The sequence below is a fragment of the Brevibacillus sp. LEMMJ03 genome, assembly GCF_007197875.1.
In the GTDB taxonomy this organism is placed as follows: Bacteria; Bacillota; Bacilli; order Brevibacillales; family Brevibacillaceae; genus Brevibacillus; species Brevibacillus thermoruber.
In genome coordinates, this window is record NZ_VKJN01000002.1 from 285,271 (window position 1) to 342,369 (window position 57,099).

The window sequence follows — 57,099 nt, forward strand, 5'->3', positions numbered from 1 at the left end:
CTATGCCCACCACCACGTCCCCGGCGCGCACGCCGCACCGCCGGACGTCCTCCTGTCCCAGCTCCGGCGAGTCTTCCGCCCCTTCAATCGCTTCCTTCAGAGCGGCTTCCCCTCCGGCGATGATCCCCTGCACCAACTGCGGATCGGTGCCAAAGGTGGGCGGACACTCCGCCGCATCCAGCACCCCCAGCCGCCCGCTCGTGCCGGCGCCGAAGTAAAAGAGGCGCCCCCCTGTTTCCAGGGCGGCGGCGATCATGTCCACGGCCCGTGCCACTTCGGGCAGGACGCGCTGTACGGCGTGCGCCACCTTTTTGTCCTCCTCGTTCATCAGCGTCACGATTTCCAGGCTGGACATCTGATCCAGCGACTCGCTCGCCTGGTTGCGCATCTCCGTTGTGAGCTCAAACAAGTTCTCCCCCATTGGCTTCCCCCTCTGGATGGAATCGGCACAGATTCTTCCTGACTGCCGCATCGAGCGGCCGGCCCGCCCGCATCAGCGCCGCGGCCAGACAGCCCGTCACCGGCGGCGCGGCCGGCACGACCGCCTCAAACCGGGCCAGCTCCAGCACGGCGCGGCGCAGCATCGTATCGGCCGCCATCAGCCCGCCCGCCAGCACCACGGGCAGCCGCTCCCCCGCCTTGGCCAGACACGTCTCCGCCAGCTCCAGCAGCGAAGCCGCCGCCTGCCGCACCAGCCGTCCGGCCACAGCGTCGCCCGCGGCCGCCGCCCGGTCCACCAGGATGGCCGCCCCGGCCAATTCCCTGCGCGGGTTGGGCGATCCGTACAGCCGGGCGATCAGTTGGTCGGGAGTGTCCACCCCGTAGTGCGACACCAGCATCCCGGTCAGCGCCGTCGCTTCGCCGCGGCCGTCAAACGCCCTGAGCACGGCGGCAACCGCCTGCCGGCCCAGGTCAAAGCCGCTGCCCTCGTCGCCGACCAGATACCCCCAGCCCCCGACGCGATGCCGGCTGCCGTCCGCCGTCAGCGCGCAGGCGATGGAGCCGGTGCCGGCAATCAGCACGATCCCCGGTCCGCCCCAGGTGCCGGAGTAGAGCGCGGCCACCGCGTCGTTGTCGATCTGCAGCCGCTCCCCCCACTCCGCTTGAAACGCGTTGACGATCATCGTCTGTACCTGCGGCCGATCGGCTCCGGCCAATCCGAAAAACAGCCCTTCCACCTCTTGTGCCGCCGCTCCCGCCTGCCTGAGACAGTCGCGGATCAACGCGCGCAGCGTCTTCTCCACCTCCGGCCAGGGGCGCGACAGCGGATTGCTCCCCTCTCCCGCGGCCAGGGCGGCGATCCGCCCGTCCGCGCCGCAGACGGCCGCCGTGGTCTTGCTCCCGCCGCCGTCGATGCCGAGAAACCAGCGCCGCTTTTCACTTGACCGCACCGGCTGTCAGCCCCTCCATGAACTGCCTGGACGCCAGGAGAAACACGCCGATCATTGGCAGGGCGGAGAGCGTCAAGCCGGCAAACAGCAGGCTCCAGTCCGTCTCGTACTCGCCGAACAGCACCATCATCCCCACGGGGATCGTCTTCAGCGTCTCCTCCTGGATGAAGATCAGCGGAAAAAAGAAGTCGTTCCAGGCGCCAATAAAATTGATGATCACCACGGTCCCCAGCGCGGGCCGAATCAGCGGCAGCAGCACCCGCCACAGCACTTGAAAGTGGCTGCAGCCGTCGATTCGGGCCGCCTCCTCCAGCTCCACCGGCAGCGTGCGGAAAAAGCCGGTGAGGATGAACACGGAGATCGGGATGCCGCTCGCCGTGTAAATCACAATCAGCGACCAGAGGGAGTTTAACAGCCCCAGCTTCTTCATCAGCATAAACAGCGGGACAATCCCCAGCTTGATCGGGATCATCAAGCCGATCAGAAAGAAAAAGTACAGCACCCCTGTCCAGCGGAACGAAAACCGGGCCAGGTAAAACGCGGCCATCGCCGAAAAGAGGGCGATCAGCACGACCGACGCGACGCTGACAACGACGCTGTTCCAGAAAAAGTGGGCAAACGGCACCGCCTCCCACAGCTTGCGGTACGTCTCCAGGCTGAACGACCGGGGCAAGGAGAGCGGATCGGAAAAAATCTCCGCATTGGTTTTAAACGACGAGACGATCATCAGCACAATCGGGTAGGTCGCCACCAGCACGAACAGATAGGCGAACACATACTGCAGCGACCGGACGCCCACGCCAGTTTTCACGGGCTGCTCCTCCTTTCCGCTCCGTCAGTGCCGCACTTCCCGTTTCCGCATCAGGTAGAGGGAAAGCGCCGAAACGGATGCGACGATGAAAAAGATGACAATGGCAAGCGCCGAGCCCAGGCCGATGGAGACGTCACCCGCGCCCCCTGCCCCGCTGAACGCCAACCGGTAAAAGTAGACGGCCAGCGTGTCGGTGGAATGAAACGGTTCGCCCATCGACCCCTGCATGGCGTACACCAGTTCAAACGCTTCGAACGCCTGGATGAAGGTAAAGATCGTCATGATCGTGATCGACGGCATACAGAGCGGCAGGATGATCCTCACCAGCATCCGGGGGCCGCTCGCCCCGTCCAGGCGGGCCGCCTCGATCAGCTCCTCGGGAATCGACTGCAGCCCGGCGAGGAAAATCAGCACCGCAAACCCGATGCCAAACCAGCAGTTGACGAGAATGATCGCCAACAGGGCGGTATCCGGGTCTCCCAGCCAGGGCCTGGCCCACTCCGAAAGCCCCAGCTTGTGCAGCAGGGTGTTGAGCGCCCCGTAGTTGGGGTTGAGGATCAGCTTCCACAAAAAGCCGACCACGATGACGGACAGCAGCCGGGGCAGGAAGTACGCCACCTTGAGGAAACCGGCTCCCCTAATCTTGCGGTAGATGATAAAGGCGAGTACAAAGGCGATGCCGTTTTGCACGATCATCTCGACCACAAAGTAGATGACGTTGTGGCCAAACGCGTTCCAGAACATTTCGTGAAACGGCTCCACCCGAAACAGCGTGATGAAGTTTTTCAGGCCGACGTAGGCGCCTCTGGCAATGCCCTCCCACTCGTACAAGCTGTAGGTGAAGGCGGAAACGATCGGATAGACGACAAACAGCGTGTAGATCACGAGAGCCGGAAGGGGAAACAGGTGGACGAGCCACCGCGCCTTTCCCTTTGGACGGGCAGCCTGTGTCTTGGATATGCCCATGTTCACCCACCCCCTGATGGAGACGGCGGAGCGGAAACAAGCACGCTCTCACCCCGCCGCCATTTGCCGGAATTGCTTATTTCTTGAAAGCAGGGAACCATTTTTCCGCCGACTTCTGCACCTCTTGCGCCACCTGTTCCGGCGTCAATTTGCCGAGGTACATGCCCTGCAGGGCGTTCTCCAGGGTCTTCTTCGTCGACGGATTGCCTTCCGCAAAATGAACCACCATCAGATACGGCGTGGCGATGCTCTGCGACATCTCCGCCATCTTGTTGACCAGCGGGTCGTCGGTGCTCACCCCGGGCACGGCGCTGATCCGTTTGAACTCGCCCGCAAACAGCTCGCCGAATTTTTTCGTCGTCATGAACGCCAGAAACTTCAGCGCCTCCTGCTTGTGCTTGGACTTGGCGTTGACCGCGTACGAGCCGTCCACCCAGGTGGTCAGGACGGTGCTGCCGTCATCCGTCGGCATCGGGAAGAAATCGATCGGCAGGTCCGGGTTCATCTTTTTCAGCCCTTCCAGCTCAAAGCTGCCGTTGATGAACATGGCCGCCTTTTCCGTGAAAAACATCGTGCGGATGTCGTTCAGCTCCAGGCCGACGAAATTTTCCGGGAAATAAGGGGCCAGCTCCTGCATCCGCTGAAGCGATTTGACGAACTCGGGGCTGGTGAAGGTACTCTCCCCTTTCAGCAGCTTGTCGACAAACGCGTTGCCGTTGTAGGTTCCCGGCGCGATCACGCCGTGGCTGAGCGAGAGCAGCCAGCCTTCCTTGGCGCCAAACGCGAACGGTACCACGCCTTTTTCCTTCAGCGTTTTGGCTGTGGCGATCAGTTCGTCCCAGCTCTTCGGCTCCTTCAGGCCGTACTGGTCGAAGATCTTTTTGTTGTAGTAAATCTGCGTCGAGTTGAGCGAGAGCGGGACGCCGTACACCTTGCCGTCCTTGCCGGTGGCAGCCGCCAGGACGTCCTGGGGAAACTCGCGAATGCCGGGCAGATTGTCAAGCGGCTCCAAATGACCCGCCTCCGCCAGCGAAACGCCGGGCGCGTAGGGCCGTAGCTGCAGGATGTCGGGGCCGCTGTCGCTCTGCAGGGCCGTGTTCAGGATCGTGTCGTACTCCGTGGCCTTGAGCGGCTTGAAGTCAATCTTGATGCCGGGGTTCTCCGCTTCAAACGCCTGGATGATCTTCTTGTACCCCTCCGTGTCCTCGACGCGCCAACTGTTCATGGTGAGCGTCACCTGCCCGGAGCCGCCCTGTCCCCCCTGCTCGCCCGACGGTTTGGCCATCTCTGCTCCGCCGCTGCATCCGGCCAGGGCCATCGCGGCGGCCAGCACGACCGAAGCGGCTGTGTGCAAACAGTTCCTCTTCATGGACCAACTTCCCCCTTTTCGTACACCTGTTTTGACTGCAATTTATGTCAGGTCCGGCAATAGCCGGGCCGTGACGGCGTCGTGCAGGACCGGCCGCAAGCGCCTGAGCGCGTGATCGCGGCCGAGATGGACGGCATTGGTGAGGAAAATGACGGCCCAGCCGCGCTCCGGATCGATCCACATGCTGGTCCCGGTAAAACCGGTGTGGCCGAAGCTGTTCCGGCTGAATCCGCCGCCGCAGCTCAGCCCCTCGCCGGCGCTGTTCATCTCCCAGCCCAGGCCTCTCGCCCCTCCCCTGCCCTCCGTGCGGCAGCGTACGGCCCGCTCTCTCCATTCGGGGGCGATCGGCGACGGTTCTCCGCCCAGCCACATCGCGGCGTAGCGGCACAAGTCATCGGCGGTGGCGAACAAGCCGGCATGGCCGGCGACCCCTCCCATCGCGTACGCTTTTTCGTCGTGCACCTCACCGGTGAGGAAGCGGTTGGTCAAACGGCAAAACTCTGTAGACGCAATATTCCGAAAAATAAGCCGATCCGGACGGAAGCAGGTGTGCCGCATGCCCAGCGGGTCAAACACGCGCCGCTTGACATAGCGGTCCAGCGGCTCGCCGGTCAGCTTCTCCACAAGCAGCCCCAGCCAGATCATCCCCAGGTCGCTGTACACCACACGTTCGCCGGGCGGATGCAGGAGCGGCCGCCCGTACAAAAGCTCCGGCAGCCGGATGTGCCCGTCCCTGCGCCGTTCCGCCGCGTCGGCAGCCAATCCCGCCGTATGCGTAAGGAGCTGCTCGACAGTGATGCTCCGCTTGTCGGCCGGACAGTCGGGAAAGAAGCGGCCTGCGGAATCGTCCAGGGCGAGCCGCCCCTCCTGCATCAGCAGCAGGACGGCGGGCAGGGTGGCGGTCACTTTTGTCAGCGAAGCGAGGTCGAACAGCGTATCCGGCGTCACCGGCTGTCCGTCCGGCAGGCTGGTCCGGCCCGCGTCACAGGCGAAGAGGAGGCCGTCCCTGTTTACGACCCGCAAGGCCGCCCCCGGAATCAACCCCTGCTCCACCCAATCCGCAAGCAGACGCTTGACGCTCTCCATCTCCGCTTCCCCCTCTACGACCGCTTGGTCCGGCTCACGGCCAGGCGCGTTTTTTCCAGCAGCGGGATCACTTCCTGCTGCCTTCTGGAGACCATGGCGATAAACAAAATGTCGATGACGTTCAACTGGGCGATCCGGGACGCCATCGCGCCGCTGCGGATGCTTTTTTCGACCGAACTGGTAAACAGCCGGATGTCGGCCAAATCGGCGACGGGAGACGGCCCGAACTTGGTCAGGGTGATGATGGCGGCCCCCTGCTGTTTCGCCTCCGTCAGCGACTGGATGATGTCTTCCGTCTGCCCCGAGTAGGAGATGCCAATCGCCACGTCCTGCTCCGTCAGGTTAACGGCCGACGTGAGCTGGGCGTGAAAGTCGGAATACGCTTCACACCAGAGGTTGATGCGGGAAAACTTTTGCTTGATGTCCTCCGCAATCACGGCGGAGGCGCCTACGCCGTACACGTCGATCTTGCGGGCCCGGGACAGCGCCTCGGCCGCCCGTGCCACCTCTTCGCTGGAGAGAACGGAGAGCGTGTCCTTGATCGACTGGATGTTGTTCCAACTGATCGCCTGCATGATCGAGTCCACGCTGCCCTCCATCATGATCTCCTGGTAGCTGCCCGCCACCGACTGCTTGTTCAGATCCCCGGCGATTCTCAGCTTCAACTCCTGGTATCCCTTCATGTTCAGCGTCCGCGCCAGGCGGATAATCGTCGCTTCCGAAACGCCGCTCAACTCCGCCAGCTTCTGGACCGACAGCTTGACCACTTCCTGCGGATGGGCCAAAATGAAATCGGCCACCTTTCGCTCGGACGGCTTCAACTCTTCCAATATCGCTTGCAGACTGACAAGACCTCCGCTCAGCATCCCGACACCACTTTCTACCAAATCTTCCCTTTATTTTATGAAATTTTATTTCTAACGTCAATCACCAGTTATTAAACAATATTACAACGGCAGCAAAAAAATGTCTGGCGTCTTTTCTGGTCCCAAACACCACCGTTTAGGCAGGATTACACATCTTTGATCAAGCTGGGTCTTTCTTGGTATATTTTGGTATAATGAAACTGCGTTTGGAGAGGAGGAAAAGCCTTTGCATGGCATGGATGATGATGCTGCACATGAGATCAAAAAAGTGAAAAGAAAGGTAGGAATCTTCTTATCGGTTATCGGTTTGTTTATACTAAGCCTGATCGGATACGGCATCCATTGGGCTTTCTTTGACATGGAACGCCTGCCGAAAGGAACGGTGCTTGCGGAACAGGTATCCCCTGACGGCACGTATACCGTACGTGCATACTTGTCCGATATGGGGGCGACGAGATTGGAGAACAAACGGGATCACAGCCGATGAAAAGGTTGGATGCAAGGAGGCAAGTGTATACGCGCCCGATTCTAATCGTCAGTCGTAATTTATCGAGCAAAGTAACGATTGTGGAGGCATGCCTGTGAATAAAATTTGGAAAAGATTTGCTGCTGCTATTCTGTAATGTCATGATTGCCATTGCGATGGGGATTTTTGCGTATGAAATGTATCGCGAGACAAAATTGGTTCAGAGCGTTATTTTTGCTGCGATCAGTATCGTCATATTCACTTTTGTCATCGTTTCATTTGTGTACAAACGTAAATTGCAAGATAAAGAACAAGAAGACGTTCATAAAAGTTGAACGTCTTTTCATTTTTTGAATGATCCACAATGGATGGCAACACAGCCACTGCCTAAAACGATACGACTCGTTCCCTGCCTCTTGACCTTTCCGCAGCGGCAGCCCTTACGCTGGAAGCGACACCATCATCACCATCATCACCATCATAGTGGAGGGGAATCCAGATGAACACGACACTGCTCAAAGGGTGCACGATCCTGACGATGCGGGAGGGAGATCAGCCGTTTGCGGGGGACATTCTGATCGAGGGCGAGCGGATCGCCGGCGTCGCCCCCGTCATCGACCGGGAGGCGGACGAGGTGATCGACGCCAGGGGGATGGCGGCGATGCCCGGCCTGATCAACGCCCACAACCACGCCGCCATGTCCCTGCTGCGCGGCTTTTCCGACGACCTGAAGCTGATGGACTGGCTGGAGAAAAAGATGCTCCCCGCCGAAGCGCGGATGACCGAAGAGGACATCTACTGGGGCACGCTGCTCGCCGCGGCGGAAATGATCCGCTCCGGCACGACCGCGTTTGCCGACATGTACGTCTGCATGGACGCGGTGGGACAGGCGGTGCTGGACAGCGGGATGCGGGCCTCGCTCACCCGGGGGCTGGTCTTTCTCCAGGATGACGGCGGCAGGCGGATGCTGGAAGGGATCGACCTGGTGGAAAAGTGGTCAGGCGCGGGCGGCGGGCGCATCACCACGATGTTTGGCCCGCACGCCCCCTATACCTGCCCGCCCGAGCCGCTGCGGGAGGTAATCGCGCTGGCCCGGGAGCGGCGCGTTCCCATTCACATCCACCTGGCCGAAACCGTCGAGGAGACGGTCAAAATCCGCGACAAGTACGGACAGACCCCGACCGAATACCTGTACCAGCTCGGCCTGTTCGAACACCATCACGTCCTCTTGGCCCACGCCGTTCACCTGACGCGCCGGGACATCGGCTTCCTGCGCGGGATGCGCGGCGGTGTCGCCCACAATCCCGTCAGCAACCTGAAGCTGGGCTGCGGCATCGCGCCGGTGGCGGAGATGCTCGCGCAGGGCGTCACCGTCGGCCTGGGCACGGACGGCGCCGGCAGCGCCACCACGCTGGACATGTTTGCGGAAATCAAGGCGGCCACCTGGCTGCAGAAGCTGGATCACGGCGACCCGACCCGGCTGCCGGCGGAGCAGGCGCTGCGCATGGCGACGATCGAAAGCGCCAAACTGCTGGGCATCGACCACGAGGTGGGGACGCTGGAAGAGGGCAAAAAGGCGGACCTCATTCTGATCGACCTCGACAAGCCCCACCTGCAGCCCGTCCACAACATCGCCTCGCTGATCGCCTACAGCGCCGAGGGAGGGGACGTCGACACCGTGTTCGTCAACGGCCGCATGCTGATGCGCCGGCGTGAACTGCTGACCCTCTCCTGGGAAGACGTAAAGAGAGAGGCGGCAAAGCGGGCGGCGAGACTGGTTCAGGGGTTGTGACGGAACACGCGGTCGCGGAAAAAAACAAGCCGTGCTCCCCATGGGAAACACGGCTTGTTCTTTCTTCCGCTCCTTCGGCCCGGAGCGGGTGCCGGCGAACCCGCTGCGATTGTGTGCGCAGGGGCATCAGTCATGTTCCTGTTCGTTCTCATCCGGATTGTTCTTTTCCTTGCCGCCAGCCGGGAGGCGGCCGGCTCGTCTGGCGGATTCCCGAAGCAGGAATTCAATGTGGGCATTGACGCTTCGGAATTCATCGGCCGCCCACCGTTCCAGCACCTCGTACAAATTCATGTCAATTCGCAAGGGAAACTGCTTCTTTTTGGCCATATCCCTGTACCAGCATCTGCTCTTAATAGATCGAGCCCGTATTGATAACCGGATGAGCTTCCCGTTCGGATACAATGGCCACCATCAGGTTGTTGACCATGGCCGCCTTTCGCTCGTCGTCCAGCTCGATCACGCCGTCTTCCTTGAGCTTGTTGACGGCCATCTGAACCATGCCGACAGCCCCTTCCACGATCTTCTTCCGGGCGGCAATGATCGCGGCCGCCTGCTGGCGCTGCAGCATCGCTCCCGCAATCTCCGTCGCATAGGCCAGATGTGTCAGGCGCGCCTCCAACACCTCGACGCCGGCAACAAGCAGCCGCTGCTGCAGTTCACGGGCCAGCTCCGAAGCGACTTCATCCGCATTGCCGCGCAGCGAGCTGGCATTCATGTCTTCAAATGTATCGTAGGGATATTTGCTGGCAATGTGTCTGAGTGCCGTTTCGCTTTGAATTTCCACAAACTTCTCGTAATTGTCTACGTCAAACAAGGCTTTGGCGGAATCGACCACGCGAAACACGACGACAGCCGCGATCTCAATCGGATTTCCTTCCACATCGTTGACCTTCAGCTTTGCGCTGTTGAAATTGCGAACGCGCAGCGACACCTTTTTTCGGATCGTAAACGGCGTTCCCCACCAGAAGCCGCTCCTGCGTACGCTGCCCAGGTATTGGCCGAAGAAGATCAGCACCTTTGCTTCATTGGGATGAACGATGAAGAACCCCGTGATTCCCGCAGCGAAAAGCAGCAGAAAGAGGATGCCGATCAAACTGCCCTCGCTGAGGAAATACAGTCCCAATCCAAAAAGCACCGCAACCAGCAGCAAACCGAAAAATCCATTCAGCGCCCACGTCTGTTTTTCCGTCATTTCCGCACGCCCCTTCCTTCTTTAAAATTATTTTAAAGTGATATCATCATTATATCATTCAGATATGTACGGAGTAAAGGAACGCACGTCATGAAGATATCGCCAAATTTGCCGCCGCCTTCCGCGTCAAGCTGATTGAGAGACTGCCTGGCCTGGTGGCCCCCCGCATCGCGGTGAATGATTTCCACTCCCTCCAACGTCTCCCCGGCAAACACAAAAAGCCGCCCTCCCGGTTTGAAAGGGAGGAACGGCTGTGTCTGCCTGTTTGACTGCCCATGCTTGTCGTACAGTTCGCACTGCACGCTGCTTGTTTTTTCGCAAACCTTTTACAGACGGATGACTTCTCCCGGCTTCAGCGCTTGTCCATCGATCCGTTTCTCCTTCAGACGGGCAGCGAACGCCTCTCCGTCCTGTTGGATCGGCGGGAACGTGTTGTAGTGAATCGGCACGACGAACTTGGCCTTGAGCCACTCGGCGGCCGTTTCCGCGTCTTCCGGTCCCATCGTGAAGACATCCCCGATCGGCAGGAAGGCAACATCGATGTCGTGGCGCTCCCCGAGCAGTTTCATGTCGCCGAACAGGCCGGTATCTCCGGCGTGGTACACGGTTTTGCCGCCCATATTCACGATGAACCCGCCGGGCATGCCCAGGTAGACGATCCGCTTCTCCTCGTCGTACACCATGCCGGAGCTGTGGAACGCCTGCGTCATTTTCACGCGGCCAAACGGAAACGCTGCCGACCCGCCCAGGTTGAGCGCCGTCGTCTTCGCTCCCTGCCAGGCCAGGTAGTTGGCCAGTTCAAACGTGGCGATAATGGTCGCATCGTTCTGCTTGGCCAGTTCCACGGCGTCGAGAATGTGATCCTGGTGGCCGTGCGTCAGCAGGATGTACTGCACGCGGATGTCGGACAGCTTGGTCGCCGCCAGCGGGTTGCCGGAGATGAACGGGTCCACGATGATCGAATGCTCCCCGCTCGTCAACTGTACGCAGGAGTGGCCGTGATACCGGATTTCCAACATGTGATCTCCCTTCCTTCCCTCTACAATGATCGTGCTTTCCCTCTGATCATAGAAGGGAATGAAATTCATGTCAAATCGCTTTCCCGTCATCCGGAGGCTTTGATTTCGGCGCACACGTTTTCTTTCACATCCCGGTCCGGCTCGGGCAGTATCAGATTGACAGCGGATGCCGCGACCAGCAAAACGATGGAGGCGACAAACGACAAGGCATATCCGCCCGTGTGATGATGCAAGAGGCCCGGTACATACGCCCCCAGAGCCGATCCGACCTGATGGCTGAAGAACAGCCAGCCGAGGATCTGACCGACAGAGTGTCCGCGGAAGTACTGCGTGATCAGCATCTGGGTGGGAGCAACCGTCGCAAAATCCACCAGGCCGAACAGTGCCGCGAACAGGAGCAGCAATACCGGTTCATGGCTGTACAGCAGAATCACGAGCGAAACGGCGCGGGCCGCATACAGGAAGGCCAGCAGTTTTCTGCTGCTCCACCGGTCCGCGATCATTCCGGAGAGCAGAATCCCCGCAATGTTGAACCCGGCCAACAGGCTGACGGCGGCCCCGGTCACTTCCGTGGAGAAGCCGTGATCGTGGGCAAACGGGATCAAATGGGTATCCATCAGCCCCGTCGTCGTCATGCCGCAGACGAAAAACGGCAGCAGCACGAACCAAAACGTCCGGTCCCGGAACACGTTCTGCACACGGACGCCGTTTTCTTTTTCCACCGATTCGAAGGCTGTATCTGCCGCAACGGTTCCACTGTTTTCCCCAGGTTCCCCGCCAAGCGGCAGCATTCCCATGTCGGAAGGGCGGTCCCGCAGCAAAAGCACAATCACCGGCAGCACGACGAGGACGAGGAACAGTCCCAGCAGGATGACGGTCCATTTCCAACCGAACCATTCGATGAAAAACAGCGAAAACGGGACCAAGAGCATCTGCCCCGCCCCCACTCCCGCTTCCATCATGCCGAAGGCCACTCCCCTTTTGTGCCGAAACCAGTTGGCAACGACGACAGAGGTAGCCACATTGGACACTCCTCCCACTCCGATGGACGCCAGCACGCCGTACAGGAGAAACAACTGCCAGGGGGACGTGACAAGAGACGTCAACAGCATGCTGACACCGATGAGAAAGGCGCTGAACGCCAGAACGGCGCGTGCGCCAAACCGGTCGACCAGATTGCCGACGATCGGCTGGGATATGCCGTATACCAGAAAGCTGACCATCGAAATGAGGGAGACCGTTCCTCTGTCCAGCGCAAACTCCGCTTCCCAGGGCGTGATGAAGGCCCCGAATGAAAGCCGTGCCCCCTGTACGGCCAAGAGGGCAAAAAACGTGGAAAACAAAATGATCCAGGCATAGTGAAATCTGCGATTCATACGCTCCTCCGCCCATCTTTTTTTCGTTTTCTGATCCAAGCAGGAGCCGTACGCCTCATTGAGCCGCACCGCATCCATTCCGACCGGTTTCCCTGTCGCAGCGCAAAACGGCGGCAGCCGCCTCCCCTGCTCGGGCCTCCGCACTTCCGGCGTACCGCTTCTCCCACTCACTCATCCACACTGCGGAAACGAGTCGCGAGCAGGGCCTGCGCCTTCCGCGTGTCCAGGGTCGTGTCGAGGAGGATGCCGTTTGCCGCCGCTTCTTCCGGGGTGACGACGTTCTCCTCGATCGCGGCGGGATCGAATCCGAAGCGGCGAGCCATTTTCCGGCAAAACGACCAGTAGCTCTCCCGCCCGCCCGGCCCCAGGTGGAGCGTGCCGCGCCACTCCGAATCCAGCAGTTCCGCCAAGGCAGACGCCAGGTCCTCCACGTGTACGAAGGTGCGAAACACATTGCCGCTGCGGACGACCCGCTCTCCCCTCTCCAGTGAGGCGAGCAGCGTTCGGACCCGCCTGTCCCACTGTCCGCCGGCATCGGGGCCGTAGATCGGACCCGTGCGAACGATCACATGGTTGTCGTGTCTCTCCCGCGTCATCCGCTCGCCGTCCAGCTTGGCGCTGCAGTAGGCGGCCAGCTCGTGGCCGGCCTGCCAATACGCCGTTGCGTCCGCTTCGCTGTAGTTCCCCCTGTTCCCCGGAAAAACGCCGTCCGTCGACACGAACACAAACCGTGTCGCCGGCTCGATCAGCGCCAACAGGCCGCCCAAACCGGCCCGGATCAGCCTCGCTTCGTCCGTCCCGCTCATCAGCGACCAGACGATCGCTCCGGGCCGCTCCCGCCCGATCAGCGCGGCCAGACGCTCGCGATCCGTGACGTCGAGGGGAACGTGCCGCTGACCGCACCTGCCGCGGCAGGTGCCGGTCACCTCCCAGCCGCGCCTGTTCAGGATTTCGTACAGCACGGAGCCGAGGTATCCGCTCGCTCCGAGCAGCAGCGCTTTTTTCATGGCAGATTCTCTCCTTCCGGGCCGAACACTGCAGGAATTTGTCGCACGGTTGGCAACAGGAGTTTTCCCGCCCGCACAGAAAGGCTTTTACAGAATAAGGAACCGCTTCTGCCAGAGCCGACATGGCGAAGCTGCAGGTGGGCCACCGCCACATGGACAAGACGGGAGGGAACGGTATGGGAAACGTGATTGAACTGGTCGCCAGGGAAAAAACCTACTCCGGCCGGGAAGTGGCCGCGACGCTCGGGATTGGCGCCAGTACACTGCGCAAGTGGAGCATGCTGTTGGAGCAGCACGGATACTGGTTTTTGCGGGACAGCCAAAACCGCCGGGAATACCGGCAGTCGGATGTGGCGGCCCTGCGCTCTTTTTACCAAATGACCAAAGAGCAGTTGGTTCCGCTGGAGGAAGCGGCCCGCAAGGTGGTGACGAGAACCGCTCCCGCTCCCGCGTCAGCCCCGGCGCGAACGGAAGCGGCTGCTCCGCTCGCCCCCCGCTCTCCCGCCCCGTTCGAACGGCTGGAGGAGCAGATTCACATGCTGGCCCGGCACGTGCAGCGGCAGGAGGACGCGCAGATGGCCCTGCTGGAACGGCTGGAGAAGCAGGAGGCCTACATCCGCAGCAGCCTGAAGGAGCGGGACCGCCGCCTGACCAAGGCGATGCGCGACATCCTGGAAACGAAGGCGCAAATCGCCCGGATGCAGGACGAGAAGCGCAAAACCACCATCTGGCACAAATTGTTTCGCATCACCTGACGGGCCGTTTCCCGTGCGTGCCCGGTGCGGTTGTCGGTCTGCCGGGATGCGGTTGGATCGCCTGGTTCCGCTGCGCCTCGCCGGCTTTTTTTCCTGCAGAAAAAACGGGCTGTTGACCATCTCTTCAACAGCCCCATAGTATCTTCCTTCTTTTTCCAACCCATTTGATGTTGTCACGCGGCGTGCGCGTTTTTGTCGCGGACCGCGGTCCTGTTCCGCATCACCAGGCTGACGGCCATCATCACCACGACGTTGACGATCAGCGCGACGATGCCGACGTTCAGATCCTGAATCGCCTGCGGCAAAAAGGGGAACAGGCTGCCGACCGTGGTCTTGCTCAGCGTGATGTAGGCTACCGTGGCCACCCCGGCGACAATGCCGGCCGCAGCTCCGTGCTTGGTCACCACATTGCGCTTCATCAGACTGAACAAGAGAGCCGGAAACAACTGCGTCACCAGGCTGTACCCCATCAAGAGCAGCGCGACAATCGCACTGCCGCCCGCAAACGTAAAGTAGAGGGAGATGAGCGCCACCACCGGCACCAGGTACTTGGCCAGTTTGGAAATCTGCGCGTCGCTCGCCTGCGGGGCGAACACCTTGTACACGTTTTTCGCCAGCAGCGTGGCGGCGGCCATCAGGATCATCGACCCCGGCACGATGGCGGTCAGCAGGCCCGCCGCCCCGATCACGCCGACAAACCACGGGTCAAACGTCTGAATGGACAGGCGCAGGAGCGACAGGTCGCCGTCCGCTCCCTTCAGGCCGGGCACCTGCAGAATGGCGGCGAAGCCCACAAAGAACACAAACAGCAGCACCAGCGAGTACAGCGGCATGATCATGGCGTTTTTTCGGAACACCCGCTCGTTTTCCGCCGAGTAGGCGGAGCCGAACGTGTGCGGCCACATGTAGAAGCCCAGCACCGTCAAGAGTACCGTGGAGATGAACCAGGAGGGGCTCATGCCGCTCTCCGGCAGGGCGAGAAATCCGGGCTTCGCCGCTTCCACCGCTTCAAACATCGGCTGGATGCCGCCGTAGTAGTGGTACGGCAGGTAGAGGCCGAGAAAGACGACGACAAACAGAATCATGATGTCCTTGAGCATCGCCGTCCAGGCGGAGCCGTGAATGCCCGAGACCATGACGTAGACGGTGACGGCGATGGTCCCGATCCAGATGGCCGCCTGGCGGGAGATGCTGCCGTACGACGCTTCCGACACGATGATCCCCAGGCCCTGGAGCTGCAGCACCAGATAGGGAATCAGCGCCGCCACGCCGACGAGTGAAACCAGGATGCCCAGATACGGGCTGTTGTACTTGCTGACGAAAAAGTCCGACTGGGAGACCAGCTTGTGTTCCTTGGCATAGCGCCAGATGGCGGGGAGCAGCCAGTAGGAGAGAACGTAGGCCAACGCGCCGTACGCGATGATGTAGAACGTCGGGCCGCCCTTGCTGTAGGCCCAGCCGCTGCCGCCGAGGAACGTAAACGTGGTGTAGATTTCCCCCGCCATCAGGAGAAAGACGAAAATGGTGCCGAAGCCGCGTCCCCCCACCGTCCACTGCTCGAGGTTCATGTCCTTGCCTTTGCGCGCCCGGATGCCGAGGTAGAGGGAGAGCGCCAGAAATCCGAAAATGATCAGCAACGCGGCGTTCATTGCGCATCCTCCTCCTTGTTCGCCGGGTCCAGTTTGTACACGACAGCCATGATCACCGATGTGAGGACGACCCACATGACGATCCAAAAGAGGAGAAACGGCAGGCCGAACACGTATGGGGTGACGCTGTTAACCAGCGGGATGCAGGCGAGGATGCCGATGAACGGCAGCAGCGCCAAGAGATGAATCGCCTTCATGGGAACCCTCCCTTCTTTTTCTGTACGAACCTGTTCGATCCGGTCTGTGTCCGACCGCGATTGGTTTGTTCCCGTCAAGAGATGCTGCCGCGCCTGCGTGGGGCGGCGGGCAGACATCGCCGGGGGACGGTCACATCACGATTTTGCGGGCGGCGTTGACGAACAACTTCACGCCCACCTGCAGCGCATCTTCGTCCACGGTAAAGCGCGGATGGTGGTGCGGGTAGACGATGCCTTTCTCCTTGTTGCCGGCGCCCACGTAGAAGAAGCAGCCCGGCGCTTTTTGCTGGAAGGCGGAGAAGTCCTCGCCGCCCATGTTCGGCTTGATGTGGTCCACCCATTCGGGCCCCAGCGTCTCCACCACCACTTCCTCCATCAGCCTGGTCACTTCGGCGTCGTTGATGACCGGCCGGTAGCCGAACTCGTACTTGAACTCATACGCGGCGCCGTGCGCTTCCGTAATCCCTTTGACCACCCGCTCCATCAGGGCCGGAACCCTCTCGCGCAGTTGTTGGTCAAAGCTGCGCACCGTGCCGCAGATGCTGACCGATCCCGGAATCACGTTGTGCGTCGTGCCGCCGATAAACTGGGTGACGGAAACGACCAGGTTGTCCAGCGGGTCGGTGTTGCGGGAGACGATGTGCTGCAGGTTGGTCACCACCTGCGCGGCGATGGCGATGCTGTCGACGGTCTGGTGCGGCAGGGCGGCGTGGCCGCCTTTGCCCAGGACCGTGATCCAGAACGTGTCCGGAGCGGCCATCATCGGCCCGGGGCAAATGCCGACCTTGCCGTACTCCAGCGGCGACCACAAGTGCGTGCCGATCACCATGTCGACGCCGTCCATCACGCCCGCCTGCACCATCTCTTCCGCTCCGCCGGGGTACAGTTCCTCCGCGTGCTGGAACAGGAAGCGCACCTCGCCTTTGATCCGGTCTTTCATCCCCGAGAGAATCTTGGCCGTCCCGAGCAGCATCGCCGTGTGGCCGTCGTGGCCGCAGGCGTGCATCACGCCCGGATTTTTCGAGGCAAAGGCAAACGTGTTCTCCTCGGTAATCGGCAGGGCGTCCATGTCCGCCCGCATCGCCAGGACACGCCCCGGCTGGGAGCCGATCAGCCGGGCCATGACGCTGGTCTTGGTCGGCCGGTGCACCTCCAGGCTGCCGAACGAAAGGAGTGTATCGTAGACGAACTGGGCGGTCTGTTCCTCGTGGAAGGACAGCTCCGGATGCTGGTGCAGATGGCGCCTCCACGCGATCACCTGCTCCTTGATCTGTTCCACCGCTTCGTTCAGCGTCGCTGTCGTCGTCATCTTTCATGCCTCCTTGTGATGTGCGGCCTCCCTAAAAACGGCGGAGCTTGCGCCGGTCCAGGGGTCCCGCATTCTGTATTTTTCAACAATTAAGCCGATTCGGCCAGGGACAGTACGGTTCGGTACAGCACGTTGGCGCCGTCCGCGCAGTCCTCTTTGCTGGTGTATTCCGCCGGATTGTGGCTGATGCCGTCCCGGGATCGGACGAAAATCATCCCGACCGGGCACAGCTCCGTCAACTGCATGCAATCGTGTCCGGCGCCGCTCGGCAAGGTGATGGTCTCCAGCCCCAGCGCTTCGCAGGCTGCCAGGGCAGCCGCCTGTATCTCCGCCGAACAGACGACGGGCGGAATGCGCTGCAGCAGCTCCACGCCGAGCCGCACGCCCCGTTCGCGGCAGATCGCTTCCGCCTGCCGGACGATCTCCTGCTCCACGCGGTCGCGCACCGCTTTGTCCACGTCGCGCAGGTCGAGCGAAAACTCCACCCGGCCGGGGATGATGTTTACGCCGCCGGGCGACACCGTCACCTGCCCCACGGTGCCGACCGCGGTGCCCGCTTTGCGGGCTTCGCGCTCGATCACCAGCATGATCTCGGCCGCCGCTGCCAGCGGATCGCGGCGCAGCGCCATCGGCGTGGCGCCGGCGTGGCCCGCTTCACCTTCCAGCACGAACTTCAGCCAGAGCGGTCCGGCCACCCCGCTGACCACGCCGACGGACAGGCCCCGGCTTTCCAGCACCTTCCCCTGCTCAATGTGCAGCTCCACGTAGGCCTTCACGCTCCCTTTGGGGCGGGCGGCCTTGCCGACGGCGTCGGGGTCGAGGCCGCTTGCGCGCATCGCCTCGGCGATGGAGACGCCGTCCTTGTCCCGGTGCTCCAGCTCCTCTCGTTTCAGCGAACCGGCGATGGCGCGGCTGCCGATCATCCCGTAGCTGAAGCGCGCCCCTTCCTCGTCGGTGAACGCGATCACCTCGATCGGATGTTCCGTCGCGACGCCCTGTTCGTTCATGGTCTGCAGCACTTCTACGCCCGCCAGCACGCCGAGCGGACCGTCGAAGTTGCCCCCGTTGAAGACGGAGTCGAGATGGGAACCGACCAGCACCACCGGCGCCTGCGGGTTGCGCCCTTCTTTCCGCCCGATCAGGTTGCCCGCTTCATCCTCCCGCACGCTGAGGCCCGCTTCCTCCATAAAGCCGCGAACCAGATCCTTGGCGGCCCGCTCTTCCGGCGTGAAGGAAAGCCGGGTGACCCCGCCGGATTCCTGCCTGCCGACGGCGCTGAGCCGCATCAGCCGATCCCACAGCCGTTCCGCATTAATCATTCGCTGCTACCTCCTCTATGTCGTCAACGATTAACGGTTGATTTACGGTTGTGTCCATAATTCTATAATAGTCATGTAATTTTGAAAAGAACAAACAAGAAAAGAAACGACCCTTTGCTTTTTGCAAGCAAAGAGTCATTACGTGGGAGTTTCGGTCGTTGCAGCCTGCTTCACACGGAACCCTCTGTCTTACAGCTGAATCCGGTACACTTTTCGCGGCCGGCCGCGCGGATGCGGACTCTCTTCGCCGACCACCTGGGCGAAGCCCTTCGACTCCAGCTCCATCAGGATGCGGCGGGCGCTGCGCGGCATGATCTGCATGTACATCGCCAGCTCGTGGGCGTTGATCTCCGACGTTCCCCGCTTTTTCAGGATGGAGTGCAGCTTGCTTAACGTCTGCACGCTGAGCGAGGTCTGCCGGCTGATTTCCTGCAGCTGGCCGGAGGCGGCGCTGTACGTGATCTGCTCCTGCCGTCCCAGCGGACCGACGATGCTTTTGTCGTCAAAATAGACCATCCAGGTGCCGGGGCCGCGCTCTTTGGCGTGCAGCAGCGCCGTGCCGGCGTGAATTTCCGCCTCGTAGGCCGTTTTGCCGACGCCGATCCCGCACGTCACCAGCTCGTCGCGAATGCCGAACAGCTCCTCCAGATTGGGGACGGACGTGTAATTGGCCGTGACCTCCCGCAGCATGCCGCGAGTGGTAAAGATGACGTAACGGCCCGGACCGGCCGTCTTCAGCGATCCCTGCAGTTGTTTGGCGTAGCGGAGCAGCTTCTCCGTGGCCTTGATCTCCAGATTGTGCAGTTCGTCGGTGGAGAACGCGCCGCTGGAAAGTCCCTTGAACGAATCGAACTCCATCATCTGCACGGTAATCTGGGTGTCTTTGAACTGGAGCATTTCGCGGGTGCGCAGGAGCATGCTGATCACCGAGTGAACACCCGTCCGCGTGGGCAGCACCCGGTAGACGGGGACACCGCGCCGCCGCAGCTCCAGCTGGGCCGTCCGCAGACAGGTGACGGCTCCCTTCGTCTTGCCGTCGCGCCACAGCCGTTCGTGGTAGTCGGCCAGTTCGCGAAAATGAATCGCCCCTTCGTAGTGCTTCAGCCAAAGATGGGTATGGACGATGCCCGCTTCCTCCAGGAAACGGGCGAGCTCCTCGGGTGAAAACGTGTCAAAGCTGAGCTCGTTGACGTGCATCCCCGCCTCGTGCGAGAGGTGCAGCAGCGTCCGGTACAGGCTGGCGCCGATATGCGGCACGTAGGCCATCGGCGTGTGGATCCTGCCCCATTCTTTCACCATCGCGTACGGCACCTGGCCGGAAAACAGCCACATGTCCGCCTCCTCGATGTGAGGCTCCAGCAAGTCAAAAATCTCCTCCTCCGACCAGTACACGATCGGCAGGCATTCAATCTCCGCAAATTCCTGGACGACGGAGCGGATAATCTCCAGCGAATCGTCCGCGCCCAATACTCCGAGTCTGAGTTTCAACACACGTCCCTCTTTCGCGCAGTCTGTCTTGCCCACTCTATTACCTTATACCTTAGCAAATTTGGCCCGGCGAGGAAACGCGGCCTGCGATCACCTGCCCGCCGACCGAACCGCCTTTTGGCCGATCCAGTGGGCCGCGAACAGAACCGGCCCGATGAAAAGGACGTAGGGCAGGGTGGCAAACAGCGTCCCCCAGGTGACGGCACCGCTCGCCAACAGGCGGTAATACGCGTACAGGGCATACGGCAGAACCACCAGCACCGCCGTAACAACCCCCGGCGTATAGCAGCGAAACTGCAGGGTGTGGCCCAGATGGGAAAAGACGTTGAGGAACAGGACGTGGAGGCAGACGAGGAAAACAGGTAGGTACGTTCCCGCCGGCAGGGTGACGGCGGCCAGCAGCGTCGCCACAGACAGGATGACAAACAGGCAGGTGACGGCAGCGGCAAACTGCGCCGTCGTCATCTTGAGCGACGGCTCCAGGAAGCGGACCAGCCCAGCCGGCAGTCCGTTCGTGACCCGCTCTTTGTTCGTCGCCAGCCACGTTTCGACGGTGATGATCTCCTCCAGATCGTGCAGCATGAACACGACCGGAAACAGCCAAATCACAGCGGACAGCTCCAGAAGCGAATCCAATTGCGCAATCATCGCCTTCTCCTCCTACCCGTTCACCCGCAAAATCCCGTGGGTGATGAACGTCACCGCTTCATCGGCCAACTGCTCCGCATCCTTTTCGCCGCTGAGCAGGTAGCGGGCCGTCAACCGCTCCATCACCGCGACCATGCACTCTGCCGCCACCTCCGGGGAAAGCTCCCGGCGGACATGCCCGGCCGCCTGGTTGCGCACCAGATTGGCCTGCACCATGGCGACGATCTCCCGCTTGATCGCCTCGCCTTCGTCCGTCTCAAACAGCGCGATTTTGGTCACCTCGGGACGCTCCGCCAGAAAGCGGAACAGCCTGGCCAGATTCTCCCGCACCTGCACGATAACGTCCGCCCCGGCGAGCGGCGTCACGTCCCGTCCGGCGTCGGCAATCTGCCGCAGCCGTTCGCAAAAGGGGCTCACCAGCTCCAGCCAGACCGCTTCCTTGCTGGGAAAATACAGGTAAAACGCCGCCTGGGTCAAACCGGCACGTCTCACGATGTCGCTGATTTTCGTCCGGTGAAAGCCGTTTGCGGCAAATTCCGCTGCCGCCGCCTGCAGCAGCCTGCTCCGGCTGAGCTGTCCTTTTCCCGTTTTCGCCCGGTTCATGCTCGGTCACCTCGAAAAACTAACTCGTCAGTTACATAACTTTCAAGTTAGTTTTACAACTTTTGGATTCCCTTGTCAATCTCCCTTGATTTTTTGTTTGGCAATCGGTAAAATGTTTGCTCAAAGAGTATGTACATGGCGATGAGGAAGAAGAGTAGGCATCACAGGAGACTCAAGAGAGCTGATGGATGGTGCGAATCAGCGTCAAATGGATGTTGAATGGGCTTCCGAGCTCCGAACCGAACCCGCCCGGCGGCAGTAGGCTTCGGCGTGAACGTCCGCACGTTACAACGGACACCGTATCACCGGTACGGAACAAGGCGATTTCAACCACGGGCACACGGCCGTGGATTGAAATAAGAAGGGTGGCACCGCGGTTCATCCGTCCCTGTTGTGGGCGGATGGACCTTTTTTATTTTATCTTCACCGTCAATCTTGGAAAGGAGCGAACCAAACCGATGAAAACCATTTTTTCCGGCATTCAGCCCAGCGGCATCCTCACCCTGGGCAACTACCTGGGCGCGATGAAGCACTTCGTCCCGCTGCAGGATGAATTCAACTGCTACTTCTGTATCGTCGACCAGCATGCCATCACTGTTCCGCAGGACCCGACCGCGCTCCGCGAGAACATCCGCCGCCTGGCCGCCCTCTACCTGGCTGTCGGCCTGGATCCCGAGAAAGTGACCCTGTTTATCCAGTCGGAAGTGCCGGCCCACGCCAAGCTTGGCTGGATCATGCTCTGCACCTCCTACGTGGGCGAACTGGAGCGGATGACCCAGTACAAGGACAAATCCCAAGGGCGCGGCGAGTCCATCCCTGGAGGTCTCCTGGCCTACCCGCCGCTGATGGCGGCCGACATTCTCCTGTACGGCACGCACTACGTCCCGGTCGGCGAGGACCAGAAACAGCACCTGGAGCTGACCCGCGACCTGGCCATTCGCTTCAACAACCGCTACGGCGAGATTTTCACCATCCCGGAAATCCGCGTGGCGGAAGTGGGCGCGCGGATCATGTCGCTGCAGGACGGGACCAAGAAGATGAGCAAGTCCGATCCCAACCAGGGCGCCTACATCTCCATGCTGGACGACCCGGACACGATCGCGAAAAAAATCAAGCGGGCACAGACCGACTCCGACAACGCCGTCCGCTACGACAAGGAGAACAAGCCGGCCATTTCCAACCTGCTGACCATCTACTCCCTCTGCTCCGGCAAATCCCTGGAGGAGTTGGAAGAGATGTACGCAGGCAAAGGCTACGGCGCCTTTAAAACCGATCTGGCCGAAGTGGTCATCGAGACGCTGAGACCGATCCAGGAGCGCTACCACCAGTTGATCAACTCGCCGGATCTGGACGACATTCTCACCGCCGGCGCCGAGAAGGCAAACCGCGCCGCCAACCAGATGCTGTACAAAGTGGAAAAGGCCATGGGCATGGCGCGGCTGTAAACGAAACGGACACGGGAACACTCCCTGCCAAAGGGCTGCCTTTCGGGGCAGCCCGTTTTCTTTGTCTGTTTTTTCGTACCCGAAAGTAGGCTATTGTTCACTTGTGAATGGTTTTCCCCTTGTAATAAGATGGGAAAAGTGTAAATGCCCCCCCGAGCGAAAGCGGGTTCTCCTGCTTGACAAGCGGCCCGTTCGCGCCAACTTTCCCGACGGAGGAACATGCCATGCAACCAGCCCGTTTTCTCTACCTGCTGCTCTGTCTGACTGCCGGTTTGCTGGTCGGCTTTTCGTCGCCCGACAAGGGGAAAAAAGCAACCTGGATCTGGCAGGCAGAGCTGATCGGCCCCCAACGCCAAGAGATTCTCGACTTTGCGGAAAGCCAAGGGATCAATCTGATCTATCTGCGCATCGACAGGGAAAAGCCGTTTGACTACTACCGTCCATTCATCCGGGAGGCCCGATTGGCCGGCATCGAGGTGCACGCCTTGGGCGGCCATCCGCGCTGGTCCCTTACCGCCGACCGGGAGCGGATGCTCGGTCTCGTGGACTGGGTAAAACGGTACAACCGCTCGGTGGACCAGGAGGAGCGCATACGGGGGGTGCACCTGGACATCGAGCCGTACCTGCTTCCCGAGTGGAACGACGATCAGCCCGCCGTGCTGAAACAGTGGATGGGCAACATCGAGGCTTTTGTGACCGCAGCCAGAGAGGAGGACGGTCTGGAAGTGAGCACCGACCTGGCTTTCTGGTTTGATCAAACGCCTGTGCCGGGACAAGCCGGTACGCCGTTCAGCACATGGATGATCGACACGTTTGACCACGTCACCCTGATGGCTTACCGCGACACGGTGGACGGTCCCAACGGCATCGAAGCGCTGGTCAAGGACGAGCTGGAGGCGGCGGACGCCCTCGGCAAACAGGTGATCATCGCGGTAAACTCAAAAGAGATGCCGCACGATCCGCACACCTCGTTTTTTGAGGAGGGAGCGGAAGCGATGGACGCGCAGCTCGCCGAGGTTTCTTCGCGGCTGGGTGGCCATCCGTCTTTCGCCGGCGTCGCGGTTCACGATTACCGCCATTGGCAAAACCTTCGGAAGACCCCGGACGTTACGACGAAGCCGGCTCTCGCCACGTACGTGTGGCACGCCGAACACGCCATCACCGAAGGGGACGAGATTATCGCCTTTGCCAAAGAGCAGGGAATCAATCTGCTGTACGTGCGGCTGGACCTGCAGCAGCCCTACGAGGCGTACGCCGATTTTGTGGAAAAGGCGACGGCCGCCGGAATCGAAGTGCACGCGATGGGCGGACACCCGATCTGGGCCCTGGAGCAGTACCGGGAGCGGATGCTGAAGCTGGTCCGCTACGTGAAAGACTACAATCGGAATGTCGCGCCCAATCAGCGGTTCCACGGCATCCATCTGGACATCGAGCCCTACGTCATGCCCGTCTGGCGGCAGGACACGAACGCGGTGCTACGGCAGTGGATGGACAATATCAACGCGTTCGTGGAAGAGACGAAACGGGATAGCGACCTGGAGACAAGCTGCGACCTTGCCGTCTGGCTGGACCAGTTTGACGTCCCGGACGAACCCGGAACCTCTTTCAGCAAGTGGATGATCAGCCGACTGGACCACGTGACGCTGATGGCCTTTCGTGACTACGCCGAAGGACCGGGAGGCATCGCGGCCGTGATCAAAGACGAAATGACGTTTGCCGACGAGTTGGGCAAGAAGCTGATCGTCGCCGTGGAAATGAAGGAAAGCGGAGAAGGGGAGCACATCACCTTTTTCGAGGAAGGGAAGGCGGAAATGCTGCGGCAGCTCGCCAAGCTGCCCAAGCTTTTGGTGGAGCACCCGTCGTACAAGGGGAACGCCGTACACGCATACGAATATTGGAAGACGGCCAGGGAATAAGCGGCCGTCCGTTCACACAGACAGGCCCACCGGAACGTCCCGGTGGGTCTGCCATTTCCGGGTGGGGAGTCACACTCCCCGTAAAGAAGGCCCATTCCGCTGCGAATGGGCCTTCGAGTGGACATTCCAAGCCGGCTTTCACTTCGCTTCGCCGGTGACCCTCACCTGCACCTTGGCCGTCCTGCCGCCGTACGAGACGGTGAGGACCGCCCGGTCGTTGTTTTTGGCGTGATCCGCCACGCGAATGACACCTTCCGGGCTTACGGTGACGAGGTCCGGCTCACTGGACTCGTAGACGCAGTCCGTAGTCACGTCCCGCCGGCCGCCTTTCCCCAAAACGGCCGCCACCTGAATCCGCACTTCGCTTCCGGGCCGCAGCTTGACGTGACGTTCCCGGACGATGAGCGCCCGCACGTCAGGGGACTGCCCCCCGTTCCGCTCGGGCAGGTCCATCTGCACCAGCACCGGATCGTGGTCGCTGGCCCGCCCCTGTTCGCCGGTGAAATCGGCGTTGATGTGGACGATGTCAACGGTAGTGCGCTCCGCCAAATGGCGGCTGACGAGGATGTGGTCGAGCGCCTGGGAGTTGCCCTGGTACACGTAGGTGTACCGCTCGCCGGCCGGCAGCGTTTCCACCATGTTGCGGAGCACGTCCCCTTCCAGCGTCCGCAGCGGACGGGAGAACGGGAAGTCGTTCAGATCGCCGAGCACGACCACGTTGGCCTGCGGGTCGGCGGCGTGGATGTCGCGGACGAACCCGTTGACCGCCTTGGCGATCTCCACCCGCTGGGCTTCGCTCGCGAGTACGGGAGGCTGCCGGACGCCGAACAAGGGGCCGTCCCCTCCTTTGGAGTTGAAGTGGTTGGCGATCACGATCACCTGTTTGTCGCCGAACCAAAATTCGGCGGCAAGCGGTTTGCGGCTGTCGACAAACGCCGCGTTGGCCGGGTCGATACGGCCCGGGTTGTGGGACAAGCGGGCCATGCCCTGCTCCGTTTCCACGCGAACAGCGGTGACGGCATCCCCCGCCGGCCGCTCGGCCAACCGGACGCGGTCGGGGTTGTACAGGAACCCGACGCGGATGTTACCGCCCGGCTGTCCGCCGTCCCGCTTGTCTTCGGGCGCGATGTCCACGTACCGGTAGGCGGGGCCGCCCAGCTTCGCCACGGCGTCAATCAGCACCTGCGCCGACTGGCTGGCGTCGGTCACGCCGTCGTCCTTGGGGCCGCTGTTGTCCTGCATCTCGATCAGGCCGACGATGTCCGGCCGTTTCAGATTGTGGACAATCGAGTCGGCGATGCGCCTCACTTTTTCCGCATCCGCGCGGGCGGAGAAGTTCTCGATGTTGTAGGAGGCGATCGTCACGTGATCCGCCTTTGGCTCGATCGCCGTGACTTCCCGTTCGTGGCCGCCGTCCACCAGCGCCGGCAGCGGCTTGATGTTGTACAGTTTGTAGTTGGCAAAGCTGTAGTCGATCACCCCGACGATCGGCCCCGCAAAGGTATCGCCCACCTTTGCGTCGGGTGCCCCTGCGACCAGCTTGTCGGCCACCGTGATCCGCTCCGGGTTGTAGTTGTCCTCGGCGATCGCGACGCCGCCCGCAGGGGTGCGCACCTCGTCCGGATTGGCCCCGTCGGAGACGATGACGAACTCAGCGCTCGGCGGGTTGGCAAACGTCTCCGTCGCCCCCACGACGCGGGGATGGTTCACCTGGACAAGCATCCCTTCCACGCTCTCCCAGAAATCGATGCCGTCTTCCTCTGGATCGAAGCGGGCAAAGCTGTCATTGTCGATCACGTTGTGCGGGAAGGGATACGCCCCCTCCCCCAGCACAATCGGGGCGGGCAGCGGCTGATTACTCGCCAGCACCCGCACGGCCGTCGCGTCGATCTCCGTCAGCGTCAGGTCGGTTTCCTGCCGGCTTTTGCTCACGTACTCCTTGACGGTCCCGCTCACCTCGACGCGGTCTCCCGCCTTTACCCGGGCGTTCGGCTCGTAGACGTAGAGGCCTTCCGACGTGCGCGGGTCGCTGTCCGGCTCAGGGTCCTGCACGTAAAAGCCGGTCGTGCCGCTCCCGCCCGCGACGACCGCCGTGACGATCCCTTCCACATTTGCCACCGTTTCGCCTTTGTAGGGCGACTCGTGGGACGCCCCCTGGATGTCGTGGATGCGGACGACGTCAGTTTGGATCGTATAGGGGTAGACGGCGACGTCGCTCGCCGTCAATCCGTCCTTGACGGCAAACGCCTTGATCGTCAGCGGTTCAGCCACCGCGATCGGCTGCTGATAAACCGGACTGGCCGTGGTCGGTTCCGTGCCGTCCAGGGTGTAGTGAATGACCGCTCCTTCCAGCGGGGTCGTCAGCTTCACCAGCGTTCCAGCGGGCACGGCAGGACCCGGGGGCTCGGCCGTCACGGCGGGCACTTTGCCCGGATCGCTTCCATTGTCGAGCGGCGGCTCCGCCGGACTGAGGCTGTGTTTCGGCGTCGGCTCGCCGGCGACAAAATCGCTAGCGTTTTGGTCCGTGTCCCAGCCGTTCCCCTCCCCCGGCACCACCGCGGAAGCGCCGCTTTTGCGGGACACACTGGTCACGACGGAGGGCGCGGGGGCGGGACTGCCTCCCTCGGCGGCGTTGGTGCTGCCGTATCCGACAAAGTCGATGACCCCCGGCTGTCCGGCGGGATCGGCACCCGACAGCAGTTGGGTGTGACTGACCAATGCCACCTTCCCCTGCGTCGCTTTCATGGCGATGCCGCCCGAGGCGTCCGGTGCGGGAAGGCTGGCCCCGTCGCTGCCGCCCCCTTCCCGAATCAGGAAATAGCCGTGCGGCGGGATGCTGCCGGACAGCTCCGTCTTCTGCCACGACGTGCCCGTGGCGGAGGCGTACTGAACCGACCAGTTGTCCAGGGTCACGGCCTGCCCGGTCGGATTGTACAGCTCGACATAGTCGTGCTGATACGCCGCGCCGCTGCTCCCGCCGCCGCCAAACACCTCGCTGATGACCACGTGGCCGGCCGTTTCCGCCCCCGCTTGGGGCAGCGGTCCGGCGGGCATGACGCAGCCAGCCAGCACCGCCGCCAGCACCCGTTTCCACCAGCGTCCATGCACTTTGCGTACCTTGTTCATCGTCCCCATCCCTTCCTGTTTTTTATGGAAATCTATTCCTGATTCTACACAACTTGTCTAACTTGTATGTAAATTCGGCGCAAAGATTGAATGGAGCTTTGGTATGAAAAACGCGGGGGATGGCTCGGACCGCTGCCCTATTTACGCACCTGCCGGCCCGGGGACAAGATCCGTAAACAAAAAAAGACCCGAGCGGAGTGCGCGGGTCGTCTGTCCGGACGGACGTCAGGGCAGCGGGACGGGAAGTTCCATCGTTCTGCTGCCGTCTTTTGCGCTTTCTTCAAACAAGATCAGCGTGAGCGACGTATTGGGATTCTCTTTCTTCACGGAAAGCGTAAATTGAAAATCTCCCCACTCGGGCCCCCCGGCGGACGCCTGGGTGACCCCCGCTGCCAGTTCATTATGACCGTCCTCGACGACGTAGTGAACGACGCCTTCAAATACGCGGGCTTTCCCTTTTACTTCGAACGTATCTTCTTTTGTCTTTTTCACGGTCACGCCTTGAAACCGGTCGTTCTCGTACCGGGGTTGCGTTTGACCGGTATCCGGCTGTGCCGGAGCGGCATCGTTCGGCGGGTCTGACGGAGCCGTGACGGGCGGTTGATCTGATGGAGCCGTAGCGGGCGCCGTGCCGGGTTGGGCCTGGTCGTTCGGCTTCTTTTCCGACGCCGCGCAGCCCTGCAGCAGCCCGGCCAGCAGGCAGAGCACAAGAAACCTGCGCATGGTATCCCCCCGATTCATGTTGGGATGTTTCTTTACTCTTAATAAGTAAGACGGCGTCCGCAGCGCTTTGTTGCAGGAAAAAAACCCCGTTTCCGCAGCAGCGGAGGCGGGACGACCGATGCAGAGGCGGCCCTGCAGCGGATGGCGGCCGCATGTCATTCGCTTTTGGCCTTCGCCAGAGCAGCCTCCGCTCTGAGTCTGGCTCTCATGTCCGCCCGTTCCGCTTCCTTCAGGCGAGGACAGGTGTAGCAGTAACGGCCTCCTTCCGTGCGGTAGTAGAGACAGCAGGCGCTTTTCATGCTGACTTGCCGGTCGGGATCGAACGGGTCTTCGATCAGCCGCAGTTTCACCCCCAACGGATTTTTCGTTCGGCCGAATACCTGCGGGTCAAGCTGCTCGGTCAGAAAGCGGAAGTCGTCGGCGATCCGGCGGCGCAACAGCTCCTGCTCCGTCTCCTTGAGCCATCCGTCCCGTTCGTATTGAAAGCGGGCCGGAAGCTGTCCCCATAACTGGCCGACGTTTACCCCGGCCGCTGCCGAAACGGCCTCCAAGAGCGGCCTGACCGTGTTCCCGTACACATCCTGAAGCACCCTGCCGCGCCACTCCGCTCTCGCCGCCTCGTCGGCCGGCCCGTCCTGCTCCGCCCAGCGGTTGAGCATGAACGAGAACCGGTGGTAGCCGTCCTGGGCGTACAACTGCACGGTGAGGTTGTTCAGCGACAGGTCAAACGCCTTGTTCCAGACGGACATCGCGTACTGCACGGCCAGGGCCGGTCCGCACAGCCACCCGCTGAAATAGGTCGCGGCCGGAGCCGGGTCCGGCGCTTTGATCAGTCGGGCGTACACACCGATCAGGCTGGACATCTGCGCTGTTTCCAACAGCTCGGACGCGGGGCCGGACCAGACGACGTTCGCCATCTCCCGCCTGCTGGTAAAAAAGTGCCGCTCCAGTTTGTCAAAGTCTGCTTGCTGCATGGTCATCATCTCCGGTTCAGGCAATGTTTGCGGCTCATTTATTGATAGTGATTATTGTTTTCACGTGTGTTTGTATCATTGTACTACAATGTCATGGGCCCTACAACAGCCGGATGCGCGCCTTCGGGCCAGGCAGACACGCTTCGGCCGAAGCCCTTTCGGGGAAGCCGGTCTTGCTGCGCAGCGCGTACGTCGTGCCGTTTCAGGAAGCGGTAAAAAACCGCTCCGATTTCGGGCGGTTTCGGTCTGCCTGCCGGTATCGGTCGATTTTCAACCGCTCCCCCACAGGAGCGGCGGCCGTCGCTTGAGCGTCACCTGTTCTTGGCGTACAGCCAGTTGTAATAGCTGGCGTGCTTCAGCTCGTCGGTCATGATTTCAAACACGGTATCCCGATACTGCAGCGGAATGTATTTATAGATGGTGCGGTAACGTTCGAACGCTTTCAGTTCGCCAAACAGGGCCTGCTCAATCCCGGCCAGATAGCTCTCCGGAGGCTGGAACGCCTCGTTCTCGTCATGCGTCACAGGACGCTGTCCGGTCAACTGGCCGTAGAGCTGGAGAAACAGCCGGCGGTGTTTCCGCTCGTCATCGCGAATGCCGGCAATCACCTGTTTTTCCTGCTCGGTCGGCGCTTTCCCGATCAGGTAGTCGTAAAACAGCTCATCCTGCCGCTCTCCTGCGATGCCTTCCTGTATCATCCGGAGGACGACCTTCATCCGGTCATCGTACCCCTCCAAGGCGGCGTGCCGCAAGGGCATGTAAGATGTGTACCGATAAGGTCCGTACCAGTATCCGCTCATCTCGTCCTGTCTCCTTTGTCGTGATTCACCTACAGGATATGCGCCTGCCCGGCAAAAGGAGCATGGCAACGGCGGGAACGGCATAATAGCCGGTTGTCACCGATATACAAGCAAGCTGGTACGATTCTGTAACCCACCGGGCGGATGCCGGGTCTGGACAACGACAAAGAGGAGCGTCGGCGGCGTCTTCGTCGAACTGAAACCCGGTCAATCTGTACAGCAACGGACTGTACACAGAGCATCTGCTTGTGCCGTTGGCGAATCACATCCTCCCATGCATGCAGCCGGAACCGGTTTAACGGCTTTCCTCGGAAACGTGAATACCCGATGATCCATAGTTGAGCGATTCCGTTTTCTTCGTAACCCTTCATTCTTTTTCGCAATACTTCCAAAGGCACGGGCGAACATTGAAACTCGATGCACAATTGCTGTCCGTCCGGAAATACGGTGAGAACGTCCGCTCGCTGATTGCCGTTTGATACACACGCTTCCACAGTAGTGTTGTTAGCGGGAAACAGACTGCTCACCCACTGCTTGATCACCTCTTTGCCGCAGACATGCTCATGGGTCTCCGGCTCCCGGTACTCACAAACTGCCCTCGCTACATGAGCAAAATGGGGCTTTATCTTTGGACCGTGCCGGTATTTGACCGGACCGTGACACAACAAGCAGCGCAAACTTTTCGTCGACCATCTCCGCAGCAAAGATTCGTCATACTCGTTCGCCCCAACGAAAAAACCGTCGGTGTGCTGGCATTTCTCCAAATGATCATCCCCCCTCTTTACCCTTGTACCTCCTGCCGGACGGACAAAAAAACGGAGAAAGCAGGTCGTCCACTCCCGAAAGAAGCCGAACATAATAAAAACAGCCGTCCCGTGCGCAACTTGCGCATAAGACGGCTGTCGACGTGCCGAGGTGCGGATCGGCCTACGGCTCCCATTCGCCGCGGCTGGCAGCTTTCCTACGCCACGATGGGCAGCACCATGTTCAGCAGGAACAGCCCGGCGATCACGTAGAGCAGCGCCGGCACTTCCCGGCGCTTGCCGAGGGCGAGCTTCAGCAGCGGATAGGCGACAAAGCCAAAGGCGATCCCGTCCACGATGCTGTACGACAGCGGAATCAGGGCGATGATCAAGAAGGCGGGGAAGCCCTCGGTGAAATCGCGCAGGTTGATGTTCTGCACGTTTTGCAGCATCAGCCCGCCGATGATGATCAACACCGGCGCGATCGCGCTGTCGGGAATCAGCTTGACCAGCGGCAGGAACACCAGCGTCAGCAGGAAGAGCACGCCGGTGACCAGCGAGGCCAGGCCGGTTCGCCCTCCGGCGGCAATGCCCGCGGCCGATTCCACCGAAGCCACCGTGGGGCTGGTGCCCAGCACGCCGCTCAGGGCGGTGGACACGGCGGTCGCCTGCAGGGAGCGGCGAAACTTCTGCGGCTGGCCCAGCATGCCGGTATGGCCGTGCAGCAGGCCGATGTTTTCAAAGACGATCACCATCGCCATCGAGAACACGGCGGCCCAGAACGGCAGCGTCCACATCCCGGAGAAGGACAAGCCGGCGAACACCCGGCCGTACTCGTGCAGCGACAAGGCGGCCAAGCCGCCCGTCTCCGGCCGTACCAATCCCGCCAGCATCCCCATCACCGTCCCGGCGGCAATCCCGATCAGAAAGTTTCCCGGCACGCTGCGGATGAACAAAATCATTGTCAGGACAAGCGTCGCAAGCGTGACGATCACCTGCGGGCTGGCCAAATCGCCCAGGGCGACAAACGTGGAGGGATTGGTGACGATCAAGCCCCCTTTCTGCAGCCCGATAAAGGTGAGAAACAAGCCGATTCCCACCGTGATCGCCTCTTTGAGGGAGACGGGGATCGCCTCCGACAGCAGCGTCGCCGCCCGGGTAAAGGCGATGGCGGAAAACAGCAGCCCGGCGAGGAAGACAGCGGCCAGCGCCTGCTGCCAGGGAAGCCCCATCGTCTGGCACAGGGTAAAGGTAAACAGCGCGTTGATGCCCATCCCCGGCACCAGTATAATCGGCGCGTTGGCCCAGAACGCCATCAGGAGCGAGCCGACAAACGCGGTCAGCACCGTCGCCAGGATGCCCGCTTCCAGGGGAATCCCGGCGTCCTGCAAAATCGAAGCGTTGACGGCGACAATATAGACGATCGTGACAAAGCCGATACATCCGGCCGTAATTTCCCGTTGAACGGTCGTGTCGGAAGCACGCAGACGAAAGATGTGATCCAACCATGTACGCATGCATCTGTCCCTTCTTTCTCGCTTGCTTCTCATGCTTGTTACCGACACATATGCTATCATAGCCTGTATGATATGAAAAATATTGATTCCATCTAGGATTCATATGAAATCGATATGAAAGCAAGGGAGGCTCGTGCGGTGGACATCCGTCAGTTGCGCTATTTTATCGCCATTGCCGAAGAAGGGCAGATTACCGGGGCCGCCAAGCGCTTGCGCATGGCCCAGCCGCCCCTCAGCCAGCAGTTGAAGCAAATGGAAGAAGAACTGGGCGTGGCGCTGGTGGAACGTGCGGGGAAACGAATCGAGCTGACGGAGGCGGGCGTCACGCTCTACCGGCAGGCGCTCAACATCGTGCACCAGATGGAGGAAGCGATCGCGGAAGTGCAGGAAACCGGAGCCGGCATCCGCGGCACGCTGTCAATCGGCGTAAGCGCCCTCTCCTCCTACGGGCTGCCGGAACAGATCCGCCGGTTTCAGCAGCAGTATCCGCTGATCAGCTACAAGGTGTGGAAAGGGGATACGCAGTTGTTGAGCCAGTGGCTGGAGCGGCGGACGATCGAGGTCGCCATCGTCCGCCTGCCCCATTCGCTGTCCGGCTGCACCACCATCCCGCTGGAAGAGGAGCCGTTCGTGCTGATCGTTCCGGCCTCCTCCCCTCTGGCCGGCGCCAGCCGGATCCACATGCGGGACATCGCCGATCATCCGCTGATCATGCCCAGCGCGCCGGGGCTGGGCATCTACGAGATGCTGGTCCGGGAGTTTTCCCGGCTGGGCGTGAGCCCTCACGTCATCTGTGAATGTCCCGACATCTCGCTGATCGTCAGCATGGTGGGGGCCGGCGTGGCGGCGTCAATCGTCCCCCGCTCCGCCTGGGAGACCCAGGCCGGCGAGACGATCCGCTGCCTGGAGATAACCGGCACCTCCGTCTCCTCTTCCGCCGCCGTCGTCTGGCAGACCGGCCGCCATCTGTCCAAGGCGGCCCGCCGGTTCATCCGGATGTTTGCGCCCTCGGCCGACGTGTAGGGCGCGGCCGTCAGCGGCCGGCGGTGTAGACCCGGTTGGCGCCGTTGGCCCGGACGATGCGCATCGCCTCCGCGACCTGCCGCTCCTGTTCGCCGCCGGCCTCCAGGTGCTCGATGATCGACCGGCAATCCTGGTCGCTGGTGTTCCGGTGAAACGCGAAGACACGGTCCCTGCACAGCGATGACAAAAAAACATCCCCCCACGCGCGGTGAGGGGATGGCGCACGGTGCTTCCTCACTTCGGGGAAGCACCGCCTGTTTTCTCAGACGAACAGGGACAAGCCCATGATCAGGATAATGGCCGTGACGGACAGGATGGTTTCCATGACTGTCCAGGACTTCAACGTATCCTGAACGCTCATGTTGAAATATTCCTTGATCAGCCAAAAACCAGAATCGTTTACGTGGGACAGGATGAGCGATCCCGCGCCGGTGGCCAGCACCAACAGCTCCGGACTGGTTCCGGGCATTTGCTGCGCAATCGGGGCGACAATGCCCGCGGCGGTCATCATCGATACCGTCGCCGAACCGGTGGCGACGCGGATCAGCGCCGCGATGAGCCAACCGAGGAAGATCGGGGAGATGGCCGACGCTGTGGCCAGATCGGCAATGTAATCGCCCACCCCGCTGTTGAGCAGCACCTTGTTGAACGCGCCGCCTGCCCCGATCACCAGCAGAATGGTGGCCGTCGGCGCCAGGCAGTCGTTGGTGAACTTCAGAATGTCGTCCTTGGTGAATCCGCGGGCAAAGCCCAGCGTCCAGAACGAGATCACGGTGGCAATCAGCAGGGACGTGATCGGGCTGCCGATGAAGTCAGCCCACACGCGAACCGTGTGTTCCTTCGGCAGCGTGATGTCCGCGATGGTCGCCCCCAGCATCAGGATGACCGGCAGCAAAATCGTAAACACGGTGACGCCAAAGCCGGGCAGTTCGCGGTCCTGCTTCGGTTCCGCCAACTGCGCCGCCAGCTCCGAGGAGATGCTGGTCTTGATCCGTTTGCCGATCCAGCTTCCGTAGAGGGGACCGGCGACGATGGCGGACGGGAGGGCGACCAGGATGGAGTAAAAAATCGTTTTGCCCACGTCCGCATGAAAAATATCGACGGCCGCCATCGCCGCCGGATGGGGCGGAACAATCCCGTGCACGATGGACAGCCCCGCAATCAGCGGGATGCCAATCTTCAACAGGGACATTCCCGTTTGACGGGCGATGGTGAAGACCAGCGGAATCAGCAGCACAAAGCCTACCTGAAAGAAAACGGGAACCCCGACGATAAACGCCACGAACATCATCGCCCAGTGGACGTTCTTTTCGCCGAACAGGTTGATCAGCGTGCGGGCAATCCGCTCCGCGCCGCCGGACTCCGCCATCATTTTCCCCAGCATGGTGCCCAGCGCGAGCACGATGGCGATGAATCCAAGCGTACCGCCCATCCCTTCCTTGATGGAATCGACGATTTTGTCGAGCGGCATCCCCGAGGCAATCCCGACAAAACCGGAAACGATCAACAGGGTAATGAACGGGTTTACCTTGAATCGGGTGATCAGAATGAGCAGGATGATAATAGCCAGCAAGGTGATGACTAACGGCATGGTGACCCCTCCTTTTTATCGCGTGTGCTGCGATGTTCTCGACCGTTGTTGAAAGTCGGCGATGAGCTTGTACTCCTCAAGCAGGTTGAGATAGACCCGCTCGTAGATGTAAAACAACTCCAAATAGGTGCCGGAACGCTCCAGGTCCGGCTCGTGCCGGTGAGCAATGCGCAGGAGGCCGTTCACCTCGGACAGGTCGCGGATGGCGCCGACGGCATGCATCGCCAGCACGGCCGCTCCCAGACTGGAGCTTTCGTGGGTTTCCGGGATCAATACCTCATACCCAAACATGTCCGCCATGATTTGCCGCCACTCCCTGGAGCGGGCAAAGCCGCCGGACGCGCGAATCTCCCGGGCCCCTCCGGCCAAGTCGCGAAGGGCGATCCCCACGCTGTACACACTGAACAAAATCCCTTCCAGCACGGCGCGGATAAAGTGCTGCCGCTTGTGGTGCAGGCCGATTCCGAAAAACGACCCGCGCGCCTGCGGGTTCCAGTAGGGCGCCCGCTCCCCGGACAAAAACGGCAGGAACAGCAGGCCTTCCGCCCCGGCCGGCACGTCCTGGGCCGCCTGAATCATCACGTCGTACGGATCGACGCCCAATTCCTTGGCCTTTTCCACCTCGGGCCAGCTAAACTCATCGCGGAACCAGCGCAGCATCAATCCCCCGTTGTTGGTCGGCCCGCCGATCACCCAGTGCTTGTCGGTCAAGACGTAACAAAACGTTCGTCCCTTCTGATCCGTGATCGGTTCCGGCACGACGGTCCGCACCGCGCCGCTCGTGCCGATGGTGATCGCCACCTGCCCCGGCTCGATGGCGCCGACGCCCAGGTTGGCCAGCACTCCGTCACTTGCCCCCACGACAAAGGGCGTGTCGGGATCGATGCCGATCTCGTCCGCATAGCGCTTGTCCAGGCCGCGCAGCACGTGCGTGGTCGGGACGGGCTCGCTCAACTGCTGCGCGGAGATGCCGGCGACGCGCAGCGCCTCTTCGTCCCAATCAAGCCGCTTCAGATTGAAAAGCCCCGTGGCCGACGCGATGGAATAATCGACCACGAATTGACCAAAGAGCCGATAAATCACATACTCCTTGATCGAGAGAAACTTGGCCGCCCTGCGGAACGTGTCGGGGTTCTTCTCCCTCATCCAGATCAGTTTGGTCAGAGGAGACATCGGATGGATCGGCGTCCCGGTGGCCAGGTAGATCCGGTGGCCGGTGCCGTCCCGTTTCAAGCGATCCGTCTGCTCCACGCTGCGGTTGTCCGCCCAGATGATGACGTTGGTCAGCGGATTGCCGCTGGCGTCCACGGCGATCAGGCTGTGCATGGCTGTGCTGAACCCGATGCCGGTGATTTCCGACCGCTTCGCCCCGGCCTGGGCAATCGCTTGGCGGAGCGCTTGTATAACCGCGGCAAAAATCGCGTCCGGCTCCTGTTCCGCCCACGAAGGCTGCGGAACGAGCAGCGGATAATCGACATTCCCCGTTCCCTTGATCGAACCGGAGCGCGTGAACACAATCGCCTTTGTGCTGGTTGTGCCGATGTCCAGTCCGATAAAATACGTTTCGTTCATTATGGTCTCACCCTTCATGTGTATCCGCTTTCAAGATGGTCAAGGTGATTATATCGAAATTTTTTTCTTTTGTTAATACATGAGAAAAAAATTTATTTCAAAAAGTGCATCTCCACGCCTTCCGCCACCAATAGTATCCCCAAGAAAAAAAACGCCCGTGGTCAGAGGCGTTTTAAGGAAATGGCTTCCCGGATATGCTGGATGTTCTCGACCGTTTGCGCTTCCCGACGGAGGGAAACCGCCACGTACAGGAGGTCGATCAGGAAAAGCTGGGCCAGGCGGGAAGAGAGCGCTTCCGTGCGGAAAACCGTCTCGCGCGAGGTCGTATACAGGCAGCAGTCCGCCAGTTTTACCAGCGGCGATTTGCCGTAGCTGGTGATGCCGATCGTTTTCGCTCCGGCGTCCTTCGCCACGCGCAGCGCTTCCAGGATGTCCTTGTTCGAACCGGAGTGGGAAATCCCCACAACCACGTCCCCTTCCTGCAAGAGGGAGGCCGACATCACCTGATAGTGGGCATCGGAGTGATGAATACAGGGGATCCCGGTACGCATGAACTTGTGATAGGCGTCCTGGGCGATGGCGGCCGATCCGCCGGACCCGTAGAATTCAATGCGTTTGGCGCCCGCCAGCCAATCGATGATGGCGGACAATTCCTCGCGGTTGAGAATGTGCAGCGTATCGCGCAGCGTTTCCATGTTTGCGGCGAAAATGTTACCGGCTATGGAAAGGACGTCGTCATCCTCCAGGTTGATTTCCTGGTAAATCGCCTGCTTGGGGTTCGTCACTTCGCTTGCCAGCGCAATCTTGAACGCCTGATACCCCCGAAAGCCCAACCGCCGACAGAGGCGAAAGACGGTCGCATCAGCGCATTCGCATAATTCGGACAGCTCGGTAATGGACAAATGGACAATGTCGCTCGCATGCTCCAGGATGTAGCCGGCCACCTGCTGCTCTTTGCTGCTGAGCTGCGAATAAACGGCGCGCAGTTTGGCGAGCACGCTTTCGGAAACACGCGGTGTGGAATCGGGCAAACGACATGCACCTCCCAATCATGCCTTTCTGGTTCACATTCATTCTGGTTCACATTATAGGCAATGTCCGGGACGAAGTCATTTTGAAAAAAATTTTCTTCATTTGTGATGAAACACGAATATTTTTGTCATATAATACAGCTAAGTCAGATCCCGCGAGTTTGACAACCTGGATACTAAGGAGTGTTTCGATAGCAATGCGATTAGCGATGATTGGATTAGGCAAAATGGGATACAATCTCACCCTGAACTTGCTCTCCCACCGGCACGAGGTCGTCGCTTATGACGTCGACCCCGCCCCTGCCGCTGAACTGGGCAGGCACGGAGCGATTCCCGCCGCTTCGGTCGAAGAGGCGGTCGCGAAACTGTCTGCGCCGCGTATCGTGTGGCTGATGGTGCCGGCGGGGAACATCGTGGACAAGCTGATTGAACAGCTGTCCGGCCTTCTGTCCCCCGGCGACATTGTGATCGACGGCGGAAATTCCCACTACAAGCAGTCGGTTGAGCGGTATCACACGCTCAAGCAAAAGGGCATCCATTTCCTCGATGTCGGCACAAGCGGCGGAATGGAAGGGGCACGGAACGGTGCCTGCATGATGATTGGCGGGGACAAGGAAGCGTTTGCCCATATCGAACCGCTGGTAAAGGATATTACCGTTGACAACGGCTACCTGTACGCGGGGGAAGCAGGCAGCGGACACTTCCTGAAAATGGTGCACAACGGCATCGAGTACGGCATGATGCAGGCGATCGGCGAGGGCTTTGAAGTGCTGGAGAAGAGCAGCTACACGTTTGACTTCGCCGAAGTGGCGCGCGTCTGGGCCAACGGCTCCGTCATCCGCGGGTGGCTGATGGATTTGACCGAACGGGCCTTCCGCAAAGACGCGAAGCTGGACAGCATCCGCGGCGTCATGCACTCCTCCGGCGAAGGCAAATGGACGCTGGAGACGGCGCTGGACCTGCAGGTGGCGACGCCGGTGATCGCGATGTCCCTCTTGATGCGCTACCGCTCGCTGGAGGAAGACACCTTCCACGGCAAAGTGGTGGCTGCCCTGCGAAATGAATTTGGCGGGCACGCCGTGGAAACGAAATAGAAAATCGCCAGGCCCGAGGCAATGCCTCGGGCCTGTTTGCATGGCTTCGCGCGGTTCGCCCCCTTTCCCCCGCTCCTTTCAATGGCTCCGTCCGCGCATCGGGCGGCAGGACCAGAGCCGCCGGCGTTTCAGGGATGGTAGTGAGCGGCCTCCGCTCTCGCCGCTTATTTCGTCTGCTCCGATTGGACCGCGATTCCGCTGCGGATCAGCAGCGCGGCGGTCACGCCCACTCCGGCCGTTTTGTTGCCGGAGAACGTTCCGTCGTAGACGAACGAGCTGCCGCAGGAGGGACTGTTCTCCTTCAGCACGGCGGAGGTGGCCCCCACCGCCTGCGCCAGCCTGAGCGCCTGCCGGGCCCCGGCGAGAAACTCGGCCGTCACGTCGCGGCCGGTCCGGTCGATCACCCGGGCCCGCCCGTCCAGGACGTCAAAGCCGTCGCCGCCGACGATCTCCGCCGGCGGGCGCGGCGTCGGCAGACCGCCCAACTGCTCGGGACAGACGGGAATGGCCTTTCCTTCCTTGAGCAGCGCCTCGGTTTCCGCGTCCAGACAGGCGCGCTGGTCATACCGGCACTGGCAGCCGATCAGACAGGCACTGACGATTTTCACTCTTACCATATCCTTTCCTCGAGGATTTCGAACAAGGGCTGTCCGCACCGACCACAAACGTCCGCCAGCCGGACTGTCCTCTGTGCGTTCGGGGATTCACCGGGGTTACAGCCTGCGGAGCTTTACGCTCTGGACCATGTGATCCGGCCCCTTTTCCAAAATCAGTTGGGCGCGTCCCCGCGTCGGCAGGATGTTTTTCCGCAGATTGATGCCGTTGATCTCCGTCCAGATGCTCGTGGCCACCGCCGTCGCCTCTTCGTCGGTGAGGTTGGCGTAGCGGCGGAAGTAGGAGGCCGGGTTGGAGAAGGCCGTCTCGCGCAGCAGCTTGAACCGCTCCACGTACCACTTCATGATGTCCTCTTCGCGCGCGTCGACGTAAATGGAGAAATCGAAAAAGTCGGAGACGAAGACTTCCGTCACGCGGCGCTGTTTTTCGTCCACCGGCGTCTGCAGGACGTTCAGCCCCTCCACGATCAAGATGTCCGGTTCGCGCACCACCTGCCACTCGCCGGGCACGATGTCGTACACCAGATGGGAGTAGACGGGGGCGGCCACTTCCGGCACGCCGGACTTGACGTCGGACAGAAACGACACCAGCCGTTTGGTGTTGTAGCTTTCGGGAAACCCTTTGCGCTTCATCAGGCCGCGCTCTTCGAGGACGCGGTTGGGGTAGAGAAAGCCGTCCGTGGTCACCAGGTCCACTTTGGGATGGTTGGGCCAGCGGGATAAAAGCGTTTGCAAAATGCGGGCGGTTGTGCTCTTGCCGACCGCTACGCTGCCGGCGATGCCGATGATGAACGGCACCTTCTTGTCCTGCTTGCCGAGGAATGTATGCGTGGCATGATACAGTTCCTGGGTGGCCCCCACATACAGGTTCAACAGCCGGGAGAGCGGCAGGTAGATGTCCGCCACTTCCGACAGGGAGAGCTTTTCGTTCAACCCCTGCAGACAGGCCAACTCTTCGTCTGATATGGTAAGCGGCGTGGAAGCCCGCAGTCCTCTCCACTGCTCGCGACTGAAAGTCATGTAAGGAGATGCCATGGGAACCGTACATCCTTTCTCGTTCATGTCCTGTAAAATGTTCCACAATAGTGTACCACCTGCGGCCGCTTCTTGGGAACACGTGAGGTGCGTCTCTTGACAAGAATGGTGCAGACGATTCATAATACCCACATAGGTATATACCCCCATAGGTATAAAGAAACGTTGCCTGATCCAGATCGAACGCCCGGCGTTTGCCGAGCGAAAACGAACCGGAGGGACTGCACATGGAGAGAAAAATCGTGATTGTCGGCGGCGTGGCCGGCGGCGCGACCGCAGCCGCCCGCCTGCGCCGTCTGAATGAAACGGATCGGATTGTGATGGTGGAGCGCGGCGAACACATTTCGTTCGCCAACTGCGGCCTGCCGTACTACATCGGCGGAGCGATCCGCGAGCGGGGCAAGCTGTTTGTCCAGACGGCGGAGAGAATGAGCCGGCGGTTTGCCCTCGACATCCGCACCCAGAGCGAAGTGACGCGGATCAACCGGGCGGCCAAAACGGTGACGATCCGCAACCTGCAGACGGGCGAGACGTACGAGGAGGACTACGACATCCTGGTGCTGGCGCCCGGCGCCAAGCCGATCGTCCCCGACTGGCCCGGCATCCAGGAGGCGGAAGCCCTGTTTACGCTGCGGAACATCCCCGACACGGACAGAATCAAGGCATACGTGGACAATGCCCGCCCGCAGCATGCGGTCGTGATCGGCGGCGGATTCATCGGCGTGGAAATGGCGGAAAACCTGCGGGAGCGCGGTGTCGCCGTGACGCTGGTGGAGCTGGGCAATCAGGTGCTGGCGCCGCTTGACTTCGAAATGGCTGCCATCGTGCAGGAGCACATGCGGGCGAACGGCGTGGAACTCGTCCTGGGAGATGCCGTCCAAGCCCTGGCGGACAAGGGGCGGCGCATCCTGCTGCAAAGCGGCCGCGAGCTGACCGCCGACATGATCGTGCTGGCCATCGGCGTGCAGCCGGAAAGCAAGCTGGCCAAAGAGGCGGGACTGGAGCTGGGCGTGCGCGGCGCGATCAAGGTGTCCCCCACGCTGCAGACGAGCGATCCCAGCATCTACGCCATCGGTGACGCCATCGAGGTGCACGACCTGGTGAACGGACAGCCGACGGTGGTGCCGCTCGCCTGGGGAGCCAACCGGCAGGGGCGGCTGGTGGCCGACCGCATCAACGGCATGGACGTCTCCTACCGGGGCGCGCTGGGAACGGCCATCGTCAAGGTCTTTTCCCTGACGGCCGCCGTCGTCGGCAACAACGAAAAGACGCTGAAAAAATGGGGCATCCCCTACGAGACGGTCCACATCCACCCCAATTCCCACGCCGGGTACTACCCGGGCGCAGCCCAATTGTCGCTCAAGCTGCTGTTTGACCGCAGCACGGGCCGCATCCTCGGCGCCCAGGCGGTCGGGGCGGACGGCGTCGACAAGCGCATCGACGTGATCGCCACGGCGATGAAGGCCGGTCTTACCGTGCGGGACCTGCCCGACCTGGAGCTCTGCTACGCCCCGCCGTACTCGTCGGCCAAAGATCCCGTCAACCTGGCCGGGTACGTCGCCTCCAACATCGTCGACGGGCTGGCCGAGACCGTTCAATGGCACGAAATCGACCAAATTGTGGCGGACGGCGGCCTGCTGATCGACGTGCGCGAACCGATCGAGCGGGAGTCGGGCTTTGTGCCGGGCTCGATCAACATCCCGCTGGATCAACTGCGGGATCGGCTGGCGGACATCCCGCGCGATCGGCCGGTGTACGTCTCCTGCCAGGTGGGGCTGAGAGGCTACCTGGCCGCCCGGATCCTGGCCCAGCACGGGTACCGGGTGAAAAACCTGGACGGGGGCTACAAGACCTATTCGTACGCCACCCGGGAACAATCGCGGCCGCCACGCGACCCTGACGGCACAGGGGCGGCCGGGGACCGGCAGGCCGACACACGGCCGGCGGATCGTCCCGCAGGGGGGCATTCCGCGGAAGCGCGCCCATCCGCCCACGTCACCATCGACGCCTGCGGGCTGCAGTGCCCCGGGCCGATCATGCAGGTGTTTCAGGCGATGCAGCAGATGAATCCGGGCGAAGTGCTGGCCGTCTCCGCCACCGATCCGGGCTTTGGCAAAGACATCGCCGCCTGGTGCGAAAAGACCGGCAACGTCCTGCTCCATTCCGAGCTGGACAAAAACGTCTGCACCGCCTATATCCGCAAAGGCGGCGCCGCAAAAGAAGCGGCCGCTCTGCAGGCAGCTTCGGCGAAGGAGGCGAACCCCGGCGTGTCAGGCGCGTCTCCCGCTGCCGTCTCGGCCGGCCCGGCCAAAAACGGCGCCACCCTGATCGTGTTCAGCGGCGACCTGGACAAGGCGATCGCTTCGTTCATCATTGCGTCGGGGGCCGCGGCGATGGGGAAACGCGTGACCATGTTCTTTACCTTCTGGGGCCTGAACATCTTGCGGAAGCAGGGCGCGTCCGCGGCCGGCAAACAGCCGTTGGAGAAAATGCTGGGGGTGATGATGCCCAAAGGACCGCACGATCTGCCCTTGTCCAAAATGAACATGGGCGGTCTCGGCGCGAAGATGATCCGCTACGTCATGGAACAGAAAAACGTCGACTCCCTGGAGACGCTGATGCGCAACGCGCAGGCGGCCGGCGTCAAGCTGGTGGCCTGCACGATGAGCATGGAGATCATGGGCATCAAGCCGGAAGAGCTGATCGACGGCGTCGAATTCGCCGGTGTCGCCAGCTACCTGGGCGACGCCGAAGACGCCGGCATCAACCTGTTTGTCTAAACAAAATCCCCCCGGGGCCTTTTCGTTCGGGCCCAGGGGGGATTTTTTTTCACGGCTGCCGGCCGAGAAACGCCTGCAGCATCCAGACGTGCTTTTGCAGGCTGGTGCTGATCTCGAGGAACATGTCGCTGGTCGCCTGGTCGTTTGCCTGTTCGGCGATGGACATGCCCTCCTCCAGCTCGCGGATCACCTGCTGGAAGTCGGCGGCCACCGCCTGGACCATTTGTTCCGCAGTCTCCCCGCCCGCCGCTTCGCGCAGGGTCGACTGCTCCAGACAGGCTTTCATCGTCGAGGCCGGCTGTCCGCCGATGGCCAACAGCCGCTCCGCCAGTTCGTCCACGTAGCCGGCCGCCTCGTTGTACAGCTCCTCAAACTTTTCGTGAAGCGTGAAAAAGTGGGGTCCTGTCACATACCAGTGGTAGTGGTGCAGTTTTATGTACAGGACGCTCCAGTTGGCAATCTGCTTGTTCAACACGTCTGTCAGGGAACGGCTTTTCACTTCTGTCACAGCAGGGCTCATCCGTCGTCGCTTCATCCTTTCCTCGCATGGTGATGGAACAGAACGATGTTAGTATTTCGCTGTGAGCCGCTGTTTATTCCCTCGCAGACGCTGCGGCCGTTCCCTTTCACCGCGGCGCTTTTTCCTCCAAAGCGCCGTGGCCGTCTTCCCCGCGAACGGAGATGAAAAGGGTTCGGACGCCGCGTTCATCTGTCCGTGCCTGACGGCGATCCGGCCCGCCGCCAGACCGCCTCCTTGTCCGGCTTCATCGGACGACCGCCTCCTCGATGATCAGCCGGCAGCCTGTCGCGTCAAGACGCGCCTGCACGCCGAACGGAAGGGCGGCGTTGTTGTCACCGTGGCCAGCCTGCAGATTCCAGATCGTCGGCTTTTGATACGGCGCGACAATGTTGTGGAACACGTCGAGGACGGTAAAGCCTTCCCGCTTTTTCGGCTCGCAGTTGGTCCACGTGCCGATGATGACTCCGGCGCACTCCGCAAACGTGCCGGCCAGCGCCAACTGCGTCAGCATGCGGTCCACCCGGTACGGCTCCTCGTCCACATCCTCCAGGAAGAGCAGCTTTCCCTTTGCATCCAGTTGGAAGGGCGTGCCCGCCAGCGCCGCCACCAGCGAGAGATTGCCGCCGACGATCTCGCCGCACGCCTCTCCTTCCACCAGGCAGACGATCTCTTCTCCCGGCGGATTGACGATTTCGCCCAGCGGCTCGGGGCTGGTCATGGCGCGCAGCAGACATTCCCGCGTATACGCGTTGGTCCCGCTGAGGAGTCCCGGAGATGCGTTGGGACCGTGCAGGGTTGCCAATCCGGCCTGCTGCCGGAGCGCCGTGTGCAGCGCGGTAATGTCGCTGTACCCGATGAACAGTTTCGGGTTTTGCGCGATCATGTCGTAGTCGAGAAGATGCAGGATTTGCGGCGCGCCGTACCCCCCGCGCAAAGCCATCACGGCATCGATGTCGGGGTCGGCAAACATCTCGGTAAGCTCTGCCGCCCGGTGTTCGGGTGTTCCCGCCAGATAGCCGCCGCAGCTTTCATAGCAGGTTTCTCCCAGTTTCACCCGAAATCCCAACGCTTCCAGATCTTCCTTGGCCTGACGTACGCTGTCGGTTTCTTTCGGAGGACTTGACGGGGCGACGATCCCGATCGTATCCCCTGGTTTCAGTGCTTTTCCTTTGTTCATCCGGCATTCTCCTCGCTGTTTTTTACTCCTTGTACGCCCATTTGAAATCGATTTTGCTGAGCGGATCGATCTGCACGCCTTTGACCTTGTCGTTTTGCACCCAGGCGTTGACGTCGCTGAAAATTCCCGTCAGCGGCATCTCGTCCATTAAAAGCGTCTCGGCTTCCAGCAGAAGCTGCCTTCGCTTGGCCTCATCCGTTTCCGCGTACGACTTGTGAATCAGCTCCGTGTATGTCGGGTTGTGCCAGCGGGTAATGTTGCTGGAGCTGTACTTTTCGATAAACTTCTCCAGGAAGTTGACCGGGTCGTTGTAATCAGCCGTCCAACTGGAGCGGGTGATCTCGAATTTGCCCTGCTCCTGGTCGTCCAGGTACACCTTTGTCTCCTTGTTCACCAGCTTGACGTCGACGCCCAGCACCTGTTTCCAGGTGGCCTGGAGCGCTTCGGCGATCGCCTTGTTGCGGTCCGACGTGTTGTAGAGGTAGCTGATTTCCGGCAGCTTGGTGATGCCCAGTTCCTTCATGCCCTCCGCCAGCAGCCTGCGCGCTTCTTCAGGTTGGTTATCGGCAAAGAATCCTTCCGGTTTTAGCGAAGCGGTGATCGGCGTAATGCCCATCAGCGGCGTCTGGCCGGCCTGGCCGATGTTGTCGGCAATCTCCTGCCGGTTGATCGCGTAGGCAAACGCCTTGCGTACGTTGGCATTGGTAAACGGCACCCGCTCGGCGTTGAAGCGGATGTAGTAGGAGGTGGCTTTCGGCTTGGTCTTCAGCTTGCCTTCCTCCTTCAACGGCTTGACGGCATCCACCGGCAAGCTGCTGATCGGCCCACCCGCCCAGTCGAGATCGCCGTTTTGGAACAGCGCCAGCTCCGTATTGGCGTCGGAAATCATCGAGAACTCGATGCGATCCAATTTTACCGCCTCGTGATCCCAGTAGGTGTCGTTTTTCACCAGGACGAGTTTGTTTTTGTGCTCCCACCTCTCCAGCTTGAACGGTCCGTTCCCCACCAGCGTTTTCGGGTCTTTCGCCCAATGCTCGTTGGCTTCCGCCACCTTTTTGTTGATCGGCATGAGGAAGGCAGCAAGCGTCGGGAAATACGGCGTGGGATGTTCCAGCGTCACCTGCAGCGTCTTGTCGTCCAGCGCCCGGACGCCGACGTCATCCCGCTTGGCCCTGCCAGCGGCAAACGCCTGCGCGTTTTTGATGCTGTAAAACTGGTACGCGGCCTGTGAACCGGTCTTGGGATCGAGCGCATGCTTCCAGGCAAATTCGAAGTCGTGGGCCGTCACCGGATCGCCGTTGCTCCACTTGGCGTCACGCAGGGTAAACGTATAGACCGTCTTGTCCTCGGACACCTTCATGTCGGAAGCGATGGAGTAAATTGGCTGGCCGTCCTTGTCCAGACGGGTCAACCCGTCAAAAACGGCGCGGATGACGGCACCGGAAACGGTGTCTTCGGCAAAGGTCGGATCAAGTGTGGCCGGCTCCTCCAGGTTCATGCGCAGCACTTGCGGCTCGCCGGAAGCGGTGGTGCCCGCCGTGCCTGTTTTCCCGGGCTCTTGTGCCGCCCCGGTGCCGGCCGGAGTGCCGCTTCCGCCCGCGAAACACCCGCTGAGCATGCTCCCCAGCACGAACGAGACAGCGATGAGGATGGAACATCGTCGTTTCATTGTATGAACTCCCCCTGAGTATCATTTTATTTTGAATATTACAAAAATTACACCGATGGGGAAGCGAGGGTTTCATCCTCATCCCGATTCACCGGCGAACCCCTTTCGGTGCGGAACCTCCAGAAACTGTTTCTCCGCTTCCTCAAACATTTCCTGCATGACCGGGAGCACGGTCAGAAGCTTCACCTGCAGGCGGAAGGGAAGCTCGTCGATTCCATCCAGAAACAGGGGGCTCCGTCGATCATCCGTCTGCCGCTCCCCTTCGGCTGTCGCGCTGCGCTTCCCGGGTCCGTCACACCAGCACGTACCGGTTGGTCGGCCGGCCGACGCCGCCGTAAGCCACGTCCCGTTTCACCCGTCCGCTCTTTTCCAGGTATTCGAGGTAGCGGCGCGCCGTCACCCGGGCGATGCCGACCCGCTCCGCCACCTCTTCCGCCGACAGCGGCTGCTTTTCCTCGCGCAGATGGCGGACAATCTGCTCCAGCGTATGCATGTGCAGCCCTTTGGGCAGCGGCTCCTCCTCCCGGGCGCTTTTCGCCGCATTGCGGAACAAGAGCTGATCCACCTCCGCCTGGGAGACGGTGCCCTCCTGCTCCAACTGCTGGCGAAACGCCCGGTAGTTTTCCAACGCCTGCTGGATGCGCTCGAACTTGAACGGCTTGATGATGTAATCCATCGCGCCGTTGCGGAGCATCGCCTGGATCGTGGGCTTGTCCTTCGCCGCCGTGATCACGATCACGTCCACCGCCTGGTTGGCGGTCCGCAGTTTCTGCAGGGTGCGCACGCCGTCCAGCACGGGCATGAAAATGTCCATGATCACCAGATCGGGCTTCAATTGTTCGACCAGAGCGAGCCCCTCCGCTCCGTTGGAGGCCGCGCCGACCACGCGGAAGGACGGCACCCGCTCGATAAACTGCCGGTTGACTTCCTGCACCATCGGGTCGTCCTCGATGACGACCACGCGAAATGGGTTGGCCATCTACGCTTCCGCCTCCTTCATCGGAAAGGTAATCAAAAAGCTGGTGCCTTCGCCGGGCTGCGACTGGCAGCTCAGCTCGCCCCGCCCCTTCGCCACCAACTGCTGCACCAGGTAGAGGCCCAGGCCGCGGTTCTTCCCCGCCTTCGTGGAGAAGCCGCGCTCCAGCATGCGCCGCCGGGTCTCGTCATCCATGCCGATGCCGTTGTCTTCCACCAGGATGGAGCAGATGTCGTCGTCCTGCTCGATGCTGATGTAGACCTCCTTGTCGTCCCGGTCCGCCTGCTCCAGGGCGTCAAACGCGTTTTCGATCAGATTGCCGAGGATCAGCACGAAGTTGTGGTGGTCCATGTACGGCGGAAAGCGCTCCAGGTTGCTGCGCCGGTCAATGACGACGCGGATGCCCAGTTCCTTGCCTCGGCTCACCTTGCCCAAGAGCAGGCCAGAAACGCTTTCATCCGCGATCTTGGCCGACAGAAACGCAGTCAGTTCTTCCTGCTGTTCGCTGATTTCAAACAGGTACTGCAGCGCCTTTTCCTTCTGATTCAACTGCAGGAGTCCTGCGATCGTGTGCAGCTTGTTCATGTACTCGTGGTTTTGCACGCGGAGCGCGTCGACGAACGCCTTGACGCCGGTCAGCTCTTCCGCCATCCGCGCCACTTCGGTCCGGTCCTGGAAGATGGCGAGGGCCCCGACCACTTTTCCGTCCGTCTTGATCAGGAAGCGGTTGGACCAGATCAGCGCGCCTCCGACGTGCAGTTCGTGGTCGTAAAAGTTTTGCTGCTTCTCCAGCACTTCCGGCAGCGCGGTGTCGGGAATCACCTCGCGGATCGGCCTGCCCAGCACGTCGCCTTCGATGTTGAAAATCTGCTTGGCCTTGTCGTTGAAAATGGTGATCCGCTCATGCGTGTCGATCGCGATGACGCCCTCCCGCATGGCGTGAAACGTGGCGGTGCGCTCTACCAGGATGCGGGCGAGTTCCTCCGGCTCCAGGTTGAGCATCTGCCGTTTCATGTGGCGGGCGAGCCGGTACGACCCCCAGATGCCGAACAGCAGGGAGAGAAAAAACGTGATCGCGATGTTTTCCCGCTGGTCGTAGAGGATCTGCGGGATGCTCGGCAGCAGATGGCCCACCATGACCACGCCCACCTGCTGGTGCTCGGCGTTCATGATCGGCACGTAGGCCCTGAGCGCCGTTCCCAGTTCTCCCCGCACCTTGCGGATGTAGGTGTGCTCGGCAAACGCCTCCTCCGCGTCTTTGCCGAGAAAGACGGTGCCGATGCGCTCGTCCAGCGGATCGGAATAGCGGACCCGGTTCATGTCCATGACCACCACGTACGTCACGTCATTGACGATGCGGATCCGCCGCGCCGTCGGAGCGATGATCCGCCAGCCGTCCGGCTCCTGGATGCTTTTCTGGATCAGCGGGATTTCCGCCACCGTCCGCGCCGTGGTCATCAGCCGCTGTCCCAACTCCGCCTCGGTCAGGCGAATGATGCTGCCCATGATGATGATGCCGCCGATCAAGAGGGAAAAGAGCACGATGCCGACCGACAGCAGCATGATCTTCCACTTAATTTTCAGACGTTTGAACAGGTGTGTTCTTCCTTTCCGGGGGGTTTGCCTGCTACCATATATTTTGGTACAGTACGTGGAGCAAATCAACTGATCATAGAGCAGGTGTCGGCCCATGAGATCGTTCGCAAGCATTGTCGTGTTCGTCCTGCTCGGCCTGCTCAGCGCCGTGATCATCGGCTTTCGCAGCGACCTGCCGTTTGCGGCGCTGGGGTACGACGAGGAGCAGGAAGGGCTGAACGAGCGAATCATCATCAAGTTCAGCCATGTGGTGGCGGAAAATACGCCCAAGGGCCTGGCCGTGGAACGCTTTTCCCAACTGGTCAAGGAAAAGACGAACGGCCGGGTGGAAGTGCAGGTGTTTCCCAACGGCATCCTCCACTCCGACAAGACGGAGATGGACGCGCTGCAGCGCGGCGACATCCAGATGATCGCCCCCGCCTTTTCCAATCTGGCCAACCGGATTCCGGCGTGGTCGGTGCTGGATCTGCCCTACGTGTTTCGCGACCAGCAGGACGTGGAGCAGGCGTTTCACGGGAAGATCGGCCGGATGCTGTTTGAGACGCTGGAGCCGCTGAACATGAAGGGGATGGCCTTTTGGAGCAACGGCTTCAAGCAGATGACCAGCCACAAGCCGATCCGCACGCCGCAGGACTTCGCCGGCCAGCGTTTCCGCATCATTCAAAGCCCCGTGCTGGAAGCGCAGTTTCGCGCGCTGGGGGCGACAGCCCAGGGGGCTCCGTTCAACGACGTCTACCGCAAGCTGGCGAACGGCGAAGTGGACGGCCAGGAAAACACCATTTCCAACATCTACAGCAAGCGTCTCTACCAGGTGCAGAAGTACATGACCGTCAGCAACCACGGCTATCTGGGCTACGCCGTGATCATCAACAAATCGTTCTGGGAGGAGCTTCCCGCCGACGTACAGCGCGTGATCGCCGAGGCGTTGGAGGAGGCGACGGCCTACAGCTACCAAATAGCCGTCTCCATGAACGAGCAGCAGTGGAAGCAGTTGACCAAAGAGAGCAGCATGGAGATACACGTGCTGATGCCGCAGGAGCAGGCCGTCTGGCGGCAGGCGCTGCAGCCGGTGTACGAGACGTTCGCCCCGGTGATCGGTCCGGCGCTGATGGACGAGATCAGCAAGCTGCACGAGCAGCGATGAACACGTCCCACCCGCTTGGCCCCAGGGAAAGGCGCCGTTTTCCCAACGAAAAAAGACAGGCTAAAACGGGGAAGGAACCGTCTTAGACTGTCTTCACAGCGGCAGGCGCAGCGCCAAATGGCTGCGCGGTTATTCCTTTTTCGTCGGCTGGACCGCTTTCAGCGAGGCTGCGGGCTCGGCGCCGTCCGCTTCGCCAGACTCCACGTAGTGTTTGAGCATCGCCATCTTGTTCTCCCAAAACCGCTCGTAATACGCGAGCCACTGCTTCAATTCGAGCAGCGGTTCCGGATCAAGCCGGTAGCGCGTCTCCCGGCCGACTTTCCTCTCTTTGACCAGGCCGGCTTCGGCCAAAATGCGCAGATGTTTGGAAACGGCCGTCCGGCTCATCGGGAAGTGTCCGCTGATGACGGTGACCGGCATTTCCTGATCCCCCAGCAATCTCAGCAGTTGGCGGCGCGTGGGATCGGCGATGGCCTGAAAGACGTCATGTCTGGACGGCGAAGCAGCCATGTCAGCCCTCGACATGCGCGCCCAGTTTTTGGATAAGCCCGGTCCAGCCCTGATTCATGCGGTCGCGCACGATTGTATGCGGTTCGCCGAATTCCGTAACGGTGTCGGGATTCCAGCCGGAGTGGATCAGCGTAAACTCCGTTTTCCCGCCAAGGTCTTTCAGTTCAAACGTAATGATCCAGTCTTTCCCCCAGTGAAACGAAAGACGGTTGGGGGGATCCACTTCCGTCACCTTGCAGGGGGACATGCCGAACGGACCGGCATTCAAGTGAAACGCGTGGCCGACCACAGGTTGAAAGTCGTTCGGCATGAACCATGCGGCGAGACCTTCCGCCGTGGCAACGGCTTCCCACACTTTCTGGATCGGAGCATGGAACACCTGGGTGTGTCGAATGTCCGGAAGGGTTTGCGGGGTCTTGTTCTCCATTGTCGTACCTCCTGGTATGTGTGCTTCTCTTTTTCCTGAGGGCGAACCCGATCGAGGTTCATGTTCGCGATTGGAACCCAAATGGTTTCCTTTTTGATTTTATGACACCTTTTGGTTTCATGTCAAACGCGGGACCGGGGTTCCCGTTGGTTGTTCCGCCCGCTTCGTTTGTTGTCCTGCTGGTTTCCCCGTTTTTACAGTCCCCGGGTCGCCGCCGGATCGGCCCGGAATTCAGCAAGTAAAAAGGACGCTCCGCAAGCAGAACGTCCACATATACCGAGAATCGCGAATGTGCTTGGCGCGTCCAAATCGGTTAATAATCCAAGTTCAGCAGCTCTTTGATGCAACCGAATCATGTTGGGGTCGGTTATCCCCATTCTGTCCGTAATGTCTTTTGCGCTGATCTTGCGTGCATGCTGGATTTACCGGCTCTTTCGCGTTTGCCATCATCTCGATAAATTCATCAAGCGTCTCCTTGCCTCTGTATCCATGAAAAACCGTCAAGGCGCTTCGCATACTGAACAGTTCGAGTCTGCTCATACTTGCAATTGAATTCATTGAGTACCCTCCATCTCTTGCAAAGTCATTTCGTGTGGGCAAGATGAAAACGGTTCGTGATCAATCGTGATTTTTTGATGATCGCATGAATATCTTGGTAATTTTTGTATATTATTGTAAATTTTGATGGTGGCGAAAAAACTGGTGGCGGCAACCCGTTCAGTCCGTCGTGCGGCTTCTCAAAAGGAAGGGCTTTCCAGTATACTAATCATGTATAACGCCATCGTCTTCGCCGTCTCGATTCCCGTCTTGTCGCAGCGATACCGTGTCTGTCGTTCCTCTTTCCCCCGCTGATGCGGATGCAGGACAAACGACAGCCTCGGCCGCGGACCTTGGACGGAACGGGGAGTGGCGGCATTCTGTCTTGCGCACGCCAAAAAACATGCCGGAAGTTATGCGCATGTGCTGCGCAGACATTCGATGAACGAACGCAAACAAGGGCGGATGCGGCACGATCCATGGTGGTCCGCAGATGCCGACTGATTCGGGAGAGGTGACGGACACGATGTTTGAGCTGTTAAAGGAAGTGGGACGCGGCAAACGCGGCGCAAAAGACTTGACGTACGAGCAGGCTGCAGCAGCGGCGGAGATGTTTCTCAACGGCAGCGCGACGCCCGCGCAGATGGGCGCGTTTCTGATGGCCGAGCGGATCAAAATGGAGTCGCTGGACGAATTGGCGGCGTTTGTGGAGGTGTTTCGGCGGACTGTTTCGCCCGTCTCGTTTCCGGGCAGTCTCGATTGTGCCGGCCCCTACGACGGGCGGCGAAAATCGTTCATGGCCACGTTCCCTGCCGCCTTTGTGCTGGCCGCTTGCGGACAGCGGGTCACCCTGCACGGCAGTCCTTCCCTGCCGCCCAAGTGGGGCATCACGCTGACGGATGTGCTGAAGGCCGCAGGCGTGTCCGCGGATGCCGCCGACAGGCAGGCGCTTTTTTCGGCAGCCGAGCGCAGCGGCGTCTTGTTCGTCCCCACGGAAGCGTGGTGTCCCGCCCTGCACAATCTGCGTCCCCTGCGGCTGGAACTCGGCGTCCGCACCCTGTTCAACACGGTGGAAAAACTGCTGAGGGTAGCCGACTCTCCGTACATGGCCATCGGCATCTTCCACGGCACGGTATTTGAAAAGGTGGCGGAACTGCTGCTCCGCCTCGGAGTGGAACGGGGAATCGTCGTGCAGGGCATGGAAGGCTCCGAAGACGTGTCCGCCGCCAAACCGACCCGCACCTTGATCGTGGAAAACGGCAGCTGCCGTCCCTTTGTCGTCGATCCGTCCTCGCTCGGCTTGCAGGCGGAAGCGCCGGAAACCGACTGGACGCCGGAGCTGCAATGGCAGACGGCGGAAGCGGTGCTGAACGGAACGGCGGAACCTGCCTACCGCAACACGGTGCTCGTAAACAGCGCCCTGCGGCTGTGGATCACCGGGCGCGTCCCGACGTTGGACGACGGCGTGGCGGCGGCCCGCCAGGCGCTTGATTCCCAAGAGGCTTGGAACCGGTACAGACAGTGGCTGGATGAAGCCGCGGCACCCTCCTCTTCCGCACGCGATGCGGCAGCGGGCAGTACCGGCCGCTGACGACCGAACAGACACCGAAACCCATACAGCCCTTGGCTTGCCGGATCGCAGGCCAAGGGCCTTTTGCTGGCCCCCGATCCGCGCCCCGCTTTGTCCGTGACCAAAAAGACCAAAACAACCAATATGACCGTATCGTTTCCAATATTCCATCAATTCTTTAGAATGCAAATACAGAGAATGTAAAGCGCTTTCATCATACGGAAAGGAAGGGGACTTATGCGGATCAATTTTAAAAACCTGACCGTGCAGGTCGTGATCGCCATTATCCTCGGGATTATCGTCGGCCATTATGCGCCCAAGTTCGGGTCTGATCTGAAAGTGTTGGCCGACGTGTTCGTCAAGTTGATCAAGATGGTGATCCCGCCGATCGTCTTCTTCACCGTCGTCAACGGCATCGCCGGCATGGGCGACATGAAGAAGGTGGGGAAAATCGGCGGCAAGGCGCTGATTTATTTTGAAATCGTTACCACGATCGCGCTCGCCATCGGCCTCCTGGTGGTCAACATCATCAAGCCGGGCGTCGGTTTCGACAAGACCGGCCTCAGCGGCGCCGACATCTCCAAGTACACAAAGGCGGCCGAGGAAACCAGCCACGGCTTTATCGACTTCTTCGTCGGAATCATTCCGGACAACGTCGTCAACGCCATGGCCAAAGGCGAACTGCTGCCCATCCTGTTCTTCGCCGTCCTGTTCGGCCTGTCTCTCGCGGCCATGGGCTCCGCCGCCCAGCCGGTGATCAACCTGTTTGACAAGCTGGCGCACGGGTTCTTCGGCGTCGTCAACATGATCATGAAAGTCTCCCCGCTCGCGGCATTCGGGGCGATGGCCTACACCATCGGCACCTTCGGCATCGACTCCCTGAAGAGACTGGGCCTGCTGATGGGATCGGTCTACATCACGATGTTCCTGTTCATCGTCGTGGTGCTGGGGCTGATTGCCCGCTTCTACAACTTCAGCATCTTCTCGTTCATCAAATACATTCGCGAAGAAATCCTGCTGGTGCTGGGCACCTCGTCGTCCGAATCGGCGCTGCCCCGCATGATGGAGCGCCTGGAAAAATACGGCTGTTCCAAATCGGTCGTCGGTCTGGTCGTGCCGACCGGCTACTCGTTCAACCTGGACGGCACGTCCATTTATCTCTCCATGGCGGCCCTGTTCATCGCGCAGGCGTACGGCGTCGACCTGTCCATCTGGCAGCAGTTGACCCTGCTCGGCGTCTTGATGCTCACGTCCAAAGGGGCGGCCGGCGTCACCGGCTCCGGCTTCATCACCCTGGCGGCAACGCTGGCCGCGTTCCCGATGATCCCGGTCGAGGGCATCGCGCTCCTGCTCGGCGTCGACCGCTTCATGTCGGAAGCGCGCGCCATCACCAACCTGATCGGCAACGGCGTGGCTGCGGTAGTCATCGCCAAGCACGAAAACGAGTTTCATCCGCCTGCCCCGTCGGACGGGAAATCGCCGGCCATCTCGGCGTAACGGCGGCCCTCTTTTGACGGGTCTGGACAGCATCATCACGTTTTTCCCGGATGTGAACCGCGAAGTTCCATCCGGCGCTGAACCTCCCCTTTCCGGGAGGTTCTTTTTCATGCATGAAACGCGCGAAAATCGGTTGAATCTTCCGGCATTCTTTTATAAAGTAATCCTATATCACTTTACCAAAGGAAAGCAGCAGCAAAGGAAAACGGGAGGACATCTTGGGATGAAAACGATCGCGATCCTCGGGAGCAGCGGGGGAAACTTGTACAATCTGGGCGGAAAAGAGCCGGACAAGCTGCTGGAAGAAATCGCCGTACAGGCAGCAGCGGCCGGCCTGCGCATTCGGGCGGTGCAGTTCATCGCCGCCCAAGGGTCCATGGACATGGCGGGCAGCGACACCGGCGCCTCGGTATTCGGATGGGACGGCGAGGCGCCCGCCGTGCTTTTCGCCGGCACGCTGGAGGCGTGCAACCGGCATGTGCGGGAACTGGATGAACGGATCGCCGCCGACATCCGGCGGGGTGAGATTGACGGCCTGATCCTGATGAGCGCGGACCCGGACGGGGCGAACCGGCTGGCGATTGAGGCGGCTGTTGAACGGGGCGTTCCGATCGTCGGAACGGGCGGCACGTCAATGGCCCTGGTCAGCGCGAAAGGGGCCAACGTGATCGCCTCCTCCGGCACGACGGGAACCACCAACCGGACGAGGGCGGTCAGCTTCGTCGCCGCTTTGAGCAAACACTGGGGGATCAACTACCGCCCGGTGATCGGAACCGCCGGAAAGAGCGGCGTCGTCCCGGACGGACAGCCGTGGAAGCGGATCAACGTCAGAGGGATCATGATGGCGTCGCTTCCCGGCTTTATCGCCATGGCGGTCATTCTCGCGCTGGGCAAGGTTCCCGGCCTGGAGGCGCTGCAGGGTGTCTTCGACCTGCTGATCAAGGCGCTTCCCGTCGTCGTCGCGGCGGTGGCCGCCAAGCAGGTGGCCGAGATGGAGGAAGTCTCCGTCGTCGCCGGTGTCCTGGCGGGCGTTCTGTCCGTGGACGGCGGGATCATCGGCGGCATGATCGGCGGCATCGGCGCCGGGGTTCTCGTCCATCTGCTGTTTCGCACGTGCGTCGAATGGCGCTTCCCCGCGACGACGGTCAACATTATCGCCGGCGGCGTGTCGGGGCTGGCGGCCGGCCTGGCCGTCCACTTCCTGTTCGCCCCCGTCGCCCTGCAGGCGGGGGAACTGATCAAGGTGCTGATCGAAAGCGCGGTGGGCTACAGTCCCGTTCTTGCCGGACTGATCGCCGGTCTCCTGATCTGGCCGGCGATTCTCGGCGGCGTCTACCATGCCGCCATCCTGCCGATCGTCCTTTTGGAAATGGAGAAAACGGGGAACAGCTTCCTGGGCGCCGTCGACATGGTCGGGCTGGTCATGGTGTCCGCGGGAATCACGCTGGCCAACATCGTCTCGCCGCGGGAAAAGAGCGAAGCGGCGGTGGCCGCCCCCGGCTTTTTGATCAACATGGGCTTCGGCACGTTTGTGGAGGCCGCCTACCCGTTCATGTTTGCCAACCGCATCGTCTTTGCCGGGGCCATCGTATCCGCCGGGTTGGCCGGCATGCTGGCGGGCATGTTCGGCGTCAGGGGAACGGCGTATGTCCCCTCCATCGTGGCCCCTTTGCTGTCCAACAACATCGCCGGATTCGCCATGGCCATGGCCGGCGGGCTCGTCAGTTCGTTCCTGTTTACGCTGGTGGCAAACAAGATTGCGAAACGATCGACGGGAAAAACAGGCGAGCAGGCGTCGGCGTGATTCCCGCCGGCCCCCTGGCCTCCCGTGTCGCGGCCTTTCCCTCAACCCGCCGCAGCACAAACCCTCTCGTCCCCCTTTTCACGAGGGAGGAGAGGGTTTCTTTGCCTTGTAACCTTTCGAATGGTTTCGCTAGAAAAACAGGGACAGCAGCTCCTCGCGCGACCATTTTCCGAAAAACGGCTCGATGTCGATGCGAGCGAGCACATCCGCCACCGCCTGCTTGTCGTACGGCACGCCGCGAAGCATGGCCTCGATTTCGGACACGTCCCTCATTCCGAAGAAGTCCCCGTAGATTTTGGCTTCCTTGATACGCCCCTTCTCGATCTCCAACTGCACCTCCACCGTCCCGATGTCAAACCGGCGGGACTGCCGGAAGTTG

52 protein-coding genes and 1 other annotated feature (2 of these 53 cut by a window edge) are annotated in these 57,099 nt (G+C 60.9%); of the genes, 13 read left to right on the forward strand and 39 right to left on the reverse strand.

Translation table 11 applies throughout. The annotated features are described in order from the left end of the window. The 7 genes from murQ to FOI68_RS04005 all read right to left on the reverse strand — a co-directional run. Positions 1-421, reverse strand: the beginning of a protein-coding gene (murQ, locus tag FOI68_RS03975) for an N-acetylmuramic acid 6-phosphate etherase (RefSeq protein WP_035300664.1). The gene continues 488 nt to the left of window position 1, outside the view; only the first 421 of its 909 coding nucleotides appear in the window; it begins with the start codon at positions 419-421; its stop codon lies off the left edge, out of view. Then, positions 402-1,391, reverse strand: coding sequence for an N-acetylglucosamine kinase (locus tag FOI68_RS03980; RefSeq protein ID WP_143862383.1), 990 nt, complete (start codon positions 1,389-1,391; stop codon positions 402-404). The genes murQ and FOI68_RS03980 overlap by 20 nt, the downstream gene beginning before the upstream one ends. Then, on the reverse strand, positions 1,378-2,202 hold the full coding sequence (locus FOI68_RS03985) for a carbohydrate ABC transporter permease (RefSeq protein WP_029097773.1): 825 nt from the start codon (positions 2,200-2,202) through the stop codon (positions 1,378-1,380). The genes FOI68_RS03980 and FOI68_RS03985 overlap by 14 nt, the downstream gene beginning before the upstream one ends. A gap of 24 nt (positions 2,203-2,226) precedes the next feature. Then, complete coding sequence (locus FOI68_RS03990) at positions 2,227-3,168, reverse strand: carbohydrate ABC transporter permease (protein WP_143862384.1); 942 nt, start codon at positions 3,166-3,168, stop codon at positions 2,227-2,229. A gap of 76 nt (positions 3,169-3,244) precedes the next feature. Then, positions 3,245-4,537, reverse strand: a complete 1,293-nt coding sequence (locus FOI68_RS03995) for an ABC transporter substrate-binding protein (RefSeq protein ID WP_143862385.1) — start codon at positions 4,535-4,537, stop codon at positions 3,245-3,247. A gap of 42 nt (positions 4,538-4,579) precedes the next feature. Further along, the gene (locus tag FOI68_RS04000) at positions 4,580-5,623 is read right to left on the reverse strand and encodes a serine hydrolase domain-containing protein (protein ID WP_143862386.1); all 1,044 of its coding nucleotides are present in this window, start codon (positions 5,621-5,623) and stop codon (positions 4,580-4,582) included. A 14-nt stretch (positions 5,624-5,637) separates the two neighbouring features. After that, the gene (locus FOI68_RS04005) at positions 5,638-6,489 is read right to left on the reverse strand and encodes a MurR/RpiR family transcriptional regulator (protein ID WP_143862387.1); all 852 of its coding nucleotides are present in this window, start codon (positions 6,487-6,489) and stop codon (positions 5,638-5,640) included. Positions 6,490-6,724: 235 nt separating this feature from the next. Between FOI68_RS04005 and FOI68_RS04010 the strand changes: the two genes are divergently transcribed. Both FOI68_RS04010 and FOI68_RS04020 read left to right on the forward strand, forming a co-directional pair. Further along, positions 6,725-6,976, forward strand: coding sequence for a DUF5412 family protein (locus FOI68_RS04010; protein WP_185973869.1), 252 nt, complete (start codon positions 6,725-6,727; stop codon positions 6,974-6,976). Between the two features lie 478 nt (positions 6,977-7,454). Further along, positions 7,455-8,747, forward strand: coding sequence for an amidohydrolase (locus FOI68_RS04020; protein ID WP_143862390.1), 1,293 nt, complete (start codon positions 7,455-7,457; stop codon positions 8,745-8,747). A 126-nt stretch (positions 8,748-8,873) separates the two neighbouring features. Here FOI68_RS04020 and FOI68_RS04025 read toward each other — a convergent pair whose 3' ends face one another. The 5 genes from FOI68_RS04025 to FOI68_RS04045 form a co-directional block, all read right to left on the reverse strand. Beyond that, positions 8,874-9,074, reverse strand: coding sequence for a type II toxin-antitoxin system antitoxin (locus FOI68_RS04025; protein ID WP_035300678.1), 201 nt, complete (start codon positions 9,072-9,074; stop codon positions 8,874-8,876). Positions 9,075-9,096: 22 nt separating this feature from the next. Then, on the reverse strand, positions 9,097-9,939 hold the full coding sequence (locus FOI68_RS04030) for an SPFH domain-containing protein (RefSeq protein WP_029097785.1): 843 nt from the start codon (positions 9,937-9,939) through the stop codon (positions 9,097-9,099). 326 nt (positions 9,940-10,265) lie between these two features. Beyond that, positions 10,266-10,958, reverse strand: a complete 693-nt coding sequence (locus FOI68_RS04035) for a metal-dependent hydrolase (RefSeq protein WP_035288601.1) — start codon at positions 10,956-10,958, stop codon at positions 10,266-10,268. 86 nt (positions 10,959-11,044) lie between these two features. After that, the gene (locus tag FOI68_RS04040; protein ID WP_143862391.1) at positions 11,045-12,334 is read right to left on the reverse strand and encodes an MFS transporter; all 1,290 of its coding nucleotides are present in this window, start codon (positions 12,332-12,334) and stop codon (positions 11,045-11,047) included. A gap of 167 nt (positions 12,335-12,501) precedes the next feature. Continuing rightward, on the reverse strand, positions 12,502-13,341 hold the full coding sequence (locus FOI68_RS04045; RefSeq protein WP_143862392.1) for an SDR family oxidoreductase: 840 nt from the start codon (positions 13,339-13,341) through the stop codon (positions 12,502-12,504). 176 nt (positions 13,342-13,517) lie between these two features. Between FOI68_RS04045 and FOI68_RS04050 the strand changes: the two genes are divergently transcribed. Continuing rightward, positions 13,518-14,096 carry a hypothetical protein gene (locus tag FOI68_RS04050; RefSeq protein ID WP_143862393.1) on the forward strand — a complete coding sequence of 193 codons (579 nt, stop codon included), beginning with the start codon at positions 13,518-13,520 and terminating at the stop codon, positions 14,094-14,096. A gap of 173 nt (positions 14,097-14,269) precedes the next feature. Here the strand turns inward: FOI68_RS04050 and FOI68_RS04055 are convergent, their stop codons facing one another. The 7 genes from FOI68_RS04055 to FOI68_RS04085 form a co-directional block, all read right to left on the reverse strand. After that, positions 14,270-15,745, reverse strand: a complete 1,476-nt coding sequence (locus FOI68_RS04055) for a sodium:solute symporter family protein (protein ID WP_065067932.1) — start codon at positions 15,743-15,745, stop codon at positions 14,270-14,272. Further along, a complete protein-coding gene (locus FOI68_RS04060) occupies positions 15,742-15,942 on the reverse strand; it encodes a DUF3311 domain-containing protein (RefSeq protein WP_029097789.1) in 201 nt (66 codons plus the stop codon). The genes FOI68_RS04055 and FOI68_RS04060 overlap by 4 nt, the downstream gene beginning before the upstream one ends. A 130-nt stretch (positions 15,943-16,072) precedes the next feature. Next, positions 16,073-17,251, reverse strand: coding sequence for a M20 family metallopeptidase (locus FOI68_RS04065; RefSeq protein WP_143862394.1), 1,179 nt, complete (start codon positions 17,249-17,251; stop codon positions 16,073-16,075). A gap of 89 nt (positions 17,252-17,340) precedes the next feature. Then, entirely contained in the window at positions 17,341-18,570 is a 1,230-nt protein-coding gene (locus FOI68_RS04070) for a Zn-dependent hydrolase (protein ID WP_143862395.1), read from the reverse strand. A gap of 189 nt (positions 18,571-18,759) precedes the next feature. Next, on the reverse strand, positions 18,760-20,058 hold the full coding sequence (locus tag FOI68_RS04075) for a helix-turn-helix domain-containing protein (protein ID WP_143862396.1): 1,299 nt from the start codon (positions 20,056-20,058) through the stop codon (positions 18,760-18,762). 90 nt (positions 20,059-20,148) lie between these two features. Beyond that, the gene (locus FOI68_RS04080; protein WP_143862397.1) at positions 20,149-20,706 is read right to left on the reverse strand and encodes an HXXEE domain-containing protein; all 558 of its coding nucleotides are present in this window, start codon (positions 20,704-20,706) and stop codon (positions 20,149-20,151) included. 12 nt (positions 20,707-20,718) lie between these two features. Further along, entirely contained in the window at positions 20,719-21,309 is a 591-nt protein-coding gene (locus FOI68_RS04085) for a TetR/AcrR family transcriptional regulator (RefSeq protein ID WP_143862398.1), read from the reverse strand. Positions 21,310-21,441: 132 nt separating this feature from the next. Further along, positions 21,442-21,702, forward strand: a binding site (T-box leader). A gap of 65 nt (positions 21,703-21,767) precedes the next feature. On the opposite strand from FOI68_RS04085, the gene trpS reads away from it, so the two are divergent. Both trpS and FOI68_RS04095 read left to right on the forward strand, forming a co-directional pair. Next, the gene (trpS, locus tag FOI68_RS04090) at positions 21,768-22,754 is read left to right on the forward strand and encodes a tryptophan--tRNA ligase (protein WP_143862399.1); all 987 of its coding nucleotides are present in this window, start codon (positions 21,768-21,770) and stop codon (positions 22,752-22,754) included. Positions 22,755-22,978: 224 nt separating this feature from the next. Further along, the gene (locus FOI68_RS04095) at positions 22,979-24,670 is read left to right on the forward strand and encodes a hypothetical protein (protein ID WP_143862400.1); all 1,692 of its coding nucleotides are present in this window, start codon (positions 22,979-22,981) and stop codon (positions 24,668-24,670) included. A gap of 138 nt (positions 24,671-24,808) precedes the next feature. Here FOI68_RS04095 and FOI68_RS04100 read toward each other — a convergent pair whose 3' ends face one another. From FOI68_RS04100 to FOI68_RS04110, 3 genes are all read right to left on the reverse strand, one after another. Next, on the reverse strand, positions 24,809-27,796 hold the full coding sequence (locus tag FOI68_RS04100) for a chitobiase/beta-hexosaminidase C-terminal domain-containing protein (RefSeq protein ID WP_143862401.1): 2,988 nt from the start codon (positions 27,794-27,796) through the stop codon (positions 24,809-24,811). Positions 27,797-28,021: 225 nt separating this feature from the next. Continuing rightward, entirely contained in the window at positions 28,022-28,519 is a 498-nt protein-coding gene (locus FOI68_RS04105) for a Gmad2 immunoglobulin-like domain-containing protein (RefSeq protein ID WP_143862402.1), read from the reverse strand. Positions 28,520-28,674: 155 nt separating this feature from the next. Then, the gene (locus tag FOI68_RS04110; protein ID WP_051968097.1) at positions 28,675-29,493 is read right to left on the reverse strand and encodes a (2Fe-2S)-binding protein; all 819 of its coding nucleotides are present in this window, start codon (positions 29,491-29,493) and stop codon (positions 28,675-28,677) included. Positions 29,494-29,666: 173 nt separating this feature from the next. Between FOI68_RS04110 and FOI68_RS23885 the strand changes: the two genes are divergently transcribed. Then, the gene (locus FOI68_RS23885; RefSeq protein WP_255433358.1) at positions 29,667-29,801 is read left to right on the forward strand and encodes a hypothetical protein; all 135 of its coding nucleotides are present in this window, start codon (positions 29,667-29,669) and stop codon (positions 29,799-29,801) included. A gap of 3 nt (positions 29,802-29,804) precedes the next feature. On the opposite strand, the gene FOI68_RS04115 is transcribed toward FOI68_RS23885, so the two are convergent. From FOI68_RS04115 to FOI68_RS04125, 3 genes are all read right to left on the reverse strand, one after another. Continuing rightward, positions 29,805-30,293 (reverse strand): ferritin-like domain-containing protein, encoded by a 489-nt coding sequence (locus FOI68_RS04115; RefSeq protein ID WP_051188073.1) that lies wholly within the window; start codon positions 30,291-30,293, stop codon positions 29,805-29,807. 29 nt (positions 30,294-30,322) lie between these two features. After that, positions 30,323-31,150: a competence protein CoiA gene (locus tag FOI68_RS24215; RefSeq protein WP_143862403.1), complete on the reverse strand. Its 828-nt coding sequence runs from the start codon at positions 31,148-31,150 to the stop codon at positions 30,323-30,325. A 104-nt stretch (positions 31,151-31,254) separates the two neighbouring features. After that, entirely contained in the window at positions 31,255-32,553 is a 1,299-nt protein-coding gene (locus FOI68_RS04125; RefSeq protein ID WP_029097798.1) for an NCS2 family permease, read from the reverse strand. Positions 32,554-32,691: 138 nt separating this feature from the next. Between FOI68_RS04125 and FOI68_RS04130 the strand changes: the two genes are divergently transcribed. Continuing rightward, a complete protein-coding gene (locus FOI68_RS04130; RefSeq protein WP_035300698.1) occupies positions 32,692-33,576 on the forward strand; it encodes a LysR family transcriptional regulator in 885 nt (294 codons plus the stop codon). Positions 33,577-33,586: 10 nt separating this feature from the next. On the opposite strand, the gene FOI68_RS23270 is transcribed toward FOI68_RS04130, so the two are convergent. The 4 genes from FOI68_RS23270 to FOI68_RS04145 all read right to left on the reverse strand — a co-directional run bounded on the left by FOI68_RS23270 (position 33,587) and on the right by FOI68_RS04145 (position 37,770). Next, the gene (locus FOI68_RS23270) at positions 33,587-33,763 is read right to left on the reverse strand and encodes a hypothetical protein (RefSeq protein ID WP_185973864.1); all 177 of its coding nucleotides are present in this window, start codon (positions 33,761-33,763) and stop codon (positions 33,587-33,589) included. A gap of 75 nt (positions 33,764-33,838) precedes the next feature. After that, positions 33,839-35,167 carry a GntP family permease gene (locus FOI68_RS04135; protein WP_029097800.1) on the reverse strand — a complete coding sequence of 443 codons (1,329 nt, stop codon included), beginning with the start codon at positions 35,165-35,167 and terminating at the stop codon, positions 33,839-33,841. Between the two features lie 15 nt (positions 35,168-35,182). Continuing rightward, positions 35,183-36,739 carry a gluconokinase gene (gene gntK / locus FOI68_RS04140; protein ID WP_143862404.1) on the reverse strand — a complete coding sequence of 519 codons (1,557 nt, stop codon included), beginning with the start codon at positions 36,737-36,739 and terminating at the stop codon, positions 35,183-35,185. Positions 36,740-36,900: 161 nt separating this feature from the next. Next, entirely contained in the window at positions 36,901-37,770 is an 870-nt protein-coding gene (locus FOI68_RS04145; RefSeq protein WP_044898312.1) for a MurR/RpiR family transcriptional regulator, read from the reverse strand. A gap of 197 nt (positions 37,771-37,967) precedes the next feature. Here FOI68_RS04145 and gnd point away from each other — a divergent pair, with 197 nt between their 5' ends. Beyond that, positions 37,968-38,864, forward strand: a complete 897-nt coding sequence (gnd, locus tag FOI68_RS04150; RefSeq protein WP_029097803.1) for a phosphogluconate dehydrogenase (NAD(+)-dependent, decarboxylating) — start codon at positions 37,968-37,970, stop codon at positions 38,862-38,864. 164 nt (positions 38,865-39,028) lie between these two features. Here the strand turns inward: gnd and FOI68_RS04155 are convergent, their stop codons facing one another. Next, positions 39,029-39,472, reverse strand: coding sequence for a 2-thiouracil desulfurase family protein (locus FOI68_RS04155; protein WP_044898310.1), 444 nt, complete (start codon positions 39,470-39,472; stop codon positions 39,029-39,031). Between the two features lie 105 nt (positions 39,473-39,577). Next, the gene (gene coaA, locus FOI68_RS04160) at positions 39,578-40,513 is read right to left on the reverse strand and encodes a type I pantothenate kinase (protein WP_029097805.1); all 936 of its coding nucleotides are present in this window, start codon (positions 40,511-40,513) and stop codon (positions 39,578-39,580) included. Positions 40,514-40,740: 227 nt separating this feature from the next. On the opposite strand from coaA, the gene FOI68_RS04165 reads away from it, so the two are divergent. Continuing rightward, positions 40,741-43,293 carry a CoA-disulfide reductase gene (locus tag FOI68_RS04165; RefSeq protein ID WP_143862405.1) on the forward strand — a complete coding sequence of 851 codons (2,553 nt, stop codon included), beginning with the start codon at positions 40,741-40,743 and terminating at the stop codon, positions 43,291-43,293. A gap of 49 nt (positions 43,294-43,342) precedes the next feature. On the opposite strand, the gene FOI68_RS04170 is transcribed toward FOI68_RS04165, so the two are convergent. The 5 genes from FOI68_RS04170 to FOI68_RS04190 form a co-directional block, all read right to left on the reverse strand. Beyond that, a complete protein-coding gene (locus FOI68_RS04170; RefSeq protein WP_044898308.1) occupies positions 43,343-43,813 on the reverse strand; it encodes a Dps family protein in 471 nt (156 codons plus the stop codon). A 244-nt stretch (positions 43,814-44,057) separates the two neighbouring features. Next, on the reverse strand, positions 44,058-44,990 hold the full coding sequence (locus FOI68_RS04175) for a S66 peptidase family protein (protein ID WP_143862406.1): 933 nt from the start codon (positions 44,988-44,990) through the stop codon (positions 44,058-44,060). 22 nt (positions 44,991-45,012) lie between these two features. After that, the gene (locus FOI68_RS04180) at positions 45,013-46,659 is read right to left on the reverse strand and encodes a peptide ABC transporter substrate-binding protein (RefSeq protein ID WP_143862407.1); all 1,647 of its coding nucleotides are present in this window, start codon (positions 46,657-46,659) and stop codon (positions 45,013-45,015) included. Positions 46,660-46,951: 292 nt separating this feature from the next. Beyond that, positions 46,952-47,638 (reverse strand): response regulator, encoded by a 687-nt coding sequence (locus FOI68_RS04185; protein ID WP_035300717.1) that lies wholly within the window; start codon positions 47,636-47,638, stop codon positions 46,952-46,954. Then, positions 47,639-49,198 carry an ATP-binding protein gene (locus tag FOI68_RS04190; protein ID WP_143862408.1) on the reverse strand — a complete coding sequence of 520 codons (1,560 nt, stop codon included), beginning with the start codon at positions 49,196-49,198 and terminating at the stop codon, positions 47,639-47,641. Between the two features lie 127 nt (positions 49,199-49,325). On the opposite strand from FOI68_RS04190, the gene FOI68_RS04195 reads away from it, so the two are divergent. Then, a complete protein-coding gene (locus tag FOI68_RS04195; protein ID WP_143862409.1) occupies positions 49,326-50,375 on the forward strand; it encodes a DctP family TRAP transporter solute-binding subunit in 1,050 nt (349 codons plus the stop codon). 129 nt (positions 50,376-50,504) lie between these two features. On the opposite strand, the gene FOI68_RS04200 is transcribed toward FOI68_RS04195, so the two are convergent. Both FOI68_RS04200 and FOI68_RS04205 read right to left on the reverse strand, forming a co-directional pair. Beyond that, positions 50,505-50,885: an ArsR/SmtB family transcription factor gene (locus FOI68_RS04200; protein WP_143862410.1), complete on the reverse strand. Its 381-nt coding sequence runs from the start codon at positions 50,883-50,885 to the stop codon at positions 50,505-50,507. Between the two features lies 1 nt (position 50,886). Beyond that, positions 50,887-51,312: an SRPBCC family protein gene (locus tag FOI68_RS04205; RefSeq protein ID WP_044898301.1), complete on the reverse strand. Its 426-nt coding sequence runs from the start codon at positions 51,310-51,312 to the stop codon at positions 50,887-50,889. 1,030 nt (positions 51,313-52,342) lie between these two features. Between FOI68_RS04205 and FOI68_RS04210 the strand changes: the two genes are divergently transcribed. The 3 genes from FOI68_RS04210 (at position 52,343) to FOI68_RS04220 (ending at position 56,720) form a co-directional block, all read left to right on the forward strand. Continuing rightward, complete coding sequence (locus tag FOI68_RS04210; RefSeq protein ID WP_143862411.1) at positions 52,343-53,440, forward strand: anthranilate phosphoribosyltransferase; 1,098 nt, start codon at positions 52,343-52,345, stop codon at positions 53,438-53,440. A gap of 216 nt (positions 53,441-53,656) precedes the next feature. After that, complete coding sequence (locus FOI68_RS04215; RefSeq protein WP_035300725.1) at positions 53,657-54,916, forward strand: dicarboxylate/amino acid:cation symporter; 1,260 nt, start codon at positions 53,657-53,659, stop codon at positions 54,914-54,916. 223 nt (positions 54,917-55,139) lie between these two features. Beyond that, the gene (locus tag FOI68_RS04220; protein ID WP_143862412.1) at positions 55,140-56,720 is read left to right on the forward strand and encodes a PTS sugar transporter; all 1,581 of its coding nucleotides are present in this window, start codon (positions 55,140-55,142) and stop codon (positions 56,718-56,720) included. Positions 56,721-56,849: 129 nt separating this feature from the next. On the opposite strand, the gene lplA is transcribed toward FOI68_RS04220, so the two are convergent. Then, positions 56,850-57,099, reverse strand: the final stretch of a protein-coding gene (lplA, locus tag FOI68_RS04225) for a lipoate--protein ligase (RefSeq protein ID WP_143862413.1). 737 nt of this gene lie beyond the right edge of the window; only the last 250 of its 987 coding nucleotides appear in the window; the start codon falls outside the window, past its right edge — the gene reads right to left on this strand; the stop codon is at positions 56,850-56,852.

Bases quoted from the DNA above. Each gene is read 5' to 3' on its own strand.
- FOI68_RS04005 (WP_143862387.1), bottom strand. From the start codon at position 6,489: ATGCTGAGCGGAGGTCTTGTCAGTCTGCAAGCGATATTGGAAGAGTTG.
- FOI68_RS04050 (WP_143862393.1), top strand. From the start codon at position 13,518: ATGGGAAACGTGATTGAACTGGTCGCCAGGGAAAAAACCTACTCCGGC.
- FOI68_RS04185 (WP_035300717.1), bottom strand. From the start codon at position 47,638: ATGGCCAACCCATTTCGCGTGGTCGTCATCGAGGACGACCCGATGGTG.
- FOI68_RS04175 (WP_143862406.1), bottom strand. From the start codon at position 44,990: ATGAACAAAGGAAAAGCACTGAAACCAGGGGATACGATCGGGATCGTC.
- FOI68_RS04040 (WP_143862391.1), bottom strand. From the start codon at position 12,334: ATGAATCGCAGATTTCACTATGCCTGGATCATTTTGTTTTCCACGTTT.
- FOI68_RS04030 (WP_029097785.1), bottom strand. From the start codon at position 9,939: ATGACGGAAAAACAGACGTGGGCGCTGAATGGATTTTTCGGTTTGCTG.
- FOI68_RS04085 (WP_143862398.1), bottom strand. From the start codon at position 21,309: ATGAACCGGGCGAAAACGGGAAAAGGACAGCTCAGCCGGAGCAGGCTG.
- FOI68_RS04035 (WP_035288601.1), bottom strand. From the start codon at position 10,958: ATGTTGGAAATCCGGTATCACGGCCACTCCTGCGTACAGTTGACGAGC.
- FOI68_RS04110 (WP_051968097.1), bottom strand. From the start codon at position 29,493: ATGCAGCAAGCAGACTTTGACAAACTGGAGCGGCACTTTTTTACCAGC.
- FOI68_RS04100 (WP_143862401.1), bottom strand. From the start codon at position 27,796: ATGAACAAGGTACGCAAAGTGCATGGACGCTGGTGGAAACGGGTGCTG.
- FOI68_RS04010 (WP_185973869.1), top strand. From the start codon at position 6,725: ATGGATGATGATGCTGCACATGAGATCAAAAAAGTGAAAAGAAAGGTA.
- FOI68_RS04200 (WP_143862410.1), bottom strand. From the start codon at position 50,885: ATGGCTGCTTCGCCGTCCAGACATGACGTCTTTCAGGCCATCGCCGAT.
- FOI68_RS04065 (WP_143862394.1), bottom strand. From the start codon at position 17,251: ATGACGACGACAGCGACGCTGAACGAAGCGGTGGAACAGATCAAGGAG.
- FOI68_RS04025 (WP_035300678.1), bottom strand. From the start codon at position 9,074: ATGGCCAAAAAGAAGCAGTTTCCCTTGCGAATTGACATGAATTTGTAC.
- FOI68_RS04060 (WP_029097789.1), bottom strand. From the start codon at position 15,942: ATGAAGGCGATTCATCTCTTGGCGCTGCTGCCGTTCATCGGCATCCTC.
- FOI68_RS03995 (WP_143862385.1), bottom strand. From the start codon at position 4,537: ATGAAGAGGAACTGTTTGCACACAGCCGCTTCGGTCGTGCTGGCCGCC.
- FOI68_RS04170 (WP_044898308.1), bottom strand. From the start codon at position 43,813: ATGAGCCCTGCTGTGACAGAAGTGAAAAGCCGTTCCCTGACAGACGTG.
- FOI68_RS04105 (WP_143862402.1), bottom strand. From the start codon at position 28,519: ATGCGCAGGTTTCTTGTGCTCTGCCTGCTGGCCGGGCTGCTGCAGGGC.
- FOI68_RS04215 (WP_035300725.1), top strand. From the start codon at position 53,657: ATGCGGATCAATTTTAAAAACCTGACCGTGCAGGTCGTGATCGCCATT.
- FOI68_RS04020 (WP_143862390.1), top strand. From the start codon at position 7,455: ATGAACACGACACTGCTCAAAGGGTGCACGATCCTGACGATGCGGGAG.
- FOI68_RS04205 (WP_044898301.1), bottom strand. From the start codon at position 51,312: ATGGAGAACAAGACCCCGCAAACCCTTCCGGACATTCGACACACCCAG.
- FOI68_RS04190 (WP_143862408.1), bottom strand. From the start codon at position 49,198: ATGCTGCTGTCGGTCGGCATCGTGCTCTTTTCCCTCTTGATCGGCGGC.
- FOI68_RS04195 (WP_143862409.1), top strand. From the start codon at position 49,326: ATGAGATCGTTCGCAAGCATTGTCGTGTTCGTCCTGCTCGGCCTGCTC.
- FOI68_RS04165 (WP_143862405.1), top strand. From the start codon at position 40,741: ATGGAGAGAAAAATCGTGATTGTCGGCGGCGTGGCCGGCGGCGCGACC.
- FOI68_RS04095 (WP_143862400.1), top strand. From the start codon at position 22,979: ATGCAACCAGCCCGTTTTCTCTACCTGCTGCTCTGTCTGACTGCCGGT.
- FOI68_RS04080 (WP_143862397.1), bottom strand. From the start codon at position 20,706: ATGATTGCGCAATTGGATTCGCTTCTGGAGCTGTCCGCTGTGATTTGG.
- FOI68_RS04135 (WP_029097800.1), bottom strand. From the start codon at position 35,167: ATGCCGTTAGTCATCACCTTGCTGGCTATTATCATCCTGCTCATTCTG.
- FOI68_RS04125 (WP_029097798.1), bottom strand. From the start codon at position 32,553: ATGCGTACATGGTTGGATCACATCTTTCGTCTGCGTGCTTCCGACACG.
- FOI68_RS04070 (WP_143862395.1), bottom strand. From the start codon at position 18,570: ATGATTAATGCGGAACGGCTGTGGGATCGGCTGATGCGGCTCAGCGCC.
- gntK (WP_143862404.1), bottom strand. From the start codon at position 36,739: ATGAACGAAACGTATTTTATCGGACTGGACATCGGCACAACCAGCACA.
- coaA (WP_029097805.1), bottom strand. From the start codon at position 40,513: ATGGCATCTCCTTACATGACTTTCAGTCGCGAGCAGTGGAGAGGACTG.
- FOI68_RS04055 (WP_065067932.1), bottom strand. From the start codon at position 15,745: ATGAACGCCGCGTTGCTGATCATTTTCGGATTTCTGGCGCTCTCCCTC.
- gnd (WP_029097803.1), top strand. From the start codon at position 37,968: ATGCGATTAGCGATGATTGGATTAGGCAAAATGGGATACAATCTCACC.
- trpS (WP_143862399.1), top strand. From the start codon at position 21,768: ATGAAAACCATTTTTTCCGGCATTCAGCCCAGCGGCATCCTCACCCTG.
- FOI68_RS24215 (WP_143862403.1), bottom strand. From the start codon at position 31,150: ATGTTCGGCTTCTTTCGGGAGTGGACGACCTGCTTTCTCCGTTTTTTT.
- FOI68_RS04210 (WP_143862411.1), top strand. From the start codon at position 52,343: ATGCCGACTGATTCGGGAGAGGTGACGGACACGATGTTTGAGCTGTTA.
- FOI68_RS04180 (WP_143862407.1), bottom strand. From the start codon at position 46,659: ATGAAACGACGATGTTCCATCCTCATCGCTGTCTCGTTCGTGCTGGGG.
- FOI68_RS04220 (WP_143862412.1), top strand. From the start codon at position 55,140: ATGAAAACGATCGCGATCCTCGGGAGCAGCGGGGGAAACTTGTACAAT.
- FOI68_RS04045 (WP_143862392.1), bottom strand. From the start codon at position 13,341: ATGAAAAAAGCGCTGCTGCTCGGAGCGAGCGGATACCTCGGCTCCGTG.
- FOI68_RS03990 (WP_143862384.1), bottom strand. From the start codon at position 3,168: ATGGGCATATCCAAGACACAGGCTGCCCGTCCAAAGGGAAAGGCGCGG.
- FOI68_RS04000 (WP_143862386.1), bottom strand. From the start codon at position 5,623: ATGGAGAGCGTCAAGCGTCTGCTTGCGGATTGGGTGGAGCAGGGGTTG.
- FOI68_RS04115 (WP_051188073.1), bottom strand. From the start codon at position 30,293: ATGAGCGGATACTGGTACGGACCTTATCGGTACACATCTTACATGCCC.